Raw genomic sequence first — 52,052 nt, 5'->3', positions numbered from 1 at the left:
CCATCCTCATTTGTTACATTTATATCTGCACCATTATTTATTAAATATTCTGCAACAGATGAATTTTCATTATCTAATGAGAGTAATAGAGGAGTTTCTACTGAGCTATATTCAAAATGTGTTTTGGCATTTACATCAGCACCTTTTTCAACTAAAAATTTAACCATATCATAGTCATTTATTGCAGCTGCTATCATTAAAGGAGTATAATCATAACCAGCAGGATAATCTTCCCCACCCTCTATTCTTGATTCTAAGTCAAAACCATTTTCTACTAATAGTTTAAACATTTCTCTATTTGGTGGCAATCCGGCAAAACTATAAGCTGTATTAAGAAGTGATCCTCCATAATTGTCTTTAGTATTTACATCAGCACCGTATTTTATTAATAAATTAAATATTTTTTTAGCATTTTCTAGTCTTTCTTCTTCTCCATAATGATCATAGTAAATATTATAATATAATACAGTGTTTCCATCATTGTCTTTAGTATTTATATCAGCACCATTTTCTAATAAAAATTTAACCATTTCATAGTCTCCGCTTAGAGCAGCTGTCATTAATGCTGTACGACCGTCTTCATCTTGTGTGTTTATATTGGCACCTTGTTGTATAAGTAATTTTGAAATATCAAATTTTCCTCATTAGCAATCGTTAAAGCTGTTTTGTTCATTAATTCATCATATCCGTCTATATTATTTGAATCTTCACTTGATAATAATTTTTCTATTTCATAATATTTGCCATTTTTTACTAATTCTATAGCTTCTTCTCTAGTTGTATTAGTATTAAGGTTAAAAACATCATTATCTACTAATAATTTAGTTATATCATAATTATTATATGCATAAAGCATATAATCATCAGCTGAGTTTAAATTAGCTCCTTCATCAATTAAAAATTTAGCCATTTCTATATATCCGTTTTCAGCAGCTACTTTCAAAGGAGAATCAACCCAAAATCCGTCATAAAATATCTGAGCATCTATATCTTGTCCTATAGATAATAAATATTTAACCATTTCTATGTTATTTTCTCGTACTGCTTCTGGAATTAAAGTTTCTTTTGAATCTCCTCTTTTTACAAGAAGTTTAAGTATATCAAGATTGTTGTTGCCAATAGCAATATCTGTCAAATAAGTAGAATATTCATAACCATAATCTCTATTTTTATCAAGTCCTTTATCAATTAAGATTTTAGTCATTTCAGGATTATTATTTCTAACAGCATAGTAAAGCATATCCATACCGCCCTCTGTTTCCATATCATCTACTCTGGCATTAACATCAGCCCCTTCTTTTATAAGCTCTTTTGCTAAATCATTGTATCCGAATTGTACCGCCAAAAACAAAGGAGTAGAATCTTTAAATATATATTTATCACCAAAATTTGTCATTTCAGTAATTTTTCCTTCTAGTCCTTCCTCTGCTATTAGTTTTGATATTTCGTATATTGGTGCTTTATATTTATGTTCATTAAGTATTTCATCTATTTTTTTATATCCTGTAGGCATAGGGTCTAATTCTGTACCTTGAATATATTCATTGGTATATTTAGTTGTATCAATGTTAATATCAATATCTGTATTATTATTTTCATTTGTAGTTGTTGGATTAACATATACTTTATTAGTTTCTGTTTGATTAGTTTGAGTATTTTCTGCTGTTTCTTTGCTGCCGCCGCACGAAATTATAGAGATCATTAAAACAAAAATAGAAATAATGGAAATAAAATTTTTCATATTTTTACCCTCTGTATGTATTATTATTTTTTATAATAAATTAAAATAATAAAAATTTCAATTATTTATTATAATTAAATATTTTTGACAAATATTGTATTTTTTTATATAATTAAAGATATTAGAATATTTGTTTTTAATATCAATATGTTTTTTGAAATAACTGTTAGGTTATCAATTTATTATAATCTATATTTTATTAAAATATTATTTATACAATGGGATTTTTATGAATATATCAATACTGCTTTCTTCTATAATTATTATTCTTTGCATAATAGTGAGTAAAATTTCAACTAAGGTTGGAGTGCCGTCTCTTTTGCTTTTTCTAGTTTTAGGTATGATATTTGGTACTGACGGGCTTTTAAAAATACAGTTCGACGATTATAGAGTTGCTGAACAATTATGTACTATAACATTGATATTTATAATGTTTTACGGCGGATTTGGTACTAATTGGAAGGCGGCAAAACCCGTTGCAAATAAGGCATTTCTTTTATCTTTTATAGGTACATTTATAACATCTATGATAACAGGTGCCTTATGTTATTATGTTCTTAAATTCAATTTTTTTGAAAGTTTTTTAATAGGTTCTGTTATAGGTTCAACGGATGCGGCATCTGTATTTTCAATACTTCGTTCTAGAAATTTGAACCTTAAAGATGGACTTGCTTCATTGCTTGAGCTTGAAAGCGGAAGTAATGACCCTATGTCTTATATGCTTACAGTTATATTTCTTGGACTTATAGGAAGAACTTTAGCTAGTCCTCTTTCTATTTTATATATGGTTTTTGCTCAGATAGTTTTTGCTTTAATAGTTGCCGCATTAGTATCGTTTTTAGCTTATAATATGCTTAGGAAATTTAAATTTCCTGTAAACGGATTAGATACCATATTCACATTAGCAGTGGCACTTCTTTCATATTCTCTTTCTTCTACTATAGGCGGAAACGGATATTTAACAGTTTATATAGTTGGAATAGTATTAGGAAATACCAAGATTAAGAATAAAGTTACTTTGGTTCATTTCTTTGACGGAGTTACAGGACTTATGCAGATGGTACTATTTTTCTTGTTAGGACTTTTATCATTTCCTTCAAGAATATTCAATGTGGCTCCTACAGCTATATATGTAGCATTATTTGTAACATTTGTGGCAAGACCTATAGCAGTATTTTCCATATTAACGCCATTTAAAGTTTCATTAAAAAAACAGATTCTTGTTATGTGGGCTGGACTTAGAGGGGCAGCTTCTATTGTATTTGCAATATTTGTAATAGTTAATAATAATTCTATAAGCTATGATATATTTCATGTAGTATTTGTACTTGCTATTTTATCGGTATTGCTTCAAGGTACACTTCTTCCTTTCATAGCCAAAAAGCTGGATCTTGTGGATTCAGGAGAAAATGTACTTAAAACTTTTAACGACTATGTAGATGATTCAGATATGGAGCTTATACAAGTAAAAATACCAAATAATCACCATTGGATTGGAAGACCTATAATGGAAATAGAGCTTCCAGAAGATTCAATCATAGTAACAATAGAAAGGGGAGGGGATACTATTATTCCTCATGGAAATACAGTTATTGAAAAAGGGGATATTGTTATACTTAATGCTAAAAGAACAAAATATTATGATATGAGTTTAAGAGAAGTAAATATTAACAGTAAGCATCCTTGGAAAAATAAGGAATTAAAGGATTTAAATCTTCCTAAAAATAATTTGGTAGTTATGATAAAAAGAGAAGGTGGAAATGTTATACCTAGAGGAAATACTGTTATTAAAGATAAGGATGTTGTTTTAATTAAAGATATATAAATTTTTCATTTTATTTTTTACCATACTATGTATGAATGGTTATAATATATAGTATTTTTCATAAATAATCTCCCACTTTTATTTAGCTTTATTTTATTAAAGCTAAATAAAAGTGACTTTTTATTAACTTTGAAATTATTGCTTCTTAGTATCATTTATAAATCTAATATCACAGACTTATTTCTTCCGGTTTCTTTAGCATTATAAAGCGATTGATCTGCTTTATTTATAAATGTTCTTAATGATGCGTTTTTTTCTTTTATTGCTCCGCCTAAAGAAGCTGTTGCTTTAAGAGAATATTCCTCTGTAGAAAAATCAGTTTCTGTAATGAATTTTCTTATTTTTTCCATAGCATTAAAAAGTTCATTTTTATTCTGTATATCAAATACGACGATAAATTCTTCTCCGCCATATCTTGCAAGTACAGATTTATTTTCTATGCTTTTTAAAGAATCCTTCATCACTTTTGAGGCTAATTTTAATACATGGTCTCCTATATTATGACCATAAGTATCATTATAATGCTTGAATTTGTCTAAATCTATTATTACTATAGAATATATTTCATCTGAAGTTTCTTTTTCTTGAAGATATTTAATAATATATCCTCTATTGTATAGACCTGTAAGTTTATCTCTGTTTGCTAAAAATGATAATTTTTCACTATATAGTATTATTGAAAGGTAATTAATAAGTATTAATATTTCATTTTTGTTTTTATTAGTATTTATTATTATAGAACCGAATCTATTTCCTCTTGCAGATAAGATATATTCTCTATTGTTTTCTTTTTCATTTATAACCAATTTATTTTCTGATACATACCATAATCTTGATTCTGCCGTATTATCTTTATGAAAATATATTGCAAAACTTTTTATAAAATCTTTAGAACTAGCTTCAAAAGTTTTTATTATCCCATCTACAGAAAATGGTTCTGGTATTTCATTTAATATGTTTATTACTTTAATAATATCATTCATAATAAAAATATTATACAAAAATAAATATAATTGTAAATAGTAATATAATAAAAATATATTAAATTGTATAAATATTAAAAAAATAGAGGGACTCTTAAAAAGAATCCCTCTAATTGATTTTAATATTAATAGTTTTTATCTTCTTCCTCTTAGGAATTTCTTTATAGGTATAAAGTCAGCAGGATTAAGTGCCACACCATTTCTTCTAACTTCAAAATGCAAATGGCTTCCTGTAGATCTTCCTGTACTTCCCATTCTTCCTATCATGACACCAACACCTACAGTAGCACCTGCTCTTGTAGTTATAGAGTTAAGGTGTCCGTAATATGTTGTATATCCTTTATCATGACGAACTATTACCAAGTTACCATAACCGCCGCTGTATCCTGCAAATATTACCTTTCCTTTTCTTGCGGCATATACAGGAGTATTAAGCCTTCCAGGTATATCAACACCCATATGTTTGGTTCTAACTCCTGTTATAGGGTGAACTCTATATCCAAATACGCTGCTTATTCTAGTTATAGTTGTAGGGAGACTAAACATTTGACCAAATTTATCAATTCTTTCATCTAATGTATATTTAGCTCCTGGTAAAAATATATCTTCTCCCTCTTCAATATCATTAGGATCACTTATTTTATTAAAGGAAAGAACTCTATTTAATGATACATCATATCTTTCAGCAATATCTTCTAGAGATTCATCTTTTTTTACTGTATATAATAACCCATTACGATTAGGTATAACAATTTTTTGTCCTGGTCTTAATCTATTGGCATTGCTCATCTTATTGACACTTACTAATGTATCCAAATTAACGCCTATTTTTTTTGATATTACTGTAAGATTATCTCCCTCTTCTATTATATACTCATCATATTTCATTCCTATAGTTCCGTCTCCAACTAAGGTGTTATCGGAGGTTATATAGTTATAAAATATATCTGTAGCATTTTCTAAAGTTGCTGCTGATGTTACAGTAGGAACTTCAGATATACTTGAGGTATTATAGCTCACTTCTTCAGGAGATATTTCATCTAATACTTTAGAATACGCAGCACTAGTAGGCATTTTATCTTTAGGAAGAATTGCCGCATTGGAAGTATGGCGTATATTCATTATTAAAAAGTTAGATAAAATTATAAATAATGATAGCGATGCTGCAGCTAGTGAAAATTTTTTGATTATTGATAAGAAAATATTATTTTTTTTACCTGTATATCTTGTAGAATGTACATAAGTTGTTCTTATTCTTTGAATACTATTTGATTTAGTAAATTGAGATTTGATTTTAAATAAAATATCTTCTATTTTAGAAAAAATATTATTATTTTTTCGAATTTTAGTGTACTTAAATTTGTTATTGTTCATATTTTTACTGTTAAATTAATACTTACTTTAATTACTAATAAATAATCCATTCTAATATACAAATATTTTATAGTATTGTCAAGTATATAATTTTTTTAAATTAAAATTTTTTTATTAATTATATAATCGGCAATCTCATTGAACGAATTTAAATAATAATTGTTTTTTAATTCTAACAAAATGTTTTTATCTGTTATTCCGTATAATACTAGCAAACATTTTATACTTGAATTGCATGCAAATTCATAATCTGGTATTCCATCTCCAATCATGACTGTTTCATCTTCTATTAGGTTATACTCTTTTTTCAAACTGTACCATATATTTGGATCAGGTTTCCTATATGCATAAATACCATCTCCTATAACTGCTTTGAAATATTTTAGTATATTTAATTTCTCTACGGTTTTTATTGCCATTTTATTAGGTTTATTGCTTATAACAAACATATTAATATTATGATTATATAATAATTCTAAAGTTTCATAAACTCCATTATATGCTTTAGTGCTGTCTACACAATGTTCTTCATAGTATTTTATATAGTATTTATATACTTCTTCTTCGATTTTCTCATCATGATTGTATTTATTAACAGCTCTTTTGATAAGAAGTTTTGCCCCATTTCCAACAAACTTATGAGTATCTTCAATTGATATTGTTTTTAAGTTAAAATGTTTCAAAGATGCATTAACACAATTATATATGTCTGATATAGAATCTGCTAAAGTTCCGTCTAAATCGAATATTATATTTTTTATCATAATTAATCAGCTATTTTTTAATATTTCTCTATTTTGTATTTTTTTTATTTCTCTAACAGTATTATTTCTAAGTTCTTTTAATTCTCTTTTCAATCTTCTTTTTTGATATGATTCTAATCTGTCTATAAATGATATTCCATTAGTATGATCTATTTCATGCTGAAGCACTTTAGCTATGTAATTTTCAGCATCTAGTATCTGTTCATTTCCTTCTTTATCCAAATATTTAACTTTAATTTGAGTGTACCTAGCAACATCATCTCTTATTTCAGGAAATGAAAGACATCCTTCCTCTAAAATTTCTTTTTCTTCTCCATGCCATATTATTTCCGGATTTATTAAAGCCAACTTAAAATCAGGCTTTGTTTCATCATCTAAATCAGGCACAGATATAACTATAAGTCTTTTTAATATTCCTATCTGAACCGCAGCAAGTCCTACACCTTTCTCTTTATACATAGTCTCAAACATATCATCTATTAAAGTGAGTATTTCATCATCTATTTTTTCTATCTTTTCTGATACTTTCTGCAGTCTTTCATCTCCGTATATTACTAATTTTCTTAGCATATTATCTCCTAAAATTATCTATTTATAAAGTTATTTACAATTATTATTAATTAATATTAAATCTAATATATAATATTAAATTTTTTATTTATAGTCAAGTGATTTTTTAGTTTACATAATTTTTTTATTAATTGCAGTTTAAAATTATAAAATTCCTTTGACAAATGATTTTTTTGTAGTAGAATAAACTTTATGATGAGAGTTGCTTATTTTGATTTGGATAAAACTATATTAAATAAAGATTCTATATTTCCATTTATGATATTCTATTTGAAAAAGAATCCTTCAAGTATAATACATTATATAGCTTTGATGCCTTATTTTTTATTATTTTGTTTAAAGATAATAAATAATGAAAGCATGAAATATAGAATAGCACATATATTCAAAAATATAGATATAGAATTTGGGGATAAGATAGGCAAAGAGTTTGCTGATAAGATTGTACCAAAATTATACTATAAAGATGCTTTAGAAGAGATAAATAAATTAAAAAAACAGGGTTATACATTAATTATGGTTACAGCAAGTTTTGAAATTTATGCTAAGTATATAGCATCAAATTTAGGCTTTGACAGATGTATGGGAACTGAATTATGGACTTTCAGAGGAAAATATACAGGATATATGTACGGTAAGAATTGTTATGGTGCTGCTAAAAGATACAGATTATTTACCGAGCATTTTTTTCCGCATCATAGCAATAAAAATATAGCATATAGTGATTCTATAAGTGATTTACCTCTTTTTAATTTTGCCGACACTAAAGTATGCGTTAATCCTGATAAGAGATTAAAAGAGTATGCTTTAAAAAATAAAGATAAAGGCTTTACTATAGTTAATTGGAGATAAAATTATGCTAGCTAGCGAAAGTATAAATAATATTAATGCTGATGATGAAATTAAAGAGATTATAAAAGAAAGTAATGATATTGTAATAGAAAAGATAAATAATTTGATAGATATAAATAATATTTCTTATGCTAAAAAGCTAGCTTTAGAATTGATAAAAAAAGATAATAAATACAAATACGGATATTTAGTTTTAATTGATATATACTATGAAGAAAATGATTTCAAGTCTGTAATAGAACTTATTAATAATGCTCTTAATTTTATCAAAGATGATAAGGATTTGCTTGAAAATAAGATAGAGGCTCTTATAAGCACTTATGAATATGAAGAAGCAAAGAATGTTATAGAAAAATTGATATCTTTAGGAAATGCTGATTCAAGTGTTTACGGACAGTATGGAATTTTGCTTTCTATGGAAGGAAAACATAATGATGCTATAGAAAAATATAAAAAAGCCATATCAATAGATAATGAAGATGTTTTATCTATGATTAATATGTCTGTAGCTTATAGGGCATTATATAAATATGATGATGCTTTGAATATTTTGGACAGGGCATTAACTATAAATAAAAATGACCAAAATATTATAAACAGAATAAATAATATAAAATATTTAATAAATAATTCAAAGTTTGAAATAGGAAAATTAACGGCAATACAGGCTAATCCTGATAGATTTAATTTGCTTGTTCCTGAGAATTTTAATGCCTCTATAGACGGAGCAGTATTAAAAATAGAAAGTCCTGATAATAGAATATCAATAATAATCAGCTATAGTGATAAAAAATATGATGAAGCTGCTATAAAAGAGCTTTTTGACGGATTTAGAATTAGGAGAGGGGAGCTTTACTCTATAATTACTCCTATATCCATAAAGCAAAGAGAAGAATATAATGATTTATTTGCAGAGTATATATTCATTTCAAAGATAAATAATAATGATTTCTTTAATGCTATATCGGTAGTTGGTAAGGGAGAAGAGTCTATAATACTTACAATATCATCAACTGTTACAGTAAGCAGTCATTTAATATCATTTGCTAAAGAAGTTATGAATAGCTTATATCTCAAGTAAAGTAGTGCATATAAAATTTTATCATAATTTACATAATATAATCCTAAAAAAATATTAAAGCAGTTTTTCATTAAACCGACAATATTTATAAGTATAATTTTATAATTTAGAGGTTATAACTATGAATATGTTTGCTGATACAACTTATGCTAAAACTATGACAGTAGCAAAAAAGCTTTTAAATGTTTACGGACTTAGAGCTGAGGTTATAGCAGATAATATAGCAAATGTATCTACTCCAAATTTCAAAAGAAGCGATGTAACTTTTGAATATCAGCTTGCAAGAGCTTTAGATAGTGAAAATTATAATGGTATGGAAGCTAAAAGAACAGATTCTAGACATTTTCCTTTTAATATGCCTATGGATTATAAACAGGTTGCACCTACTATTACAGTAGATTATGATACTAGCTATAGAAATGATAAAAATAATGTTGATATAGATAAAGAAATGGCAGAAGAAGCTAAAAATACTTTAAGATATCAAATGTTTACACAAATAGTAAATGCTCAGTATAGAGAAATAAGAAGAATGATAGGCAATGCTTGATTTGTACTGCTTAAATTCTTGAAGGAGTAACAGAAATGGGAATATTTTCAATTATAAATACATCAGGAAGCGGTTTAACAGCTCAAAGAACTAGACTTGATGTTATAGCAGATAATATAGCAAATGTTAATACAACACGCACAACAGAAGGCGGAGCTTTTAGAAGAAGCAGAGTAATATTCAAGCCTAGAGATGACGGCAACAAATACAGAAGTCCATTTTTACCGGAGGCTTTGCAGCCTAATGTTGGTACAGGCGTAAGGGTATTCAGCATAGAAAAGGATATGGAAACTGCAACTAGATTTGTATATGATCCTTCTCACCCTGATGCTATTAAATACGGTGAAAAAGCAGGTTATGTAGAAATGCCTAATGTTAATCCTGTTACAGAAATGGTTGATATGATGGAGGCTTCAAGAGCTTATGAGGCTAATTCTACTATGATTCAATCTGCTAAAACTATGTTTGGAAGTGCTTTGAATATAATTAGATATTAATTTTTTATGATTATAAGGATATTTTATGAATATTAATAATGTGATGAATTCTTATAGTGCTAGTACAAAAACAGGAAATGTCGGCGATAATTACGGATTTGTACTTAAAACTACAGATCCTAGACATTACGGACCTGCTCAGCAGTTAAGAAGAAGTTCAAGCAATGATTTAATAAGTAATTTTGGTACAATGTTAAGCGATGCTATTGATGCTGTTAATCAGAAGCAGGTTGACAGAGATAATATAATAGTTCAGGCTGGTATAAGACCGGATCAGGTTGATGTATCCGATGTGATGAACGCTATTGCTGAAGTTGAATTATCTCTTAGCTTTACAAAGGCGGTAATTGACAGAGCGGTTAGAGCTTATCAAGAAGTAACTACTTATAGATAATAAATTCATCAAATAAATTAGTAATAATGAACAATAATAAGCTGTTCTCCTTCAAAAAAGAGTTATTAAGGGCAAGCGTTTATGGTGTAATAGCCATAGCGTTTGCCAACTTAATTTTCTTTTCAATTTATAATAATAATCAAATATATATAACTGTAATTCTAATAATACTTGAAATAATAACTTTGGTATTCCTTTATATTGATGCCTCAAATATTAATAAAAGGAAATTATTATTCATAAAAAATAATTCTGTATTGGAACATAATGTAAACAAAAAAGTAGGCAAAGAGAATATAATAGACAGATTAAAATATTTCGGTTATAGTATGTATTCTATTAACTCTTCAAGGGTTTTCATAAACGCTGATGTTATAAAAAATAAAAAATCTATTATAATACATGCATACTATTTCTTTTTAGTTGATATTGATAAAGACGGAGAGGCCGTACTTAATAATATAAAAAATGAGATAAATGAAATATTTGATTTATATGTTGATGATAATCAAAAACTTTTCAGAAAAGATGATAATGATAAAGAAAAAATAGTAAAAGCTAAATTATATAATCATGCTGTTTTTATTTTTTATGGTGATAATATACCAAGCAGATTAATAGAAATGTCAGAATACGGATATACTAAAGAAAAATTATTAAACAGTAATGCCCAAATATTCACTGTATCATATTTGCCTAGTGATAATAAATTATATTTCGCTGATGCAATAGAGTATGTAATAAACTTGAATAAATTTCCTAAGAATGATTTTGTTTATATTATAAAAGATATTTTTTCATTATAAATATTAATTTAATAAATATAAATTAATAATTTAAATTTAAATCGAATCTATCATTTAAAAGCGGAATAATATTTATAACAGGCTCTTCATAAGGGTGAACTTCTTTCATAACCTTTATAATATTTTCTATATTTTTGGCATCTGTTGAAAACTCTACCTTATCTTCAGGAGCTTCTGATATCTCATTAACTTTTCCATCAAATGGATTAGCATTTTCTAAAGGACGCCAATAACCTGTAATTTTTGTTACAGACATTACATTATCATAATTTCCAACCCCTAATGCCCCTATATCATTTAAGGCTTCTCTGAGTTTTTGAGTATATTCTTCTGGTATATATATTTCTATTTTTACTTTTTTTATATTCATAAATACTCCATTATTAAAAATAAAGAGCATAGTAAAAATACCATGCTCTTTTTTTAATCATATTAAATTATATATTATTTTATTTCTGTTAAAGTACCATTAATTTTTATTATGTTGTTTTCAAAAGTAGCTTGAAGATCACCTTTCCAATAAGGATTTCCATCTTTAGCTTTATCAACTATTAAAAGAGCAGAATCTGTATTAAAATCAAAATCATTTGTAACAACAGCTTCGCTTCTTTTGAAGTTTTCAGTACCAGCACCAATTTGGAATACTCCATTAGCATCAGATTTCATTTCAAATACATAAGGTTCTACTGTTTTACCGCCTGCATGTACAAATCTTATAGTAATAACTCCGTCATCACCTTTTGTAATACCTGTACCTGTAACTTTAGGACCTGTAGTACCATCAACAGTTCTTTGAGCTATGCCAGAACCAGACATACCATCATCAATATATCTTGATGAATTAGCTGTACCAAATAATAAGAATTGTCCCATACTTACTTCCATTCTATTATTTAATACATTGTTGTCAGCAGATCTGTATTTGTTTAATAGATCTGGTGTTCTAGTAGGAACAGAAGCTCCTGTAGCAGCATCTATTTTACCATCTATATCCCCATAAGAACCTGTAACTTTTAAATAAGCGTTGCTGCTTATTGAAGCATTGTTAGTATCTCCAACCATAGCTTGGAAATCAATAGTTAATGTTGCAGCTTCTGCATTATTAGCTGCATCATTAGTTGTTTCTGTTTTTTGACCGCCGCATGCGATAGCTAAAACAGAGATGACAAAAATAACAAAAATCTTTTTCATTTTTACCCTCACATTTGTTAAAATAATTTATAATATTTTAATATATTGTTTATTTTATGTCAAAAAATTATTAATATTTTATTATAAATATAATTTATTTATTTAAAAAAATGCTATTTTATAATAGAATTACCCTATAATTTAACTTTTAGGAGAATATATGCAGTATTTGAAAGAAACGATTATTTTGAATAATAGTTTATTAAGGTACTTGGTATCTTTATCTGTATTTATTATTAGTTTAATACTAATGAATGTTATATTAATATTTTTTATGAAGATATTGTTAAAACTTAATACAAAATTTCAAAGCACATTTTTATCAGAGCTTGTTACAAGTATTAAAAAAAGAGTAAGACCTATTATATTTATGATATCTTTATCTTTTGGAAGGGTGGGTTTAATACTTAGTAAAGAGGTTGGTACATATTGGATAAGAATACTTATTGTACTTATAATAATATTTGTAATAATGTTTATATGCGATATAATCAGTAATTTCAGTAATAATTATTTGTCTAATAAAAAAGGTGTTGTAATATCTGATGGTATTATTACTATATTAAAGGCTTTAGTATGGGTTGTTGGATTTTTGACAATACTTTCAAATTTAGGGGTTAATGTTAATACTTTTATAGCCGGACTTGGTATAGGCGGTGTGGCAGTTGCTTTTGCTGCACAAAGTATAATAGCTGATTTATTTAATTATTTTGTTATAGTATTTGATAAGCCATTTTTGAAAGGCGATTATATACAAATAGATGCTGATAAAGGTGTAGTTGAATATATTGGAATAAAATCTACTCGTATTAGAAGAAACAGCGGTGAGCAGCTTTTAATATCAAATACTAATTTACTTGCTTCAAGAATACAAAACTATAGAATATTAGAAAAAAGAAGACAGTATATGATGCTTGGAGTTGAGTATTCCACTCCTTTAGAGAAATTAAAAGTAATACCGGATCTTTTAAAGAGAATTATAGAAACTAATAATACCGAATTTGTAAGTGCAAGATTTATAGAGTTTGCAGATTCTTCTCTTAATTTTGAAGTAATATACTATGTAAATACAGCAGAGTACAATGAGTTTGTAAGAGTAGTTGAAGATATAAATTATAAAATAATAGATGAGTTTAATAAGCTAGGTGTAGGATTTGCATTCCCTTCAAGAACTTTGTATATAAGCAAAGAATAATATTTTATAAAAATAGAGAGATTATTATGAATTATACTTTAAAATCTTCAAATATAATGCCTAAATTCGGAATAGGTACTTGGTGTATGGGTGAAGTTGAAACAGAATTTCAAAAAGAGGCTGAAGCTATAGCTTTTGCTTTAGAAAATGGAGTAAGGCTTATCGATACAGCTGAGATGTATGGAGAAGGAAAGGCTGAATCTATAATAGGAGATGCCTTAAAAACATTAAGTATCAAAAGAGAAGAACTTTTTATAGTCTCTAAAGTGTATCCTCATAATGCCGGAAGAGATAAACTATTTAAAAGTTTGGAAAACTCATTAAATCGTATGGGGTTAAAATATTTGGATATGTATCTTCTTCATTGGAGGGGAAGAGTACCATTAAGTGAAACAGTTGAGTGCATGGAGACAGCTAAAAAAGAAGGACTTATAAAGGATTGGGGCGTTTCTAATTTTGATATTGATGACATGAAAGAGCTTGAAACTATAAAAGACGGCGATAAATGCACAGTTAATCAGGTATTGTATCATCTAGGCTCTAGAGGTGTTGATTATTCTTTAGCTCCTTATATGGAGGGTAAAAATATTGCTTTGATGGCATACTGTCCTTTGGCACAATCTGGCGGTTTGGGTAAGGATATATTGAAGAATAATACTATTTTAAGCATAGCAAAAAAACATAATGCCGCACCTTCTCAAATAGCTTTAGCTTTTATTATGGGTTTTAATAATAAAATAGCTATTCCTAAAAGTTCTAACAAAAAACACATAATAGAAAATATAGAGTCTCAAAAAATTAAGCTTGATGATGAAGATATAGCCATTATAAATAAAGAGTTTCCAAAACCAAATAAGAAAATGCCTTTGGATATAGTGTAGTTTACTTGTTTTTTTATTAAAGTAATATATAATTCTGCATGTATTTTTAAATTATTTATTTAAATAGCTTTTTCCAATTAAAAGCAGCAGTAATATTAAAAATATTGTTATATATACCTAATAGATAGTGATATCTTTTATAAAAATATATATGAGTGTAAAAATGTTAATAAAATAATTTAGTTTATGCTTCCTTAAAAGTTTAGAATGTATTTTATAATAATATTTCGTATTTAATTAATTTGCCGTTAATATATTGGGTGGTTTCATGTATAAAAATAGAAAAATATATTTATTATCTTTTTATAGTTTTAATCTTTATCCTTCATCGCTTAGATTTTTGCATCAGGCTGAAGAGTTTAATATTTTTGATGATATTTATCTATATAATCAATATACTTTACCAAAAGATGAACAATTTGATAAAATTTTAAAAGACAAATTAAAATCAGATATAAGAGGGTTTGGGTATTGGTGTTGGAAGCCTTTTATTGTATTAAAGACTTTAGAAAATATTGAATATGGAGATATATTATTATATGCTGATATAGGCTGTTACTTAAGCAAAAAAGGCATAAATCGTTTTTATGAGTATTTAGATATTGTTATTGAAAATAAGAATATGTGTTCTGAAATGGGTGTAAATGAAAAAATGTATACTAAATCAGACTTATTTAATTATTTTAATGTTTTATATGATAAAAATATTACAAATACATTTCAAAGACCGGCTACTTTTTTTATTTTAGAAAAAAATGATACTAATATAGAATTAGTAAAAAAATGGCTTCAGGTATTTTATGATGATTTTTCTCTAGTAGATGATAGCCCATCAAAGATACCCAATTTAGATAGTTTTATTGAAAATAGACATGATCAAAGTGCGTTTTCAATACTTTCAAAAATTTACAATATGAAAGTTATTAAGTCTTTTGAATTTGACTCTAAAAATCCAATATATCCAATATTATTTATTAGAGATAAAAAAGACATATATGATTTTATTATAGAAGTTTCATGCGAAAAAAACATAAAGAATATTTGCTGGTATATTTCTTCTTTTAAATATAGAGAGATGCTTAAGAAATATTTTAAGCTGAATTTATATGAATTAATAAATATTTATTTTTTATATAATAAAGATTTTAGTAAATTTAAATATATCAAATGTAATAATTTTATATTAGATACTATCATCAAATTATTTTTTAATAAATTAAAGAAGAATCTTATAAAAGCAATAGAAAATAATGTTAATGATGTTCAAAATGTTATTGATACAATGTCAAAATATGGATGTCCATTTAATAAATAATATTTTATTGTTATTGCTGTGTATAAACTTATTTAAAACTTAGAAGATAAATACAGAAATTTTAAGCGTATATAAAATTTATTCTATATAATTTTTTAGAGAACAATTTTTATTAGCAGTAATAAAAGTAATAATAATTTTATATTTTTCAATTATAAATGTTTTATGTATTGTTTAATATTAAAAAAAGTATATAATAGATTCATATTAAAAAATGATACAATGACATTAAAAATATAATCAATAATAGGAGAAATAAATATGGCAGAATTGCGTTATAATCCATTGCTTGGAGATTATGTTATGATAGCTAGTCATAGGCAGTCTCGTCCGCAGATGCCTAAAGACTATTGTCCGTTTTGTCCCGGCAGCGGAAAAGTACCGGATACTTATGAGGTTCTTTGTTATGATAATGACTTTCCTGCTTTATCTTCTGAGCCTCCTTATCCGGATGAAGTAGATAATGGTAAAATGTTTAAAACAGCGCCTTCTATAGGTAAATGCGAAGTTATTTTATATTCTCCGGATCATAATACCACTTTACCGGAACTTCCTGTAGAGCATATTGCTAAATTGGTAGCTTTATGGCAGGAAAGAATGAAAGTTATAGCAGAAAACAAAAAAATAAAATATATTATGCCTTTTGAAAATAAAGGAGAAGTTGTAGGCGTTACAATGCCGCATCCTCATGGACAGATATACGGCTACAGTTGGATACCTTTGAGAATTAAAAGAAAAATAGAAATGGCTTCAAGCTATTATAATACTAACTGCAGAAATCTTTTTATGGATATGATAGAGCAGGAGATTGAAGACAATAGAAGGGTAATTTTTGAAAATGATCATTTTATATGTTTCCTTCCTTTTGCTTCAGAATATCCTTATGGTATAATGATAATGCCTAAAAAGAAAACACTTTCAATAACTGATTTTAATAAAGAAGAAAGTTTATCTCTTGCTGATGCTTTGAAAAAGGCTGCTTCTACATTAGATTTGTTATTTGATATGAAATTTCCTTATATGATGTGTATGTATAGTGCACCTGTTAATGATGGATTTAATTATAGCGATATATGGAATTATCATATAGAATTTTTTCCTCCTATGAGAAGTAAGGAAAAACAAAAATTCAATGCTTCTTCTGAAACAGGAGCTTGGGCACCTTGCAATCCTACAAGTCCTGAGGAAATGGCTGCCCAATTAAGAACGGCATATATTAGATATATGGGAATGTAAAACTTGCTGAAATTTACTATTATAATACCGCACAGAGTTGGTGAAAATATAGAAAAAACATTAGAAGGGGTATATCTGTCTAATTACCCTAAGGAATATATTGAAATTTTTCAAGCAGAGGGAACTCACCCTACAGTACAGAGAAATGAATGTATTAAACAATCATCAGGAGATATTGTATATTTTATAGATAATGATTCTATTGTAAGTGCTGATAATATCAAAGAAGCTAGTATTATATTTGAATCTTATGAAAATGTTGCAGTAGTAGGAGGACCTGCTATTCATAAAGTTAATTCAATTACAGAAATGTATATTGATAAATGTATGAAATCTTATTATGCTGTTGGTCCTATAGCAAATAGATATAAATCTAATGATGGGGATATGAAAGAGGGTACTGATAGAGATGTTATACTTTGTAATTTGTTTGTAAGACGAAATGTGTTATTTGAGGCTGGACTTTTTAATGAAAAGTTATACCCGAATGAGGAAAATGCTCTAATAGATAAAATACTTTCTCTTGGATATAAACTAATATATAATCCAAAGATAATAGTGGAAAGACCTCCAAGAGCGAATTTGAAATTGTATATAAAAATGCTTCTTAATTATGGGAGAGGCAGATTTGAGCAGTTATTCAGAGATTTTAATGTTAAAAATTTGATATTTATTTTACCTTCATTATTTGCTGTCTATATACTTTTAAATCCTATAGTGTTAGGTATTTATCATTTTTATAAATTAGATATATTGAAATTTTATTTTCTTCCATTATTAGTTTACATAATAATGACTTTTTTTGCCGGTGTTGTATATTCTTTATGTGATAAAGGCTTTATATCAAAAATTCTGGGTATAATCATATATCCTTTTATGTTTTTTATTACACACTTTTTTTACGGGCTTGGATTTTTTTATGGAATTATTAGAATAATAACTAAATTTAAAAGAGTTGCCACTTTTTCTATAAAAAAATATAAATCTTTTGAATAGAAATCTATCTTTTTGTTTATTCATAAGATAAGCATATATTTTTATATTGTACTAATTAGATGTATATATTAAAATATAAAAATTATTTGAATTAAAATTTATGATTATAGTTATTAGTATTATTTATACTAATAGTATGCATTATTTATTAGAAAATATTTAAAAAATATAATAAAGTTTGTTTTTTATTAAAATAAATATTTGCAAATTATAATTATTTATGATATACTCTATAGAAACTTATATTAATTAAAAAAAGGTTATAGGTGTCAAGTACATACGAAATAATAACTTTAGATGGTCCTTCCGGGGCAGGTAAAAGTACAATAGCTAAATTATTAGCCAAGAAATTATCTTTTAAATACTTAGATACAGGAGCTATGTACAGAGCCGTAACCCTATATATGATCAATCATAATATTAATATAAATAATAATAGTGAAGTCATATCAGCTCTTAATAATTTAAGTATTAACTTTGATAATGCCGGCAGAATATATTTAGATAATGAAGATGTAACAGAGGCTATAAGAAGTATGGAAGTTGTTAATCTTGTTTCTAAAGTTTCTTCTATAAGCATTGTAAGACAGAATATGGTATCTCTGCAAAGAAAAATAGCAGAAGGCGGTAATTATGTAGTAGATGGTAGAGATATAGGCAGTGTAGTATTCCCAGATTCCAAATATAAGTTTTATATGGATGCTTCTTTAGATGAAAGGGCTAAACGAAGATATAATGAGGAATTATCTAAGGGTAAGAATATCAGTTATGAAGATATTCGCGAAAGTATAAGAAAAAGAGATGAGTTTGACTCAAATAGAGAAGATAGTCCGCTTGTTGTACCTAAAAATGCAAATATAATAGATACTACCAGCATGACTATTGATGAAGTTGTTGAAAAAATCGCTAATGTGATTTTTAATATAAAGTCTAATTAAATATTAGATATTTTTTAACCTGTCAAAGTACAGGAGGGAGAAGGAACAATGGAAGATAATAAAAATTTATCAAATGATGAAATTGAATTTCGTAAGGCTTTAGAAGAAAGTGATAATACATTTTTAAGCCGAGGCAAAATCGTTAAAGGCAAAGTAGTGCAGTTTGATGACACTGATGTTTTTATAGATTTTGATTCTAAATCTGAAGGTAAAATAAAAAGAAGCGAATTTGATAAAGAACCTATTATTGGGGAGGAAATAGAAGCTATTGTTTCAGGCGAAGATGATAAAGGTTATGTTATATTGTCTAAGAGTGAAATAGATAAGAGAAAATCTCAGGAATTAATAGATAATGCTGTGAAAAATAATTCTTCAGTTACCGGAGTTGTTAAAGAGGTTATTAAAGGCGGATTTAAAGTATCTATAATGGGACATCAGGCATTCTGTCCTTTTTCTCAAATAGACTTGGCTAGAGGAATTAAAGAATCTGATTATATAGGTAAAGAATATGAGTTTAGAGTAATTAAGAAAAATGGAAGAGATGTTGTAGTTTCAAGGAGAGTTTTACTAGAAGAAGCTCAAAATGCCGGAATAGAAACATTCTTAAATAATCTTCAGGAAAATGATATTATTAATGGTAAAGTAAAAAATATAGAGAAATTCGGAGCTTTTGTTGAAATTACTCCGGGTTTTGACGGATTTCTTGCTATACCTAATATGTCTTGGGATAAAGTTGTAAATCCTAAATCTATAATATCAAAAGGCGAAGAGAGAATGTTTAAAGTTCTTCATATTGATAAAGAAAACAAAAAAGTTGATTTAGGTATTAAACAATTAGATGAAGATCCTTGGGGTAAATTTGTTGAGCAGTATCATATAGGCGATGTTATTCAGGGTGAAGTTACTAATGTTAAAAAATTCGGTGCTTTTGTTAAGGTTACTGATGGTATAGAGGGACTTGTTCATGTTTCGGATTTAAGTTGGAATTCTCATGTTAATAATCCGGCTGATTTCGTTAAAAAAGGTGCTTTCTTAGAGTGCAAAATACTTGATATGAATGCTGCAGAAAGAAAACTTACTTTAGGATTAAAGCAGGTTAAAGAAAACCCTTGGGACACAGTTGAAAGAGATTTTCCTGTTAAATCTGCCGTAAAATGTAAAGTAAAAAGAATCATTAAAAACTTTGCTGTATTTGAACTGCCTAATGGCTTGGAAGGAATATGCGATATAAGCGACTTCGATTGGAGAAATAATATAGTTAATATGAAAGACTATGTAAAAGAAGGTGAAGAAGCTAATATGGTCATAATGTCTATAGACAGAGATAAGCAAAGAATTAAATTAAGTTATAAACATACTAAAGATAGTCCTTGGAGATTATTTGAAAAAGCACATCCTCAAGGTTCTATAGTTGATGGTATTGTAAAAGCTATAGTTGATTCAGGTGCTATTATTTCTTTAGAAGATGATTTGGAAGGATATATGCATGTTTCTCAGGTAGAAATTCCTAAAGGCAGCACTTTAGAAGATGTTCTCAAAGTAGGAGAAACTTATCCTTTTGTTGTAAGAGAAGTTAATAAAAGTAAAAGAAGAATCTCGCTATCTAGAAGAGAATATATGGAAGCTCAAAATAAAAAAGAAACACAAAATTACATTTCTAAAGCAGAGCCTACTTCTCTAACTTACAATCCTTTTGATAATATTAATAACTAATTTTATAAATAATTATTTGAAATAAAAAAATCCTAGTATCATTATGGTATTAGGATTTTTTATTATAATATTTTGATATTATTGACAAATGAATCAATTAAAGTATAATTATTAGATATATTTTTTGAGAAGGTATTTTATGAAAAAGATTCTTATTATATCATCGGAATATACAGGACATGGACACAAAAGTGTACATACTTCACTTTTACAAGGTTTTAAATCACTGTACTGTGAAGAAATAGAATGTAAAGTTGTAAATGGTTTTACACTTGGTAATCTGGCTCTTATGGCGACAGAAAGGCTTTATAACAGCTGCATAAAATATGCACCGAAATTATGGTACAGAATTTTTAAATTTTCTTTTAAAAATAAAGATATTATCAATAAAAATAATGCTTTTCATGTTAAAAGCAAATTTTTAAAACTTATAAAAGAATATAAGCCCGATATAATCATCAATGTTCACCCTATGTTCAGTGGGAGTCTTTTGAATATCTTAAAGAAGAAAAATATAAATATAAAATTTTTCATCATAATAACAGATTTAATTACAATAAGTAAATTATGGTTTGATAATAGGGCAGATAAAATTATAAGTCCTTCTTATGAGGCTTCTGAATATATGATGAAAAATGGTGTAGATAAGGAAAAAATTATCACATTCGGCTTGCCTGTAAGAGAAGGATTCTCTTCATCATTTAAAAGTAAAGAAGAGGTTGTAAAAAATACAAATATTAATAATACATTGAAAATACTTCTTCTCAACAATTCTGAAAGAACTAAAAGACTTATTTACATAATAGATGGTTTATATGAAAGATATAAATGCGAAGTAACAGTTGTATGCGGAAGAAATGAAAAAACATTTAATACATTAAATAAAGTATATTCTTCAAAAGATAATAAGCCTACTATAATAGGATACACACAAGAGCTTCCTAGATTGTTTCATGAGAATGATATCTTAATAACAAGATCTGGTCCTACAGCTATAATAGAAGCTATTAACTGTTTAATACCTATTGTATCTATGGGGGCTTTACCGGGACAGGAAGAGGAGAATCCTATATATATTGATAATAACGGATTAGGTTATGATACTAGTTCTACAGATGATATATTTAATAAAATAGATTTGCTTGTTGCTAATAATAGAGAGAATTTAGTAAAAATGAGAGAGAAACAATTTGATTATTACGGCAGAGATGTAAGAGAAAAGATAGTTAAATATATTGCTGATGAATTATTTAAAGACTCAGAAAATAAATAAAATCTTTTTATAATGATAAAAAGTATTATATAGATTAAGAGGTTAATATATATTGATTACCAATGCAAAGATGAAAGAACTGATTTCAGATATTGATTTATCAAATATAGAATTAAAAAATTATTATTCTATATTTGAAAGAGAAAATTATCAAAATGAAAAATATTGGGTTATTAGTAATGAGGCAGATTGTACTATGTGTAAAGCTCCTGCAAATATAGATAATCTTTCTAATTTTGAATGGGATAATAATGAGATATATATAGCAAACAGCCTAGATATAAAACAGGTTTTAACTTTATCTTTAAAAATGTTTATGTCCTTGAAAAAGATTCTTGAAGAAAATTATTATTATCAGGTATTTGATTTAATATTATCTGTATCAGAAATGAAAGATGATATTGCTCCTAATGCCAATATAAGATTTTATGCTGTAAGAGACAACTTTAGAATAATAGATTTAGAAAACATTGACAATTATAAATCAGAAGCATTTTTAATAGAAACAGTTAATCAAAATTAATATTTTAAGTTTTATTTGAATATATTGGTCATTTGTTTTAATTTACTAATCTATATATAAAAGATAAATTATATATAAAATATACTTGATATTTATTTGGTAAAATGTTATAATATTCTAACAATGGAAGGTTATAAAATAGATTAATGTGTAGATTCATGTTTTTCTATTTTCTTAAAATTAATTAGATAATAGGAGAATCTAAAAATGGCTGATAAGACAATATGTTTTTGTATGGCGGTAACTGAAAATCAAATTAGAGATGCTATCAAATCAAAAAAATTAAAAACAGTAGAAGAAGTTTCTAATGCTACTAAAGCTGGAACCGGATGCGGCGGATGTCAGGCTGCAATAAAACAAATCTTAGATGAGATGAATAAATAATTTTAAAATAAAAAAATATTTTTATATTCCAAAATTATTTAATATATTTATATTAAATTATTAACTTAGATGGAGGTAAGAACATGTGGGAATATACAGATAAAGTAAAGGATCATTTTATAAATCCTAGAAATGTAGGGGAGATAGAAAATCCCGATGCAGAAGCTATGACAGGCAGTATTGTCTGCGGAGATGCACTTAAATTAACATTAAAAATCAATAAAGATACTGAAGTCATAGAAGATGCAAAATTTCAAACATTCGGCTGTGCTTCAGCTATAGCAAGCAGCAGTATATTAACTGAGATGATTAAGGGTAAAACTCTTGATGAAGCTGCCAAAATTACTAACAGAGATATAGCTTTAGAGTTAGGAGGTCTTCCTGAAGAGAAGATGCATTGTTCTGTTATGGGAATGGAAACTTTAGAAAAGGCAATTAACAATTACAGAGGAATTGCTACTGAAGATGATGAACATGATGAAGGAGCTATTATTTGTAAATGTTTTGGTATAACAGATACTAAAATAAAAAGAGCAATTAGAGAAAATAACTTAAAAACTGTAGATGAAGTTACTTTCTATACTAAAGCAGGCGGCGGATGCGGAGCTTGTAAAGTTAAAATTGAAGATATACTTAATGAAGAATTGGCTGAGATGGAGAGAGAAGCTAAAAATGCTCCTATGACTACCGTTCAGAAAATTAAAAAGATAGAAGAGGCTTTGGAGAGAGTTATTAATCCTATGCTTAAGATGGACGGCGGAAGCTGCAGACTTGTAGATGTTGATGGTAATAAAGTTATGATAGAGTTTAAGGGAGCTTGTTCTTCTTGTGCTTCTTCAAAAAATACTTTGAAAGGTTTTGTTGAGCCTAAATTGCAGGAACTAGTAAATAAAGATTTAGAAGTTGTAGGTGTTTGATAGGAGCGGTATATGTCAGATAAAAAAATAATATATATGGATAACAATGCCACTACTAGAGTATATCCTGAAGTTTTGGAGGCTATGCTTCCTTATTTCAAGGATCAGTATTTCAATCCTTCTAGTATGTACACTCCTGCAGGTGCTGTTCATAGAGAGATGGAAAAGGCTAGAGAACAAGTTGCTGATTTTTTAGGATGCGAACCTATAGAAGTATGTTTTGTTTCTTGCGGAAGTGAGGGTGATAATATGGCTATTAGGGGAACTATAGAAGCATATCCTACTAAGAATCATATTATAACTACAAAAGTAGAACACCCTGCGGTTATAGAGACATGCAAAGATTTGGAAAGACATGGTTATAGAGTTACTTATCTTTCTGTAGATAATGACGGTAATATTGATATTAATGAGTTTAAAAGTGCAATTAATGAAAATACTGCAATAGTATCTATAATGTATGCAAATAATGAAACAGGTGTTATTTATCCTATAAGAGAGATAGGGCAGATAGTAAAAAATGCTGGTGCGGTATTCCATGTTGATGCTGTTCAGGCTGCTGGTAAACTGCCTCTTAATATGAAAGATGAATCTTATATTGATATGCTTACAATAGCTGGTCATAAAATACATGCTCCTAAAGGAATTGGTGCTTTATATATAAAAAATGGTACTAAATTAAGAACCGTTTTAACAGGAGGGCATCAGGAGAGAGGCCGCCGTGCCGGTACTGAGAATGTTCCTTATATTATTGGTTTGGGCAAAGCTGCTTCTATGGTTAAGGCTGAACTTCCTAGATTTATGGAGCATACTGCTAAACTCAGAGATACTTTAGAGGCTGAAGTTTTAAAAAGAATAACTGATGTTAAAATAAATGGTAAGAATGCTAATAGAGTAAGCAATACAGCGAATATTAGTTTCAAAAATATAGAAGGAGAAGCCATACTGCTTTTATTAGACGGATATGGAATTTGTACTTCAAGCGGAAGTGCCTGTTCATCTGGTACATTAGAACCTTCCCCTGTACTTCAAGCTATGGGAGTACCTTTTGAATATGCACACAGTTCTACAAGATTTTCTTTGTCATTGGATAACACTATGGATGAGATAATGTATACCGCTGACGCTATAGAAAAGATTGTAGCAAGATTGAGGGATATATCTCCTTATAGGAATTAAGAATTAATATTTTAATTTTTTAATAGCTCATCATTTATATGATGGGCTTTTTTATTAATTATATGATAAAAAACATGAAATTATTGTATGCATAGGAGCCAGAGATATTGCATTTAAGTATTCCTTAATTTCCTAAAGTAAACAAACGGTGTATCATAATTTAAAGTAGAGTGTATGCGTTTGTAGTTCCAAAAATTATTATATTTTCTTAATTTTTGATAAGGAGATATATCGAATGATTACCTATTCTTTGTATTTCTATAATTATAGTTTCACCTGATTTAGTTTTAGCTTTAACATCTGCAATACTTTCCTTATCAAAAACATTTTCTTTTAAGTTAAAACTATTCAAAACTTCTATATATTCAAAAGGCTCTTGATTAGCATCTATTCTCACAGAATTAATGAGATTTTTTAATATATGCTCATGTCCCTCTTTTGCAAACATATAACGCATAAAATAATCATTAAGTACATTAAAATTTTTATTATTTTGTCTCAATTCCATAAACTTATTATAATGAAATATTAATTCTTTGTCAAACAATATTGACATAATATACCAATATACTGTATAATCAAAAAAATATAATCAGAATTAAAAAATGTTTATGATGAAAGTATTAGGCGTTATTATATTTATTATTAGTTCGTACATCTCTTATGCTCAAGTAAGTGAAGATTTTAAAAATTTAGCTCTAACAAATAAAGAATCAGCATTAGCACAATCAGTATATTCTGAAAATCTTGATGAGTTCAAATATGTAATTGAAAACAATAAAGAATATATAACCTACTCTATAACGAATAGTAGCTATGAGTGGTATGACTATATACCTAATTTAAGCACTAATAATTTCTCTAATTTCGTAAAAGTTTTATTAGATAATGGAATGGATATTAACGAGAAAAATAATGCTGGAAAAAGCCTTATACTTGATGTAAGTAAGTCCTACGATTCACATCGTAAACCTAAATTCGGTACAAGTGAAATTATAGGAGTTCCAGATAGTAAATATAAAATTGAAACACTGATGAATCTTGGAGCAAATATTAATATACAAGATAATGAGGGAAATGGTATACTTCACTATATACTTTCTAGAGATAATATAGGAATAGAAGAATATGATATTTTTGAAATGCTTATAAAAAACGCAGTAAATATTAATTTACAAAATAATGACGGAGATACTGCACTTCATAAGATTTCATATAAAAAAAATAATGGGCATAGAGATATTGATATGGAAAAAAAAGTTATATCTCTTTTGATAGAAAATAATGCAGATAAAAACATAAAAAATAATAATGGAAAAAAAGCGTATCCCGGAGCATTTATATATAATATAAAATTAATTTTTAGTAAAATATTTAATGATATATTATACCCTATTTTTATACTTCTACTTATAATTATAGTTGCTATACCATCTTTTATATTCTATGTAATATCAGGATTTATTGAAAATATAGCTGGTTTTTTCAGATAATTGATTTTTATTCTGCTTAAAATTATATATGCTGAAAATTTTTAATTTAAAAAAGTATATAATAATATTATGAACAAATATGCATCTCCAATATATAAATACAAAGGAAGAGTTAATTTAGTAATCTCTTTAATATCAGCTTTAATAAATTTAACAGCATTATTCAATATAAATATAACATTTAATGCATTATATTTATTTAGTTTCTTTTCAGTATTTATATTTATCAATTCCCGTACAGTTGATACTAATATTTTTAAAAATTACAAGAAAGAAATTAAAAATAAAACTCTATTTTCTTTTATTGGTTTTATTATATCATTAATTTTATATATTTTAATTACAAAAAATGTTTTTAATAAAGCAGTAGTATTTAATTATATATACGCACCTCTTCCTATTATGAATTTTATTTCTATAATGCTAGCTAATACAGTATATTTTATATTAGAAAAACTTTTTATAAATGAAGATAAACATTTCTTTAACATTAAATGCATTTCAAATATATTATTAATATCATTTGTGTATGCATCAGTTTTTATAGCATTATATTTATCTTATGAATATAAATACATTGTTATTTTATTAACTATATCAAACTCTTTACTGTCATCTGCAATACTATCAATTTTCAATATAATGTCATCTAAGTTTATGAATCCTTGGATCAGATTTATATTTGTAAATGCTTGTTATATAATATCTTTAATTTTATCTTTAATAATATCTTCTATTATAATAGCAATTTTTTTTACATTCACAATAAAAATGTTTATTATAATTTCTATAATAATATTATTATCATTTATCATTTCTCTTTTATTAGCCCATTATATAAAAGCATATTCATATTTATAAATAGAAATCAAAATATAATTTTTTATATTATAGTTTTTCTATTTTTTCTATACTAAGCCCTGTTAATTCGCTTATAAGATTTAAATCCATATTTTTATTTTTCATATTTCTAGCCAGAGAATATTTTTCTTGTTCTATACCTTTTTTCATTCCTTCTTCTATACCCTTTATACGCTCTTCATTAAGCATTAGAACATTAAAATAATCTCTCTCATAATTACTGTAGCCGCAAATACTGATGTGCCGATGTAAACATTAGAGATATATCAGGAGAAACTGCATTATATTATAGTATTGAGCATAATAGTTTCGGACAAAAAAATGAAACAGAAAATGCTATAAAAATACTTAATTTATTAATAAAATACGGTGCTGATGTAAATACTAAAAACGATAAAGGAACATCTCTTCTTGATGTATCCTATAGAATTTCAGAATCTTTTGATAAAAATAAAGAAATGTTTAAAATATTAGTTGAAAATGGTTTTGATTTAGAGTCAAGAATAAAGGAGGATAGTTCTGATTATGATTATACTCCTTTAATGATTGCTGTTTATAAAGAAGACTATGATATGGTTAAATATTTGCTTGATAAAGGTTCCAATCCTAATACAGCAAATAATGAAAACAAAACAGCTTTAATGATTGCTAATGATGATGGAAATTATGATATTTCAAAATTACTTATACAACAAAATTTTAAAGAAGAGCTTTCTAATAGTTTTGATTCTTTCTCAAGTTAGAAATATCTTTAAAATTTTTGAGATTCTGTTCCAGCATTATATTATTATAATTAATGTTATTCTTATCTATTTTTTCATCTATCTTATCATCAACATTATTATACAATTCTTTTTTTAATTCATTTATAAGTTCATCATATTTTAAGCTGTCTTTATTCATAGTTTCCGCTGCAAATTTTAATAAATCTTCATCCTGTACAATCTCTTTAATAATATGTTTTTTTTCATCTTCTGTTATTTTATCATTAGAAAAAATATTTTCTAAATCTTTTTCCAGCTTGTCTATTCTTTCATAAATATTCACAATTTTATTATCAAGAGAATTTCCGCCATCTTCTATTAAATCTTTTTTTATCATATCATCATTTGCAGCCATTAAGATATTCCTCGTTTTATTATATTGTTATATTAATTAGATAAAATTAAAACATAACAGTAAAATATCGTCATTATTATACTTATAATTTAAAATCAAAAAATTATTGTTGATATAATTTTATTTATGCTTTATACATGTATTCGTAAAAATATATGATTAGAGGTTTAATATTGGCTAAAGTATTAGGACAAACAACTCCTTTAAAAATAATGGCTGGAATATATAAAAGCGGCCGTCTTCATCATGCATATCTTTTTTACGGAGATGAAGGAATTGGAAAATTTGAAAGTGCTTTAAACTATGCTAAAGCTATTTGCTGTGAGAGAGGAAACGGAACTTACTGCGATGAATGCAAATCGTGTAAAATGATAGATCAATATAAACATCCGGATGTCATAGTAGCAGCTACAGATGAGAGATTTAGAAATGCTGAGCTTTATTTTAATCAGTATTTAGAATATAAACTTCCTCATTTATTTAATAATTTTTATACTTCATGCCGTTCTATACTGTATAAAGTAGAATCTATGCTTTTTGATAGTTATGACAATTATCCTGTAAGCGAACCTAAAGAATATATGCTTGGAAGTAAAAAAGAAACTTCAAGATATGCTCTTATAGAACCTTATTATTTGGCTGCAAATTATACTTTAAATGAGTTAAATGCTGATAATGCCGAGTTTATAGATTCAATATTTAGAAATAAATCAAAAGAAGCTTTAAATATAGCCAAAAATAAAGGCGGAAAGAAAAAAATTTCAATAGAAGGAGATTTTTTCAGTGCCTTAAAAAAAATATATTATAATATAATACATACCGTAATTCCTCTTGATACCGTAAGAAATATTATCGAATTAACATACAGAAAGCCGAGAATATCAAATAAAAGAATTATTATCATAGAAGGCATAGAATTAATGGATAAGAGGGCACCTAATATATTTTTAAGAACTTTAGAAGAACCTTCCGACAATAATATATTTATTCTAATAACTTCAGATACTAATAAATTGGTTCAAGATGGTATGAAGCCTCTTCGTTCGCGAATGATGGAATTAAAATTTTCACCGTTGTCAGAAAATACTTTAAGATCCATATTAATGAAGAGATTAAGGCTAAATGAGGAAAAAACAGCCCTTGCACTAGAAAATTCTTATGGAAGTGTTGCTAAAGCAGTGAAATATGTACTTGACAAAAAATCAAATACAAGCGATAATATATACAAAGTATTATTATCTTTTATGGACGCTGCATTAAATAATGTTCCGCCTCAAATAGCCTCCTTAACTTCCCTTTTGAGCGAAGGAGAATATGAGATTACGGATGCTATTATAGAAATGATAAATATTCTTAAAAAGTCTTTAGAAGATAAATACCTTGGAATAGAAAATAGAGATTATATATTTCCTAGTTCTATTTCAGATGAAAGTATTGTATGGACTATTGATGAATTAGATTCAGCAGTCAATATTCTAATAAATACAAATACTCAACCTAAAATGCTGCTTTATAAAACTTTAGGCAACATTTATATGTGGTTACACAATTATAATAAAAACTTATAGGAGTTATACATGAAAAAACTATTTCTTGTATTAAGCGTAATGATTCTAGCGTTAAGTTCAGCATACGCTCAGGATGAAACAGCAGCAGAAACTACAGATACCGCTGCAACAGAACAAACTGCTGCTACAGATGAAAATCAAGGAGCTTCAGAAAATACTAACACTGTAAATGAAGTATCAGCTTTTGCACCTTCTTTTGTTGATTTAAGGAATACTGATGATGCTGCTCTTGATAAAGAATACAATCTTCTTCAAACTAATCTTACTAAAATAAGAGAAGATTATTTATTCAGAATACTTTATAAAGCCAACAAAATATTAGAACGTTATACTAATGTTAATTTCATTGATACTAATGAAATGTTCTACAATGCTGTTTACTATTACGATTTAGTTGCTAATCCTATAGCTAATGATAATAATGTGGATATAGCTCTTTATGAATTAGATAAATCTTTCAGACTTTATGATGAAGTAAAACCTATTTATGAAATACTTGGAAAAACTAATGAATTAGCTCAGGCTGATTATGAATTAAATCTATATGCTGGAATATTTAATCTTTTCAAAGGTACTGCCGGATATTATGCAAAAAGCAGATATCATTTAATGAATGCTTTGAATAATGAAAAAGCAGGGCAGAATAATACTACTAATTTGATCATGTTAAATACTTATTTAGCAGGCGTTAACTATAACTTAGCTACTATCAATCAGAACAGCGATGTAAGTAAAGTTTATTTCCTAAATGAAATGTTCAATAATCTTTGGGATCTAACTACTTTGAAAACAGCTGATGAAAATATTAAAACTGCTAAATATAAATTATTAATAACTAAATACCATAAAGTTTTATACACTACTTCTGAAAGATTTAGAACTACATATTCTAAATACTATGATGAATTAGGTTTCGTTTATGGTGATACTGAAGATGAAATATTAAGCAGAGAAAAAATGCCTGTTTATAAAGATTATGAAAATGAAGCAGCTGATCCAGCTACCACAGATACAACAACTGCTGCAGAAACAGAAACTGCCGCTGATACTGCTAATTAATAAAAAAATTGACAAATAAATTTAGAGGCATGCCATATTTTTGGTATGCCTTTATTTATTATTAATAGTAATTTTTACTAATAAAGTTTTTCTTTTATTTAATAAGTGCTTGACATTAATTTAAAATAGTTTATTATTATTAATAAAATAAAAATGAAGGAGTAAAATATATGTTTGATCTAATGAAATTACCTTACGGAAAGGAAGATTTAGCACCATATATGTCTTCCAACACATTGGATTTCCATCATGGAAAACACTTAAATACTTATGTAACTACTCTTAACGATTTAGTATCTAAGGATCCATCATTACAAGGAAAAAGCATTGAAGAATTGATTACTTTATCACATAACAATGCTGATAAACAAGCAGTATTTAATAATGCTGGTCAAGTTTATAACCATGAAGAATTCTTCAAAATGCTTAAAAAAGATACTGCTATACCTGCTGAAGTAAAATCAAAAATTGAAGCAGATTTCGGTTCTTTTGATGCTTTCAAAGAAGCATTTACTACAGGCGGTAAAACTCAATTCGGTTCAGGATGGGTTTGGCTTGTAATGAATAACGGTAAATTAGAAGTTAGAAAATATGCTAATGCTATGAACCCTGTTGCTGATAAAGTACATGGTGTTTTAACTTGCGATGTTTGGGAACATGCTTATTATTTAGATTATCAAAATAGAAGACCTGATTTCTTAACTACCTTTGTTGATCATTTAGTAAATTGGGATTATGTTGCTGAAAGGATTAAACTTGCTAAATAATATAGTGTAAACTAATTATTTATATACACTTTTTAGGAGAATTAAAATGAAGGATTTAAAAGGTACAAAAACAGAAAAGAACTTAAATGAAGCTTTTGCCGGCGAATCTATGGCTAGAAACAAATATACTTATTTTGCTAGCGTAGCAAGAAATGAAGGTTATGAACAAATAGCTGCTATTTTCCTTGAAACAGCTGAAAATGAAAGAGAACATGCTAAAGTACACTTCAAATATCTTAACGGTATAGGTGATACACTTCAAAACTTACAATCTGCTTGGGAAGGTGAAAACGAAGAATATGAAAATATGTACCCAAGAATGGCTAAAGAAGCTACTGAAGAAGGTTTCGATGAAATAGCTCGTTCTATGAAATTAATCGGTGATGTTGAAAAAGAACATAGAGAAAGATATGCTAAATTAAGAGAAGCTGTAAAAAGCGGAAGTGTTTTCAAAAAAGCTACTAAAGTTCAATGGAAATGCAGAAACTGCGGTTTCATAGTTGAAAGCGAAGAAGCTCCTGAACTTTGCCCTGTTTGTAAACATGCTAAGAAATTCTTTGAAGTTCGTGTTGAAAACTTTTAATTTTTAGAATTTATATTGTTTAAAAAAAAGAGAGAGAGAAATAATTTTCTCTCTCTTTTGTCTTTAATGAGTTAATCTATTATCAAGCTATTAATTTTATATTATCAGATACAAAAGAAGAAAATATATCAAAAATTATAGGATCTATTTTTACCTCCACATCTAAATAATTTTCCCTAATATATAGCAATCTATTATCAATGCTGGAAGAATTATTAACCCTGTCAAACAAATCTATTATCTCAAGAACCTTAGATGGAAAATATGATACACTGTTAAATTTCAATGTATCATTATAGTCAAAACTTACAGCATAATCTAAATTATAAGCTCCATTTGAATTTATTGCTGTATTATAATAATTTAAAAATCTCCGTTTCCATATCCATAATACTCGTTATGAAGAGCAACTATCAAAGATATATCATCATTATATCTAATAAAATGTTTCAAATAATAGTAGCATTTATCTGTATTATAATTATTAAAAACATTTGCTATATCATGCCAAAATGCCGCTATAGAAATATTAATTATCTCATTAAATAACATATCTCTTAAACCATATTTATATACATGCTCTAATTTAGATACATTTTTACTTATATTAAATTTTCTGAAAATACTTCTATAGTAAGATGCATATTTTTTATTGAATTTTTTTCTTATATTAATAACTATATTATTATGTATACTATCATTATAATATTTCATAAATCTTACTACAGTAATAAATACTCTATTAGTATGTGATATGATATCATCATTATTTATTGAATATTCTTTAAAATATAAATTAAGCTCTTCACTATCCATTTTATTCAATAATTTTATTATAATTCTTAAACTTAAATCTATAACATCTTTAGAATACTTTAAACCATTTCTAAATGACATATCTTTATTCTTTATAGAATTCATAACCATAATCAAATCAATTCTAGCTATAATAGAAAGTTTTATCAAAATATAATAAATCCTTTCAAAATCTTTTTCTGAAATGCTGCCCCTATTAGAATTAATTTCTTCTACCTCTTTAATCAAAGAAGATAAAAGTTCATTCTTTTTCAATTTAGTAAAATTATTTAAAGTTAAATCTGTCTGATTAAAATAGTTCTTATATAAATCAAATAAATTATTATTATTATTATTATTTTCTTTTATTTCTGCAGTCATATTTACCCTCCTTATCAAGTAAATTTTCTTTACAATTATAGTATAATACAAATATCAGTTTTTGTAAATATATTTTACTTAAAAATATAGAAACATATTAAAAATTTTACATTAAATCATGTTTATAATAAACATTTTATACAAATAGAAAAAATATAATCATAAACTATAAAAAAATCATTGCAATTAAAGTATTTTTGTTATAGAATGTTTTATTAAAACATTTTGTATCTAAATTCATATCGAAATTTTAATAAAGAGGAAAAGTAATTATGTCTATTAATATTAAAGAAGCATTAACCTTTGATGATGTATTATTAGTACCAAAAGAATCAGATATTTTGCCTAAGGATGTAGTTCTAAGAAGAAAATTAACAAAAAAAGTAACATTGAACACACCATTAATAAGTTCACCAATGGACACTGTAACAGAATCTAAAATGGCAATAGCTATGGCATTATGCGGAGGATTGGGCGTTATACATAAAAATATGCCTTTGGAACAGCAAGCTAAAGAAGTAGAAATAGTAAAAAGTTTTAAAGATATAGAAGACAAAGAAAAAGCTACTTTAGCAGAAGACGGTTCTTTAATAGCGGCAGCTGCTATAGGTATATCTGAAGACAGATATGAGAGAATAGAAAAACTTATAGAAGCAAAAGTTGATTTAATAGTAATAGATACAGCACATGGACATTCAAAAAATGTACTTACTGCTATAAAAGAGATAAAAGATAAATACAAACAAGTTGAAGTAATAGCAGGTAATATTGCCACTGCAGACGGAGCTAAAGCATTGATTGATGCCGGAGTGGATGCCATAAAAATAGGAATAGGTGCTGGTTCTATTTGTACAACAAGAATAATTGCAGGTGTTGGAGTTCCTCAGCTTACTGCTATACATGACGCTTCTGAGATTGCTAAAAAACATAATGTAGGAGCTATTGCTGACGGAGGAATTAAATATTCAGGAGATATCGTAAAAGCATTTGCTATAGGAGCTGATGCTGTTATGGCTGGAGGACTTTTCTCATCTACTTATGAAGCTCCGGGAGATGTTATTATAATAGATGGTAAAAAATACAAGCCTTACAGGGGAATGGGATCTGTTGGTGCTATGATACATGGAAGCAAAGATAGATACTTCCAAAGCGAAGTTGTTAATAAATCTAAATTTGTACCTGAGGGAATAGAGGGAGTTACTGAGTATAAGGGGCATGTTGCTGATGTTGTATATCAAATAGTTGGCGGTATTCGTGCTGGTATGGGATATATAGGTGCTAAAGATATACAGATGCTTCAGGATAAAGCTGAATTTATAAGAATAACTAATCAAGGTTTGGCTGAAAGCCATGTTCATGATGTTAAAATTACTTCTAAAGCTCCTAACTATTAACAATAAAATAATATCTGATAATTTTATTTATACAATGAAGTTATCAGATTTTTTTATTAATTTTATAAAGCAATAATAACTATAAATTTAATTTTATAAAAACTTGAATTTTTTAAACTCTTCTTATATAATTATTAAATTATAATCATTTTTTAATAAAGAATTAAGGATATATATAATGTCATCTAATAAAAAATTTGTACCTAAAAAGAAAAGTCCGGTAATAAAAACTTTACAATGGCTAGGAGTATCTGCTGTTTCAATACTTTTAATAGTTTATTTTTTGGTAGTTGATACAAGAGGAAGTCAAAAAACTCCTACAATAGGATCAGTTAATGGTACGCCTATATATTATACTAGTACAAGTCCTTATGGCAGAGCTTTTAATCAAATAGAAACTTATTATAAAGAAAAGGGTTTGCAAATTAATAATGAAATGTATGGCTATATAGAAGATTTGGCATTTAGACAAGCTGTTTCTACGATTTTACTAAATGATATTGCTAGGAAGAATATTAATGTGAGCGATAATTTTATAGTTGAGGCAATGAAAAGCAAATTTATAGATACTAATGGTGTTTATAATCAAATGGCTTATGAATCATTTATTAAAAACTCTACCCAGTCTGATAAATTAAGAATAGAAAAAGATTTAAAAGAGGATATATTAGCACAAACAATTTATTCTGAGCTTTTTACAAGTATTAAAATAAATCCTCTTGATATTCAAAAAGAATATAAAAGAAATTTTACTAAAAGAGATATAGAGATGGTTTATATAAATGCTGCGGCAATAGTACAGGCTAATGAAATAGCAGATAATGATTTGGAAAAATATTTTACAGATAATAAAACTAATTTTGCACAGGCTGATATTTCTTGGATAATAACTGAAAGCGGCGGAGTTGCTGATAACTTATATAAAACTTTGAAAGATGATATAACTTTATTTGAAAAAACAGCTATGGAAAAAAGTTTTGATACTAATAACTATAAATTAGGATATCTTACTAGAATGCAAATGCCTTCTGAAGATTTTGCTAATAAAATTTTTGCTAATAATACTAAAGGAAGCAATCTTTTACAGCCTATATATGCTAATGGCTACTACTATATTGTATTGGTTAATGATATTAGAATACCTGAAAAATATACTGATGTTAATAAAGAAGTTTTAAGAAGAGAATATTTAAACTCTAATATAAATTCTCTTTTAGAAGCTGAAAAAACTAAACAAGCTGAGGTATTAAAAGCTGCAGTTGCTGGTATTAATAATTTAGCAGCTTTAGATGGAAACGGATATATAAAATATTATAAACCAGCAGAGCCTTTCTCTTACAATCAAGGAAGACTTAATACTGCTGAAGGAACAATTATACCTGACTCTTCAAGCGAATCTTTCTATATGCATATATTCTCTATGCAGCCTAATCAAATAAGCGATGTTATAAAATTAGATAATGGCGTTGCTGTTATAAGATTAGTTTCTGAAGAAAAACCAAATATGGCTGATTTAAATTCTATTAATATAAATACTATTAAAAGACAGAGAATTAATAATATTCAATTAGAATGGGAAAATGAGCATATAGCAGAAGCTAGAGTGAAAAAACATAATATAAGATAAAATCTATTATATTAATAAATAATATAAAAAAGAGGGCTTAAAAAAGTCCTCTTTTATTTTTAAAAAATTATTTTTTTTAACTACTTTTTAAATATAAAAAATACTGCTAATATCAAACATAAAAAACCTATAAAATGATTTATTCTTAAAGTTTCTGTTTTAAAAAATACTACAGTAAAAATAGTAAATATAGTTAATGTAATAACTTCCTGCATAACTTTAAGCTGCATTAATGAGAAAGGACCTCCATTACCTTGAAACCCTATTCTATTTGCCGGAACCTGAAAACAGTATTCAAATAAAGCAATGCCCCAGCTTATTAATATAATTATAGGAAGTGATAATTTAGCAAAGCCTTTTATCTCGCTGAATTTTAAATGTCCATACCAGGCTATTGTCATAAATGTATTTGACAATATAAGTAATACTATAGTTGTTACAGCTTTCATAAGAATATTTTATCCTCCATCTATTCTTGATTAATTTTTATTGATAAAATATTATAAATCATAAAAAATTATTTGCTATATTTATTTTTATAATTTATAAAAAAATATTACCCCCTACTTATCATAGGGGGCATACAGTTTAATTAAATGAAGGTTATAAAATATATTGTATCAATTTAGGGATACAAAGTTGTTGACTATATAAATGCTCTCTAACATTTGTTAGTATATTCTAACATATTTTAAATCTTTGTCAATACATAAAAACAAAAAATTTATTTTTTTATTACTATTACATACGCCCGCCCTTTTTCATTAATAAATTCACATGCAATTTTAACTACTCATTTCTTATAAACTAAATTAGAATATATAGCACCCGCCCAAGCTTAAATTAAATTTTCAACATCTTTAACGCACGGTTAATGCATTTTATTTATTAATTAAATTCTATTATTAATTAATTTATATTCATAGATTTACTTTACGTGCGGATTATAAATTGTAAATCCTAATAAAATTCTGGGTGGGATTTATAATGACAGAAAAGACTATAAAAAAATTATATCTAAAAACCCTAAAATAAACAATAAATATAAAGGGTGGGATTAAAAATAAATCAAAAAATATAAAGAAAAAATAATATAGAGATATGACTATTATATATTCTTAGAAAATACATAAAAAGAAATGACATATATAAAGCCATTTCTTTTATAATTTGTATTTAATATTAAAATTTAAAACTATTAATTTGTTCAACCATATCTTCTATTTTTGTTCTTACTTCTTTTGTAGAACTAGCATTTGCCTCTGCTAAATTACTATTTTCACCGGTAATAGAATTAAGCTGTCTTACAGAAACATTAATTTGATTTATACTGTCAGCTTCTATAACAGCTCTCTCAGATATAGAACTTAATTTAGTAAGCATATCCTGTGCTAAAGATTCTATATCTCTAAGTATTTTTGAAGAGTTTTCAACAGCCTTATTTCCAGCTTCTACTTTATCAAGTGCATCATTAATAGTATTTGTAATGTTTTTAGCTGTTTCATCAACATTCTGAGCTAAAGATCGTATTTCGCTTGCTACTACAGCAAATCCTTTACCTTGATCACCAGCTCTTGCTGCCTCAACTGCTGCATTTAATGCTAATATATTTGTCTGAAAAGCAATAGACTGTATAAGTTTTGTCATCTCTGATATTTTTTTACTAGATTCAGATATCTCACTCATACTGCTTATAATTTCCGAAGATGATTCCACCCCTACTTTAGTAGCATCTGCCACTTTTACACTCATATCTTTAGCATCATTAGACTGAATATTTGTTTCATCAAGCGATGATGATAAAGATTCTATTAGACTAGATAGTTCTTCAAGCGAAGAAGCCTGAGTATTAGTACGATCAGATAAATTTGTACTTCCATCTGAAACAGTATCTATTTCATTATTAATAAAATTCAAAGATTCCTGTAAAGAATGTATAGAGTTTCCAAGAGATTTCTGCATATTCTGTATGGAATTGACTAAAACACCTGTTTGATCTGATTTTTTTAATAATTTATCATCAAAAACAGCATTAAAATGCTTATCTGTCATATTTTTAATAACATCTATAGCTCTATCTAATGTCTGAGATAATGGTGTAACATTCAGCATAACAAGTATAAACTCAATTAATAAAAATCCGATAGCAACTATAACCATTATAATAGAAAGTGTAGTAATTTTATTATTAAGACTAGATGCACTTCCATTTCCAACTAAAAGCCAAGGAGTATTCGCTATACTATGTACCACTGTCCAATTAGATTTTCCTATGCTAAAAGCATAATCTGAGCCATTAAGTCTAGGAGCATTCAATTCTGTATAAATATTTCTTTGCTGATTAAATAATAAATTTGAATCAGTATGCGTAATAAACATTCCATCAAGTGATGCTATAAAAAATTTATTATCTTTATCAGCTTCTAATGATGCAGATATTTGTGAAAATGATATATCCAATCCAACAACACCTTTAAGTATATTATCCTGAATAACTGCTTTAGATATAGTGATAACAGTTTCTCCTGTTTGGGCATCTTTATAAGGTGAAGTTATATATATATCAGAAGGGTTTTTTGCAGCTTCTATATACCATTCTCTTGTAGTTTGGTCAAATCCTCTCAAATTATCTCCGAATACTATTACTAATACTCCGCCATCTTTATAAGGGACTGTTGAACCAAAATATATATTTTTAATATCATCTCTTAAAATTTGAAGCTCTTTAAAAGAATCAAGCATTTGAGTATAATCTGTTTCATATTTAGAATATGATGTTAATACTTCTATTTGTGAATAAAAATGATTAAGCCAACCACTTACAGCTGTTTCATTTTTATTTATGTTTGATAGTATTTCTAAAGAAAATTCTTTTTTATATCTAGGAATAAAATATGAAAGTAAAGAGATGACTATAACTGTTATAAAAATGGAAAATGGAAGTAAAAATTTAAGCATTAATATATACTTTTTTTTCTTATCATTCATAAATAATTCTCCATATAAATAGCAAGCATAGTAATGTAAAACAGTATAAATTTTTATTTTTTATTGTCAAGCAAATTTTTTATAAAAAAAGAGGCTTAAATTAATAAGCCTCTCAATATTTATAATATTAATATAATTATTTTTTTACTTCAATTAAATCATCACCTATATTGACAGAAGAAGCACTTGTAGTATTAACTTCAGAATAATCATCAGAATTGGTAACTATAACAGGAGTAAGAGTAGGATATCCTGCTCCTCTTATTTTTTCAATATCAAATTCTAATAATAAATCTCCTTTCTTAACCTTTTGTCCCTCTTCTATATGTGAAATAAAGTGAGCACCGCCTAATTTTACAGTATCCATACCAACATGTATAAGTAATTCAATTCCATTATCAGAAGTTAATCCTATAGCATGTTTTGTTGGGAAGGCTGTTTCTATTATACCATCATAAGGAGCATAGACTTTTCCTTCTTTAGGTTCAATAGCTATACCTTTACCCATAGCACCGCTTGAGAATGCCTCATCTTTAACACTTTCTAATTTTATTATATTACCTTTTATAGGAGAATATACTTTATCAACTGAAGAAGACGATGCTTTATTTTCAGCTTTTTTATTTTCTTCTTTCTTTTCTTCTTGTTTTATTGTTTCTGCTGCAGTATTTGCAGTATTAACAGATACTTCTTCATCGCTTATGGGATCATGAAGATAATCTTCAAGTCTTGATTTTATCACAGTAACCTTAGGCCCATATATTACCTGTATTCCATTTCCTTTTTTGATAATACCAGCAGCACCGCTTTGTTTTAATAGAGCGTCATCAACTTTAGAAGCATCAAATACTGTTATACGAAGTCTTGTAGCACAGCAGTCTACATCGCTTATGTTTTTCTTTCCGCCAAGTCCGGCTGTTATTAAAGGAGCTTCTTCATATTGTGAAGCTGGAGATAATTCGCCTTCTTTTCCTGCATTTTTAGCAGCTTCAACATCAGATCTTCTATATAGTTTAGGTTCTTCTGTATCTGGTTCTCTTCCAGGTGTTTTCCAGTCGAATTTTTTAATTAAAGCAGAGAATAAGAAGTAGTAAACAAAGAAATAAACAGCACCTACTATTACTATCCATACCCAATTAGTTTTAGCATTGCCTTGTATTATACCGAATAATAATAAGTCTATGAAACCTCCTGAGAATGTCATACCTACTGTAACATGAAGTATATGCATAAGCATGAAAGATATACCAGCAAGTACACAGTGAATAGCATAAAATATTGGGGCTACGAATATAAATGTAAACTCTATAGGCTCAGTAATACCTGTAAGCATAGCTGTTAGGGCAGCAGAGAAAAGCAAAGCACCTACTACCTGTTTTTTCTCAGGTCTTGAAGTTCTATACATAGCCAAAGCGGCACCCGGTAAACCAAATATCATAAATGGGAATTTACCTGTCATAAAACGAGTAGCTTCAACACTGAATGCAGTTGTTGTAGGAGATCCTAACTGGGCAAAGAATATATTCTGAGCACCTTCTACCAAATTGCCGTCTATCATCATAGTACCGCCAAGTGAAGTCTGCCATAATGGAGTATAGAACACATGGTGAAGTCCGAAAGGTATTAATGCTCTTTCTATTATACCGTAGAATAAAGTACCTATATAACCAGAACCGGCTATTAAGTCTCCTAATTTATTCATAACAACCTGTACAGGAGGCCATACATAGTACATTAATATACCTACTACTAAAAACACAATAGAAGATATTATAGGAACGAATCTTGTACCGCCGAAAAATGACAATACTTGAGGAAGCTCTATGTTATAATACTTATTATGCAAAGCAGCTACTCCAAGACCTACTATAATACCACCAAATACACCCATTTGAAGTGATAATATACCTACAACATTTGTAGTAGAACCAGCCAAAAGTTTTTCAGCTCCGCCCATAACTTGTATCATTTTACCTATAGAAGCATGCATTACAAAGAATGCTATAGCTCCTGATAAAGCAGCTACTTCTTTCTCTTTTTTTGCCATACCTATAGCTACACTCATAGCAAATATAATAGGGAGGTTTCCAAATATAATATTACCAGCCTCGCTTAATACTGATAATATATCGTAAGCTATTGTACCAGGTCCCAAAATACCCATTAAATTATAGGTTTCAAGCATTGTAGTATTAGTTAATGAACTACCAATACCTAAAAATAAACCTGCTACAGGAAGCACAGCTATAGGAAGCATGAATGATCTTCCTACCCTTTGCAGTACACCGAAAATTTTATCCTTCATATAAAGAACTCCAGATTATTAAAATATATTTTTTGATAAGAATATGAGAGACATGATAAAATAAAGTATTATGTATACTAATATCACATATAAACATCAATTCTTACTATAAGTATAATAAATTTTTTTATAATTGTATATATTTTTGTCAATAATTTTTGAAATTAATAATATATCTATATTTATTTTATTATATAAATTTAATACTTTATATTATTTAATATGTTAAATAATATTTAAAACAAACTAGGCTCTTCTTACAGAAATTTGTTTTATATTACAAACACTGTATTATATGCAAGATTACATTTTTATTCTAATACTTCTATTTTTTGAATATATTTTTTCTTTGTATTCATCTTTAAGAAGTCCGTCAGTTCCGTAAATATATAGATACTTTTTATAATGCTATTGAAAGGTTTATCTTACAAAGTTTAAATATACTTTTATGAATTTATCCTCTAACATTGAAACAATTTTATTGTGTATTATTTAGAAAATATTTATAATACTAAAAAATACATAATTTTAACAATAATCAATTTATTTAAAATATCTATTCAGTTATTTATGATATTGTTTCAACAATATTATCTGCTTTTAAGACTTCATAAGGTATTGTTAATCTATTTTTTATTATATTAACAACTATAGGTTTTAACTTATAATTTACTATAGCCCTTTTATTATCATTTTCAAACACATCCTCTAAAAATTCTCTATCACTGCTTATCTGAGTATCAACTATAGATGTTAATTCCTGCATTTCATCATCGGACAATAAAAAATTTATAGCTAAATATTCTAAATGTTTGTTAACAATTTTCATAATCTGTACACTATCGTCTTCAATAAAACTATCTACTGTTTTTCCAACAAGTTTATCAGCTACCATTCCGCCAACTATACCGCCTGCAAAAGTTCCAACAGGACCTAAAGCTGATCCAATAACCCCGCCTACAAGTGCTCCTGTGGCATTTCCTGCTGTTTTTATTATATTCTTAGTACATTGCATCTTAGATATTCTCCCTCTTGACATCTTCATCAGCGATATGGTAGAAGTTGTAATAACTTTAATAACAGCTTCATTAGAAAATACAGATTTTTGTGTTATTTTTGCTAATCCTTTTAAAGCATATTTTGTAGCATGTTTAGTTAATGCTTCTGATTGTAATTGAGAATCTATAGTTTTATTTATAAATGTTTCTATTTTAGCCTCATTTTCTTTACTTAATAAAGATGTAGGCATATTAGAATTACGGCCGTATTCATTTATACCAATAATAGCAGATGACTGTATTGATAAATTAATATCATTAGTTCTCCAATATGTAGTAGCTGTATTAACTGCAAAATATATACCAAATGAAGAAATAGATAAAATTTCCTGCTTATGATTATTATATAATACACTTTCTATATTTCCAAATTTTACAGTATTTATAATTTGATGCCTAGTTAAATGGCTTTTTATTATAATATTTTTTGCTTCTTCAGGATCATCAATGTTGTTTATAGAATGATTTAATATTTTTTCTTTCATTTTTTCTATTGCCGCTTCATAAAAATCTTTTGGAACTTCAAAACTTAATGCTTTACCATCATCATCATAATATTTATATTGTTCTTTGCCTGTATCTGCATCTTTTATAAACATACTATTAATGGTTTCTTCTACATTTTTATATATTTTAATTTTTATAGTCATATATTTTTCAAGCTCTGAAAAAATATTATCATTTGTTAATACAGTATCATTATTAGGATTTATTTTATCTATAAGCAATTCAGCTTTCTTCTTATTGTAGTTAGAATTTTCATTAAACATTAATTGATTGCCATCAGAATCTAATACAATATCAGGTTCTCTATAATCATCAGGAAAATCTTTTTGATATGCTATTTTATAGCATTTATCTTCAGTACTTACACATATAATAGAGCAGAACCATTCTTCATTTGGATTATAATTTTCTAATGAACTTATTAATCCAGCTTTTCCGCATGAAGTACATATTACTATTTTATCATTATTTAAATTATGTACAAAAAACTCTCCATCATCAAATTCTAATAAATTTATATCCTCATTTTTAACTATAAAAAAATCATATAAACATTCATCTGGTAATGATAAAGTATCTCTCAATGAAGAAACAGCAAATTCTTTATCTATCCTTGTATCTAATTTAATTATTTCATTTGCTTTATCTGAACATTTATTAAAGAAGTTTATATTGAAATAATAATCTTTATCAAATAAAAATATTTTTTTTAATTTTCCTCTTGATTCAAAATCCTCCAATATAGCATCTAAAATATCAAATAATCCAAAGTCTTCTTTATCTGAATGCGAACCTATATTTACTTCTGATGCCAATTGATTATAATTCACACAATTTATGCTGCTTAATTTTTTTATTACATTGTTTGCAAAATATGCAATATCAAATGAAACTTTTACCGTAAATATTAAAGGTATAATAACTATAATTTTCATAAATATAGTATCCAAAATTTCATTTGATTGTGATGCTTCATATCTAAAAAATAAGAAAAATAAAAGCAAATTTGTAAAATATAATCTTCTATAATATCTTCCATTTGAATATTCTGCACCTTCTAATCTTACAAGGCTTTTTTTACTAAAATATTGTATTAATCTCATAATTAAGCTTATTTGTAAAATAGCAAGTATTACAATATAGAAAAAGTGATCATATTTAGATATAACATAAAAATTATAATATAATGCCGCAAAACCAACAAATAATCTTATTTTCATAAATGAAAATAATTTATTTGCTATTATTGATATAATAATAAATGCGGCTAAAAGTCCTACTAAAAATAAAATAACATTCATACAAACCCTCTTTTACATTTCTTAGATTTCATTATAATTACAAATATTAATTTGTCAATATTAATAATATATTTTTATAAAAAAATACATCAAAATAATATATTATAATTAAAAAAGCATAATACTTGTTTCAAGACTATTTAAACAATAACTATAAAATAATATTTAGGATTATAAAGGTATTCTATTTTGTAGAACTTACAAAATAGAATGTATATTAAAACAAACTAGGCTCTTCTTCCATAACCTTGTTTTTATACCTATTATAAACACTGTCTTCTGTGTTAAGTTCTTCTTTAGTTTTGTATGTGATATTATATTTTTCTTCTAATGCTTCTATTTTTGAGTATATTTTTTCTTTGTATTCATCTTTAAGAAGTCCGTCAGTTCCGTAAATATATAGATACTTTTTATAATGCTCTGGAAAAGTTTGTCTTACAAAGTTTAAATATATCTTTCTGCATTCGCCTCTTAATTTGAGCACATCTGATGCACAATAATCTATATTATACTCTTTAACCTTCTTAAAAATATTTTCTACCTCATTTTCTGTTATAAAAGGCATTACAGGCATAGTATGAACTGCAGTTATAGCCTTAGTTTTTTTAAACTCCTTTAATATATTTAATCTTCTCTCTGGGCTTATAACATTAGGTTCTATTAAAGAAGATAATTTCTCATCTAATGCTGTTATAGTTGTCGCTATTCTTACAGGCACTATATTTGAAAGCTCATCTATCAAATCAAAATCTCTTAATATCAAATCGCTTTTTGTGGATATGCACATTGGTGTTTTATATCTTATAAGTAGTTTTAAAACATCTCTCATAAGTTTATAATCTTTTTCTGCTTCCTGATAATTATCTGTAACACTTCCTAGATTAATAATATCTCTATTCCAATTTCTTGATGATAATTCTTTTTCTAATACTTCAGCAATATTTTTCTTTACAAATATTTCACCAAAAAAATCTTTTGAATTAATATATTTATGAGAATACACAGCAAAACAGTAATAGCATTTATGAAGACAGCCTCTGTAAATATTTAAATCATAACAGAATCCGTATTCATTATCTATTTTATTTAAAGCAGATTTGCAGTTAATTTCTCTGTATTTAATCATATAATTTATCTCTTTAAAATATATTAAAATATTATATTTATATATAATACTGTATATTAATATTTTTATCAAGTACAGTTATTAAAATATTAATAAAATTTTACAAAGTTAAAAATTTTTTAATATATCATTTACAATTTTTGACATTATAATAATTTATATTATTAATAGTTAAAGAAAGGAGTATACTTTCATGATAGAGTTAAAAGGAAAATACAATAAAGACTGCAAAATATTTACTGACAATATCGATGAAGAATCTTATTCTTTGATTTATAATATTTTAAATGAAAAAGCAAGCGAAAATGTTAAAGTTAGGATAATGCCGAACACCCATATTGGAAAGGGTATAGTAATAGGTTTTACAATGCCTTTAACTGACAGAGTAAATCCTTTTCATATAGGTGTTGATATAGGATGCGGAATGCTTACTTCAAAATTAAATGATAATATAAAAAATATTGAGCTTGAAAAAATTGACAAAACTATAAAACAAAATATTCCTATGGGAGTTAAAACTCATAAAAAAAGTAATTATTCATTTTTTAATTTCAAAGAATTAAATGAACTTATGAGGAACTTTATAATAGGTTATAATAAAAGATATAATACAAACTTTGCCATATTTGAAATAGATAATGATTATATAGAAAAATTATGCCAAAGAATAGAAATGGATTTAGAAAAATTTCATAACTCCATAGGAACATTAGGAGGAGGAAATCATTTTATAGAGATAGGAAGCTCCATAAATAATGATTACTTTCTCACTATACATTCAGGCTCAAGAAATTTCGGCACAATGGTATGCGAATATCATGCAAGAAAAAATAAAAAAAGAATAGAAGAAGCAAAAGATTTTTTAAATAGTGTAAATGATGCTAATGATAAAACAACAAAAGAATATAATGAATATAGTGAAATAGTAAGAAACGGAGACTATATATATGGCAAGGCTATGTTTGACTACTGCATCGATATGGTAATAGCTCAGTATTATGCTAAAATTAACCGAGAGGCTATGCTTAACATTATAAAATATTCTCTTAATATAAAATTAGAAGATACTTTTTCATCTATACATAATTTTATAGATTTTGAAGATTTTATAATAAGAAAAGGTGCTATAAGAAGTTATGAGGGAGAAAAAATGATAATTCCTTTTAACATGCGTGACGGCATACTAATATGCGAAGGAAAAAGCAATGAAGATTGGAATTTTTCAGCACCTCATGGAGCTGGAAGAGTACTTTCAAGAATGCAGGCAAGAAAACAAATAGATATGAAAGATTTTATAGAATCTATGAAAGGTATTTATTCAAGCAGCATATCAAAAAATACTTTAGATGAAGCACCACAGGCATATAAAGATTCAAAGGAAATAGAAAAATTAATAATGCCTACAGCAGATATAATAGACAGATTAAAACCTGTACTCAATATAAAAGCTTCTTAAAAAGAAAAATATAAAAAAATAATATTTAATTTTTAAACAAACATTTACTGAGTATTATAAAAAGTATCAATATACTTATATTCCTGAGAGCATTCTTAAAAATGAGTGTAGATAAAAGCTATTACTCTATTTTTTATTTAGTTAAAAAAAATTTAAAACCTAACAAAAGCTTGGGCGGGTGCTAAAATTTCTAAGTATATTACTAAAGATAATTAAAGTTAAATTTTTTGATAAAGTAAAAAAGAATAAAGGGCGGGGTATGTAAATAAAGTTTTAAATTTATTTTCACTCCCCACCCTTTAGGCTTATAATTTTAATCTGCTATTTTTGTCTCATTTTTATTTTTAACTCTACACTGTTATTTCTGCTGCCCACCCTAGATTTATTTAAATTTATTGCTTACACAACGCACGAAGAATTTTATTTATAAAATATAGAAAATAAAAAATATAATGAATTGATAGATAAAAGCCTATTCACCGTGCGTTATATTCATTATTAAAAAATATTATACAAATAAACTTTCCAGATGCTCACAATTTTTATTCTTCAGCACCTAATTCTTTTAACTTTTCTATAGCCTCATCTTCAGAAGCATAATATAAAACTCCGTCTCCGTCTTCATCTGTGCTGTTTATATCCATACCCAAATCCCTAACCAAATATTCAAACACTTCTACATTGTCATTCAAAGCAGCCATATGAAGCCCATTTGCATCATACATATTTTTAGAGTTTACAACATCAGAATCATACTGCACAAGCATTTTTATAACATCAACATTTCCAGTACCGCAAGCCCATAAAAAGGCATTCCAGCCGTCATCATCTTTTACATAAGGGTCTGCACCATTATCAAGTAAATATTTCATTATACCTAAATGTCTGTTGAATATGGCAAAAATCAAAGGGGTAGCCAGCAGAATGCTTCTTTAGTAGAGCAGTCTACATCAGCATCTAAATCTTTATTAGAACAGGCTAATCATTTAGAAGAACTTATGTCTTTCTTTAAGGTTTAAAATATTTTATTATAATGAATAATTTTTTAGCCTATAGATTAACTTCTATAGGCTTTTTATATTTGCATTCTTTTATAAAAAAATATATATTGTTTAATATAATAAAACTGAAAGAAATAAAAATGAAATATAAATTGATACTTTTAATAATCCTTATTATCTCTTGTAGAAATAATGATGATAATATATATAGTGAAAATATATTAAAAAGAGAAGAGATAGAAAGTAATGATTCTTTGGAATATTCGCAGTATATAGATTGTAATACTCTAATCAGAGGAAAAATTGATGATGATAATGATACAGATTTTTATCAGATAAATCCTACTAATGGTTTTGTAATGGATTTCACTATGTCTTTTTATAATCTTGATGCCAATATTCATATGGATATTATTTCTTCTGATAATGATACGATATTTAGTATTCATTCTAAGGATATTTCTAATTATAATGGATTGATGGAGTTCAAAGATATTTTACTTAATGATGATGTATATTATTTCAAATTAAATGCTGATAAAGAATGTAAATATAATCTGAAATTTATATTTAATGATGATTATCTGCCTTCAAATGAAATAGAGCCTAATAATAAGATTAATGAGGCTAATATTATTCACTATCCTAATGAAATGGTTTATGGATATTTTATAAAGTATTATTTTAATGTAGATGAATATATTAAACCATATATAAAAAAATCTGGGTTAATAGATATAGACTTTTATGAGATAAAAAATGATACTGACATAAATACTTCTATTAATATCAAATTAGAATATTCAAAAGATATAGATATGATTTTGTTTGATGAAAATTATAACTATTTAAAACAGGGTATAAATCAATTAAATACCTCATTTGAGGCTAATAAAAAGTATTATATAGCATTGATATGTTACGGATATGAATATATTACTGACAGATATGTTTTGCACTATGAGTTTAATTAATCTCAATAATTGAATTTAAATATTTATTAATTTATTAAAGTAAGTAAATACTGTATTATAATTTAAATTATACAAATTATTTTAATATTTTATTCTTCTAATATTTTTTACTTTTCCCTACCTTATTTAATCCCATATTATTTTGTTTAAATTTGACATTATGGACTTTTTTCAAAACTATTTTTTAATAATTTAAAATAATAGTATTTAAAATTTATAACAGTGTTTTAATTCTAGTAACACATTATTTCCTATAATAACTTCTTTCCAATCGCATAGTATAAAAGATTATATACTTTATTGCTGTATTTAAGTGTGTAATTGTATTTTTATAATATCAATAATATTAAACAATAAAAATAAAAATAAAAATAATTCTTGAAAAAAATACATATATATGTTATATTGTTTCAAGTTAATAAGGCTTGCTACTGTTAAATCAGGCAATACCAAACAATTATTATTAGTTATATTATAACTTATACTATTTTGTTTGGATTTTTTTTGCAATTTTATATTTTTGTGGCAAAATAATGATTATTAAAAAAATTTTAAATAATAATGTAGTTGCTTCAACTAGTGAAAATGGACAGGAAATAATTGTTGTTGGAAATGGGATAGGCTTTAGACAAAAAGCAGGTCAAGAAATTGATGATAAAAAAATAGATAAAATTTTTCGTATGGACACAGAGGCATCAACGGATAAACTAAAGCAGCTCTTTATAGAAGTAAAAATAGAATCAATAAATGCCAGCTCTGAAATTATAGAATATGCCAAAAAAAATCTAAAAAAAGACTTAAATAAAAATATATATATTACATTGACAGACCATATTGATTTTGCAATAGAGCGTTTTGAAAAAAGAATTGATTTTAGAAATGCACTTTATTGGGAAATACGAAAAATATATAAAAAAGAGTTTGAAATTGGTCAATATGCTTTAAATATAATAGAGAAACATTTTAGTATAAGATTACCAGAAGAAGAGGCTGCCGCTATTGCAACGCATATTGTAAATGCAGAATATGATGGAAATATGTCTCATACGGAATCAATGATAGGCATTGTAAAAGAATCAATAAATGTGGTAAGTCTTTTTGTCGGTAAGCAATTAGATGAGGATTCGCTGGATTATCAAAGATTTGTAACACATTTATTATTTTTTGCACAAAGAATTATTGAGAAAAAATTTTTAGAGGTGAAATCAAATGTTCTTGCCGATACTATAAAAAATGAATATCCGGAAGAATATAAATGTGCTATAAAAATATCTGATCTTCTTAGCAGAGAATATGGTATAGAAATAGGAGATGAGGAAATAACTTTTTTGGCGGTACATATTATAAGAGTGGTATCATAAAAAGAAAATAATATTTAGGACTTGTAACGATTAAATTCGGCAATATCCAGATTAAAAAGCAGGAAATAGGTCTGTTTTTTATCTGGATTTTTTTGTTTAAAAAACTGTATTTAGTCTCTGTACAAGATTCAAGATATATAAAATTTATAATTTTAAGGGAGAATAACTATGTCAGAACCTATTAGAAATTATGCAAAATTGGCACGCGACATAATAGTTGCCGTAGGAGGTGAAGGTAATATTACCAATGTGTCTCGCTGTACTACTAGGCTTCGTTTGGTGCTAAAGGAAACTCCAAATGATGCCAAAGAAAAAATTTCATCAATGCCAGGTGTGATTACGGTTGTTGAAAGAGGAGGTCAGTTCCAGATTGTAATCGGAACCCATGTAGGGGAAGTATTTGATACAGTATCAAAAGAACTTAATTTGGATACAAAACAAGGCGGTACTGCAGAAGTAAAAGAAAGTTTACTAAATAGAATTATTGCTACAATGTCAGCAGTTTTTGCACCTTTTGTATATATACTAGCAAGTGCAGGTCTTATTCAAGGATGTCTTATTATAATAACACAGTTTGCACCAGAGTTTGCAAAGACAGGAACTTATGAAGTAATAAGTTTTATGTCTTGGACACCATTTACATTCCTTCCTATATTTATAGCTATAACAGCATCAAAACATTTTAAATGTAATACATATATTGCCATTGTTTGCTGTTGTGCTCTTGTAAACCCAAGTTGGAATGATATGGCAGCTCGTATTGCAAATGGCGAAACAATAAAATTTTTGATATTTAGTTTATCAGAAACAACATATACCTCAAGCGTATTACCGCCTTTATTTTTAGTTTTGATTTTATCTTATTTGGAGCGTTTCTGTTATAAAATACTTCCGGATGTTATTAAACCTTTAGCAACACCTTTTATATGTCTTTTAATTATGGTTCCAGCAACAATAATTGTAATCGGCCCTGTTTCAGATAAGCTTGCAAGTGCTATTGCAGCAGGATATAATTTCATTTATTATTCAGTTCCTGCTCTTGCTGCTTTAGTAATAGGCGGTTTTTGGCAAGTTGTTGTTATATTCGGTGTTCATTGGGGAATTACTCCGGTTGTACTTGCAGATTTTGCAAATAACGGCAGCAACTCAT

The 52,052-nt window shown here is 26.8% G+C and carries 46 protein-coding genes and 6 pseudogenes (1 of these 52 only partly in view); 33 read left to right on the top strand and 19 right to left on the bottom strand.

Annotated elements, in window-relative coordinates:
* A pseudogene (locus BFL38_RS13880) lies at positions 1-1,741 on the bottom strand (ankyrin repeat domain-containing protein); the annotation flags it as partial.
* 229 nt (positions 1,742-1,970) lie between these two features.
* On the opposite strand from BFL38_RS13880, the gene BFL38_RS13875 reads away from it, so the two are divergent.
* Positions 1,971-3,566 carry a potassium/proton antiporter gene (locus BFL38_RS13875; protein WP_069727592.1) on the top strand — a complete coding sequence of 532 codons (1,596 nt, stop codon included), beginning with the start codon at positions 1,971-1,973 and terminating at the stop codon, positions 3,564-3,566.
* Positions 3,567-3,721: 155 nt separating this feature from the next.
* Here BFL38_RS13875 and BFL38_RS13870 read toward each other — a convergent pair whose 3' ends face one another.
* From BFL38_RS13870 to def, 4 genes are all read right to left on the bottom strand, one after another.
* Positions 3,722-4,549 carry a GGDEF domain-containing protein gene (locus tag BFL38_RS13870; protein ID WP_069727591.1) on the bottom strand — a complete coding sequence of 276 codons (828 nt, stop codon included), beginning with the start codon at positions 4,547-4,549 and terminating at the stop codon, positions 3,722-3,724.
* A gap of 135 nt (positions 4,550-4,684) precedes the next feature.
* Entirely contained in the window at positions 4,685-5,923 is a 1,239-nt protein-coding gene (locus tag BFL38_RS13865; protein WP_069727590.1) for a M23 family metallopeptidase, read from the bottom strand.
* A gap of 95 nt (positions 5,924-6,018) precedes the next feature.
* Positions 6,019-6,687, bottom strand: coding sequence for an HAD family hydrolase (locus tag BFL38_RS13860; protein ID WP_069727589.1), 669 nt, complete (start codon positions 6,685-6,687; stop codon positions 6,019-6,021).
* A 6-nt stretch (positions 6,688-6,693) separates the two neighbouring features.
* Positions 6,694-7,257 carry a peptide deformylase gene (gene def, locus BFL38_RS13855; RefSeq protein WP_069727588.1) on the bottom strand — a complete coding sequence of 188 codons (564 nt, stop codon included), beginning with the start codon at positions 7,255-7,257 and terminating at the stop codon, positions 6,694-6,696.
* Between the two features lie 192 nt (positions 7,258-7,449).
* Here def and BFL38_RS13850 point away from each other — a divergent pair, with 192 nt between their 5' ends.
* From BFL38_RS13850 to BFL38_RS13825, 6 genes are all read left to right on the top strand, one after another.
* Complete coding sequence (locus BFL38_RS13850; RefSeq protein ID WP_069727587.1) at positions 7,450-8,109, top strand: HAD family hydrolase; 660 nt, start codon at positions 7,450-7,452, stop codon at positions 8,107-8,109.
* 4 nt (positions 8,110-8,113) lie between these two features.
* Positions 8,114-9,190 carry a tetratricopeptide repeat protein gene (locus BFL38_RS13845; protein WP_069727586.1) on the top strand — a complete coding sequence of 359 codons (1,077 nt, stop codon included), beginning with the start codon at positions 8,114-8,116 and terminating at the stop codon, positions 9,188-9,190.
* Positions 9,191-9,311: 121 nt separating this feature from the next.
* Positions 9,312-9,740, top strand: coding sequence for a flagellar basal body rod protein FlgB (gene flgB, locus BFL38_RS13840; RefSeq protein ID WP_008728606.1), 429 nt, complete (start codon positions 9,312-9,314; stop codon positions 9,738-9,740).
* A 35-nt stretch (positions 9,741-9,775) separates the two neighbouring features.
* Positions 9,776-10,237: a flagellar basal body rod protein FlgC gene (gene flgC, locus BFL38_RS13835; RefSeq protein WP_008724603.1), complete on the top strand. Its 462-nt coding sequence runs from the start codon at positions 9,776-9,778 to the stop codon at positions 10,235-10,237.
* 25 nt (positions 10,238-10,262) lie between these two features.
* On the top strand, positions 10,263-10,631 hold the full coding sequence (gene fliE, locus BFL38_RS13830; RefSeq protein ID WP_069727585.1) for a flagellar hook-basal body complex protein FliE: 369 nt from the start codon (positions 10,263-10,265) through the stop codon (positions 10,629-10,631).
* A gap of 26 nt (positions 10,632-10,657) precedes the next feature.
* Entirely contained in the window at positions 10,658-11,437 is a 780-nt protein-coding gene (locus tag BFL38_RS13825; protein WP_069727584.1) for a hypothetical protein, read from the top strand.
* A gap of 22 nt (positions 11,438-11,459) precedes the next feature.
* Here BFL38_RS13825 and BFL38_RS13820 read toward each other — a convergent pair whose 3' ends face one another.
* Together BFL38_RS13820 and BFL38_RS13815 are read right to left on the bottom strand one after the other, a co-directional pair.
* Positions 11,460-11,807 (bottom strand): YqfO family protein, encoded by a 348-nt coding sequence (locus BFL38_RS13820; protein ID WP_069727583.1) that lies wholly within the window; start codon positions 11,805-11,807, stop codon positions 11,460-11,462.
* A 74-nt stretch (positions 11,808-11,881) separates the two neighbouring features.
* Positions 11,882-12,628, bottom strand: coding sequence for a hypothetical protein (locus BFL38_RS13815; protein ID WP_069727582.1), 747 nt, complete (start codon positions 12,626-12,628; stop codon positions 11,882-11,884).
* 160 nt (positions 12,629-12,788) lie between these two features.
* Here BFL38_RS13815 and BFL38_RS13810 point away from each other — a divergent pair, with 160 nt between their 5' ends.
* The 12 genes from BFL38_RS13810 (at position 12,789) to nifS (ending at position 25,178) form a co-directional block, all read left to right on the top strand.
* Positions 12,789-13,823, top strand: a complete 1,035-nt coding sequence (locus BFL38_RS13810) for a mechanosensitive ion channel family protein (protein ID WP_069727581.1) — start codon at positions 12,789-12,791, stop codon at positions 13,821-13,823.
* A 26-nt stretch (positions 13,824-13,849) separates the two neighbouring features.
* The gene (locus tag BFL38_RS13805) at positions 13,850-14,704 is read left to right on the top strand and encodes an aldo/keto reductase (protein WP_069727580.1); all 855 of its coding nucleotides are present in this window, start codon (positions 13,850-13,852) and stop codon (positions 14,702-14,704) included.
* Positions 14,705-14,972: 268 nt separating this feature from the next.
* On the top strand, positions 14,973-16,019 hold the full coding sequence (locus BFL38_RS13800; RefSeq protein ID WP_069727579.1) for a hypothetical protein: 1,047 nt from the start codon (positions 14,973-14,975) through the stop codon (positions 16,017-16,019).
* A 261-nt stretch (positions 16,020-16,280) separates the two neighbouring features.
* The gene (gene galT / locus BFL38_RS13795) at positions 16,281-17,255 is read left to right on the top strand and encodes a galactose-1-phosphate uridylyltransferase (protein WP_069727578.1); all 975 of its coding nucleotides are present in this window, start codon (positions 16,281-16,283) and stop codon (positions 17,253-17,255) included.
* A gap of 3 nt (positions 17,256-17,258) precedes the next feature.
* Positions 17,259-18,251 carry a glycosyltransferase gene (locus BFL38_RS13790; protein WP_069727577.1) on the top strand — a complete coding sequence of 331 codons (993 nt, stop codon included), beginning with the start codon at positions 17,259-17,261 and terminating at the stop codon, positions 18,249-18,251.
* A gap of 266 nt (positions 18,252-18,517) precedes the next feature.
* The gene (gene cmk, locus BFL38_RS13785) at positions 18,518-19,189 is read left to right on the top strand and encodes a (d)CMP kinase (RefSeq protein WP_069727576.1); all 672 of its coding nucleotides are present in this window, start codon (positions 18,518-18,520) and stop codon (positions 19,187-19,189) included.
* Positions 19,190-19,237: 48 nt separating this feature from the next.
* Positions 19,238-20,902 (top strand): S1 RNA-binding domain-containing protein, encoded by a 1,665-nt coding sequence (locus BFL38_RS13780; RefSeq protein WP_069727575.1) that lies wholly within the window; start codon positions 19,238-19,240, stop codon positions 20,900-20,902.
* 139 nt (positions 20,903-21,041) lie between these two features.
* Positions 21,042-22,175: an MGDG synthase family glycosyltransferase gene (locus BFL38_RS13775; RefSeq protein ID WP_069727574.1), complete on the top strand. Its 1,134-nt coding sequence runs from the start codon at positions 21,042-21,044 to the stop codon at positions 22,173-22,175.
* Between the two features lie 52 nt (positions 22,176-22,227).
* Entirely contained in the window at positions 22,228-22,698 is a 471-nt protein-coding gene (locus BFL38_RS13770; protein ID WP_256097285.1) for a hypothetical protein, read from the top strand.
* A gap of 207 nt (positions 22,699-22,905) precedes the next feature.
* Positions 22,906-23,082, top strand: a complete 177-nt coding sequence (locus BFL38_RS13765) for a (2Fe-2S)-binding protein (protein WP_008724633.1) — start codon at positions 22,906-22,908, stop codon at positions 23,080-23,082.
* An 83-nt stretch (positions 23,083-23,165) separates the two neighbouring features.
* Positions 23,166-23,999 (top strand): Fe-S cluster assembly protein NifU, encoded by an 834-nt coding sequence (gene nifU, locus BFL38_RS13760; protein ID WP_069727572.1) that lies wholly within the window; start codon positions 23,166-23,168, stop codon positions 23,997-23,999.
* 12 nt (positions 24,000-24,011) lie between these two features.
* Entirely contained in the window at positions 24,012-25,178 is a 1,167-nt protein-coding gene (gene nifS / locus BFL38_RS13755) for a cysteine desulfurase NifS (protein WP_069727571.1), read from the top strand.
* A gap of 113 nt (positions 25,179-25,291) precedes the next feature.
* On the opposite strand, the pseudogene BFL38_RS15870 reads toward nifS, so the two are convergent.
* Positions 25,292-25,396, bottom strand: a pseudogene (locus tag BFL38_RS15870) (transposase); the annotation flags it as partial.
* A gap of 14 nt (positions 25,397-25,410) precedes the next feature.
* Positions 25,411-25,686, bottom strand: a pseudogene (locus BFL38_RS13750) (PD-(D/E)XK nuclease family transposase); the annotation flags it as partial.
* Positions 25,687-25,792: 106 nt separating this feature from the next.
* Here BFL38_RS13750 and BFL38_RS13745 point away from each other — a divergent pair.
* Both BFL38_RS13745 and BFL38_RS13740 read left to right on the top strand, forming a co-directional pair.
* The gene (locus tag BFL38_RS13745; protein WP_069727598.1) at positions 25,793-26,671 is read left to right on the top strand and encodes an ankyrin repeat domain-containing protein; all 879 of its coding nucleotides are present in this window, start codon (positions 25,793-25,795) and stop codon (positions 26,669-26,671) included.
* Between the two features lie 69 nt (positions 26,672-26,740).
* On the top strand, positions 26,741-27,532 hold the full coding sequence (locus BFL38_RS13740) for a hypothetical protein (RefSeq protein ID WP_069727569.1): 792 nt from the start codon (positions 26,741-26,743) through the stop codon (positions 27,530-27,532).
* A gap of 27 nt (positions 27,533-27,559) precedes the next feature.
* Here the strand turns inward: BFL38_RS13740 and BFL38_RS15220 are convergent.
* Positions 27,560-27,757: pseudogene (locus BFL38_RS15220) on the bottom strand (Rpn family recombination-promoting nuclease/putative transposase); the annotation flags it as partial.
* Positions 27,758-27,774: 17 nt separating this feature from the next.
* Between BFL38_RS15220 and BFL38_RS14720 the strand changes: the two are divergent.
* Positions 27,775-28,227: pseudogene (locus BFL38_RS14720) on the top strand (ankyrin repeat domain-containing protein); the annotation flags it as partial.
* A gap of 19 nt (positions 28,228-28,246) precedes the next feature.
* Here the strand turns inward: BFL38_RS14720 and BFL38_RS13730 are convergent.
* On the bottom strand, positions 28,247-28,651 hold the full coding sequence (locus BFL38_RS13730) for a hypothetical protein (protein WP_069727567.1): 405 nt from the start codon (positions 28,649-28,651) through the stop codon (positions 28,247-28,249).
* A 173-nt stretch (positions 28,652-28,824) separates the two neighbouring features.
* Here BFL38_RS13730 and BFL38_RS13725 point away from each other — a divergent pair, with 173 nt between their 5' ends.
* The 4 genes from BFL38_RS13725 (at position 28,825) to rbr (ending at position 32,628) form a co-directional block, all read left to right on the top strand.
* Positions 28,825-30,219, top strand: coding sequence for a DNA polymerase III delta subunit-related protein (locus tag BFL38_RS13725; protein WP_069727566.1), 1,395 nt, complete (start codon positions 28,825-28,827; stop codon positions 30,217-30,219).
* Positions 30,220-30,228: 9 nt separating this feature from the next.
* Positions 30,229-31,278, top strand: a complete 1,050-nt coding sequence (locus BFL38_RS13720) for a hypothetical protein (protein WP_069727565.1) — start codon at positions 30,229-30,231, stop codon at positions 31,276-31,278.
* A gap of 170 nt (positions 31,279-31,448) precedes the next feature.
* Positions 31,449-32,045 carry a superoxide dismutase gene (locus BFL38_RS13715; protein ID WP_069727564.1) on the top strand — a complete coding sequence of 199 codons (597 nt, stop codon included), beginning with the start codon at positions 31,449-31,451 and terminating at the stop codon, positions 32,043-32,045.
* Positions 32,046-32,091: 46 nt separating this feature from the next.
* Positions 32,092-32,628 carry a rubrerythrin gene (rbr, locus tag BFL38_RS13710; protein WP_008728022.1) on the top strand — a complete coding sequence of 179 codons (537 nt, stop codon included), beginning with the start codon at positions 32,092-32,094 and terminating at the stop codon, positions 32,626-32,628.
* An 82-nt stretch (positions 32,629-32,710) separates the two neighbouring features.
* On the opposite strand, the gene BFL38_RS15630 is transcribed toward rbr, so the two are convergent.
* Positions 32,711-32,914, bottom strand: a complete 204-nt coding sequence (locus BFL38_RS15630) for a hypothetical protein (protein ID WP_256097282.1) — start codon at positions 32,912-32,914, stop codon at positions 32,711-32,713.
* Positions 32,915-32,991: 77 nt separating this feature from the next.
* On the bottom strand, positions 32,992-33,804 hold the full coding sequence (locus BFL38_RS13705; RefSeq protein WP_256097281.1) for a hypothetical protein: 813 nt from the start codon (positions 33,802-33,804) through the stop codon (positions 32,992-32,994).
* 272 nt (positions 33,805-34,076) lie between these two features.
* Here BFL38_RS13705 and guaB point away from each other — a divergent pair, with 272 nt between their 5' ends.
* The gene (gene guaB, locus BFL38_RS13700; protein ID WP_069727563.1) at positions 34,077-35,198 is read left to right on the top strand and encodes an IMP dehydrogenase; all 1,122 of its coding nucleotides are present in this window, start codon (positions 34,077-34,079) and stop codon (positions 35,196-35,198) included.
* A gap of 178 nt (positions 35,199-35,376) precedes the next feature.
* Positions 35,377-36,825 (top strand): SurA N-terminal domain-containing protein, encoded by a 1,449-nt coding sequence (locus tag BFL38_RS13695; protein ID WP_069727562.1) that lies wholly within the window; start codon positions 35,377-35,379, stop codon positions 36,823-36,825.
* Between the two features lie 80 nt (positions 36,826-36,905).
* Here the strand turns inward: BFL38_RS13695 and BFL38_RS13690 are convergent, their stop codons facing one another.
* From BFL38_RS13690 to BFL38_RS13670, 5 genes are all read right to left on the bottom strand, one after another.
* Positions 36,906-37,274, bottom strand: a complete 369-nt coding sequence (locus BFL38_RS13690) for a DMT family protein (protein WP_069727561.1) — start codon at positions 37,272-37,274, stop codon at positions 36,906-36,908.
* Between the two features lie 733 nt (positions 37,275-38,007).
* A complete protein-coding gene (locus tag BFL38_RS13685) occupies positions 38,008-39,813 on the bottom strand; it encodes a methyl-accepting chemotaxis protein (RefSeq protein ID WP_069727560.1) in 1,806 nt (601 codons plus the stop codon).
* 136 nt (positions 39,814-39,949) lie between these two features.
* Entirely contained in the window at positions 39,950-42,118 is a 2,169-nt protein-coding gene (locus tag BFL38_RS13680) for a PTS sugar transporter subunit IIABC (protein ID WP_069727559.1), read from the bottom strand.
* A gap of 568 nt (positions 42,119-42,686) precedes the next feature.
* Positions 42,687-44,984: a YeeR family protein gene (locus BFL38_RS13675; protein ID WP_256097279.1), complete on the bottom strand. Its 2,298-nt coding sequence runs from the start codon at positions 44,982-44,984 to the stop codon at positions 42,687-42,689.
* A 217-nt stretch (positions 44,985-45,201) separates the two neighbouring features.
* A complete protein-coding gene (locus tag BFL38_RS13670) occupies positions 45,202-46,110 on the bottom strand; it encodes an SPL family radical SAM protein (protein ID WP_069727558.1) in 909 nt (302 codons plus the stop codon).
* Between the two features lie 193 nt (positions 46,111-46,303).
* On the opposite strand from BFL38_RS13670, the gene BFL38_RS13665 reads away from it, so the two are divergent.
* A complete protein-coding gene (locus tag BFL38_RS13665) occupies positions 46,304-47,566 on the top strand; it encodes an RtcB family protein (protein ID WP_069727557.1) in 1,263 nt (420 codons plus the stop codon).
* Between the two features lie 542 nt (positions 47,567-48,108).
* Here the strand turns inward: BFL38_RS13665 and BFL38_RS13660 are convergent.
* Positions 48,109-48,483 (bottom strand): annotated as a pseudogene (locus BFL38_RS13660) (ankyrin repeat domain-containing protein); the annotation flags it as partial.
* On the opposite strand from BFL38_RS13660, the gene BFL38_RS15215 reads away from it, so the two are divergent.
* From BFL38_RS15215 to BFL38_RS13645, 4 genes are all read left to right on the top strand, one after another.
* The gene (locus BFL38_RS15215) at positions 48,448-48,585 is read left to right on the top strand and encodes a hypothetical protein (RefSeq protein WP_176720588.1); all 138 of its coding nucleotides are present in this window, start codon (positions 48,448-48,450) and stop codon (positions 48,583-48,585) included. The pseudogene BFL38_RS13660 and the gene BFL38_RS15215 overlap by 36 nt on opposite strands.
* Positions 48,586-48,707: 122 nt before the next feature.
* Entirely contained in the window at positions 48,708-49,541 is an 834-nt protein-coding gene (locus tag BFL38_RS13655; RefSeq protein ID WP_069727596.1) for a hypothetical protein, read from the top strand.
* Between the two features lie 533 nt (positions 49,542-50,074).
* Positions 50,075-50,902, top strand: a complete 828-nt coding sequence (gene licT / locus BFL38_RS13650) for a BglG family transcription antiterminator LicT (RefSeq protein WP_069727556.1) — start codon at positions 50,075-50,077, stop codon at positions 50,900-50,902.
* Between the two features lie 168 nt (positions 50,903-51,070).
* Positions 51,071-52,052: the 5' portion of a PTS transporter subunit EIIC gene (locus tag BFL38_RS13645; protein WP_069727555.1), read on the top strand. The gene runs 416 nt beyond the window's last position; 982 of the gene's 1,398 nt are visible here — the first part of the coding sequence; its start codon is at positions 51,071-51,073; its stop codon lies off the right edge, out of view.

Source organism: Brachyspira hampsonii, assembly GCF_001746205.1.
Taxonomy (GTDB): domain Bacteria; phylum Spirochaetota; class Brachyspiria; order Brachyspirales; family Brachyspiraceae; genus Brachyspira; species Brachyspira hampsonii_B.
The sequence above is the reverse complement of the archived record's forward strand: the minus strand, read 5'-3'. Positions and strand labels throughout refer to the sequence as shown.

Bases quoted from the DNA above. Each gene is read 5' to 3' on its own strand.
- BFL38_RS13875 (WP_069727592.1), top strand. From the start codon at position 1,971: ATGAATATATCAATACTGCTTTCTTCTATAATTATTATTCTTTGCATA.
- BFL38_RS13870 (WP_069727591.1), bottom strand. From the start codon at position 4,549: ATGAATGATATTATTAAAGTAATAAACATATTAAATGAAATACCAGAA.
- BFL38_RS13865 (WP_069727590.1), bottom strand. From the start codon at position 5,923: ATGAACAATAACAAATTTAAGTACACTAAAATTCGAAAAAATAATAAT.
- BFL38_RS13860 (WP_069727589.1), bottom strand. From the start codon at position 6,687: ATGATAAAAAATATAATATTCGATTTAGACGGAACTTTAGCAGATTCT.
- def (WP_069727588.1), bottom strand. From the start codon at position 7,257: ATGCTAAGAAAATTAGTAATATACGGAGATGAAAGACTGCAGAAAGTA.
- BFL38_RS13850 (WP_069727587.1), top strand. From the start codon at position 7,450: ATGATGAGAGTTGCTTATTTTGATTTGGATAAAACTATATTAAATAAA.
- BFL38_RS13845 (WP_069727586.1), top strand. From the start codon at position 8,114: ATGCTAGCTAGCGAAAGTATAAATAATATTAATGCTGATGATGAAATT.
- flgB (WP_008728606.1), top strand. From the start codon at position 9,312: ATGAATATGTTTGCTGATACAACTTATGCTAAAACTATGACAGTAGCA.
- flgC (WP_008724603.1), top strand. From the start codon at position 9,776: ATGGGAATATTTTCAATTATAAATACATCAGGAAGCGGTTTAACAGCT.
- fliE (WP_069727585.1), top strand. From the start codon at position 10,263: ATGAATATTAATAATGTGATGAATTCTTATAGTGCTAGTACAAAAACA.
- BFL38_RS13825 (WP_069727584.1), top strand. From the start codon at position 10,658: ATGAACAATAATAAGCTGTTCTCCTTCAAAAAAGAGTTATTAAGGGCA.
- BFL38_RS13820 (WP_069727583.1), bottom strand. From the start codon at position 11,807: ATGAATATAAAAAAAGTAAAAATAGAAATATATATACCAGAAGAATAT.
- BFL38_RS13815 (WP_069727582.1), bottom strand. From the start codon at position 12,628: ATGAAAAAGATTTTTGTTATTTTTGTCATCTCTGTTTTAGCTATCGCA.
- BFL38_RS13810 (WP_069727581.1), top strand. From the start codon at position 12,789: ATGCAGTATTTGAAAGAAACGATTATTTTGAATAATAGTTTATTAAGG.
- BFL38_RS13805 (WP_069727580.1), top strand. From the start codon at position 13,850: ATGAATTATACTTTAAAATCTTCAAATATAATGCCTAAATTCGGAATA.
- BFL38_RS13800 (WP_069727579.1), top strand. From the start codon at position 14,973: ATGTATAAAAATAGAAAAATATATTTATTATCTTTTTATAGTTTTAAT.
- galT (WP_069727578.1), top strand. From the start codon at position 16,281: ATGGCAGAATTGCGTTATAATCCATTGCTTGGAGATTATGTTATGATA.
- BFL38_RS13780 (WP_069727575.1), top strand. From the start codon at position 19,238: ATGGAAGATAATAAAAATTTATCAAATGATGAAATTGAATTTCGTAAG.
- BFL38_RS13775 (WP_069727574.1), top strand. From the start codon at position 21,042: ATGAAAAAGATTCTTATTATATCATCGGAATATACAGGACATGGACAC.
- BFL38_RS13765 (WP_008724633.1), top strand. From the start codon at position 22,906: ATGGCTGATAAGACAATATGTTTTTGTATGGCGGTAACTGAAAATCAA.
- nifU (WP_069727572.1), top strand. From the start codon at position 23,166: ATGTGGGAATATACAGATAAAGTAAAGGATCATTTTATAAATCCTAGA.
- nifS (WP_069727571.1), top strand. From the start codon at position 24,012: ATGTCAGATAAAAAAATAATATATATGGATAACAATGCCACTACTAGA.
- BFL38_RS13745 (WP_069727598.1), top strand. From the start codon at position 25,793: ATGAAAGTATTAGGCGTTATTATATTTATTATTAGTTCGTACATCTCT.
- BFL38_RS13740 (WP_069727569.1), top strand. From the start codon at position 26,741: ATGAACAAATATGCATCTCCAATATATAAATACAAAGGAAGAGTTAAT.
- BFL38_RS13730 (WP_069727567.1), bottom strand. From the start codon at position 28,651: ATGGCTGCAAATGATGATATGATAAAAAAAGATTTAATAGAAGATGGC.
- BFL38_RS13720 (WP_069727565.1), top strand. From the start codon at position 30,229: ATGAAAAAACTATTTCTTGTATTAAGCGTAATGATTCTAGCGTTAAGT.
- BFL38_RS13715 (WP_069727564.1), top strand. From the start codon at position 31,449: ATGTTTGATCTAATGAAATTACCTTACGGAAAGGAAGATTTAGCACCA.
- rbr (WP_008728022.1), top strand. From the start codon at position 32,092: ATGAAGGATTTAAAAGGTACAAAAACAGAAAAGAACTTAAATGAAGCT.
- BFL38_RS13705 (WP_256097281.1), bottom strand. From the start codon at position 33,804: ATGACTGCAGAAATAAAAGAAAATAATAATAATAATAATAATTTATTT.
- guaB (WP_069727563.1), top strand. From the start codon at position 34,077: ATGTCTATTAATATTAAAGAAGCATTAACCTTTGATGATGTATTATTA.
- BFL38_RS13695 (WP_069727562.1), top strand. From the start codon at position 35,377: ATGTCATCTAATAAAAAATTTGTACCTAAAAAGAAAAGTCCGGTAATA.
- BFL38_RS13690 (WP_069727561.1), bottom strand. From the start codon at position 37,274: ATGAAAGCTGTAACAACTATAGTATTACTTATATTGTCAAATACATTT.
- BFL38_RS13685 (WP_069727560.1), bottom strand. From the start codon at position 39,813: ATGAATGATAAGAAAAAAAAGTATATATTAATGCTTAAATTTTTACTT.
- BFL38_RS13680 (WP_069727559.1), bottom strand. From the start codon at position 42,118: ATGAAGGATAAAATTTTCGGTGTACTGCAAAGGGTAGGAAGATCATTC.
- BFL38_RS13675 (WP_256097279.1), bottom strand. From the start codon at position 44,984: ATGAATGTTATTTTATTTTTAGTAGGACTTTTAGCCGCATTTATTATT.
- BFL38_RS13670 (WP_069727558.1), bottom strand. From the start codon at position 46,110: ATGATTAAATACAGAGAAATTAACTGCAAATCTGCTTTAAATAAAATA.
- BFL38_RS13665 (WP_069727557.1), top strand. From the start codon at position 46,304: ATGATAGAGTTAAAAGGAAAATACAATAAAGACTGCAAAATATTTACT.
- BFL38_RS15215 (WP_176720588.1), top strand. From the start codon at position 48,448: ATGTCTGTTGAATATGGCAAAAATCAAAGGGGTAGCCAGCAGAATGCT.
- BFL38_RS13655 (WP_069727596.1), top strand. From the start codon at position 48,708: ATGAAATATAAATTGATACTTTTAATAATCCTTATTATCTCTTGTAGA.
- licT (WP_069727556.1), top strand. From the start codon at position 50,075: ATGATTATTAAAAAAATTTTAAATAATAATGTAGTTGCTTCAACTAGT.